At 72.5% G+C, this 50,493-nt stretch carries 48 protein-coding genes (1 of these 48 cut by a window edge); 27 read left to right on the top strand and 21 right to left on the bottom strand.

Translation table 11 applies throughout. The features are described from left to right. From rpsA to coaE, 4 genes are all read left to right on the top strand, one after another. Nucleotides 1–943, top strand: partial view of a 30S ribosomal protein S1 gene (gene rpsA / locus KME80_RS09140; RefSeq protein ID WP_219502519.1) — the 3' portion only. The gene continues 539 nt to the left of window position 1, outside the view; 943 of the gene's 1,482 nt are visible here — the last part of the coding sequence; its start codon lies beyond the left edge, outside the window; it ends in the stop codon at nucleotides 941–943. Nucleotides 944–1,095: 152 nt separating this feature from the next. Continuing rightward, the gene (locus KME80_RS09145) at nucleotides 1,096–2,244 is read left to right on the top strand and encodes an epoxide hydrolase family protein (protein WP_219502522.1); all 1,149 of its coding nucleotides are present in this window, start codon (nucleotides 1,096–1,098) and stop codon (nucleotides 2,242–2,244) included. Nucleotides 2,245–2,253: 9 nt separating this feature from the next. After that, nucleotides 2,254–2,703 (top strand): GNAT family N-acetyltransferase, encoded by a 450-nt coding sequence (locus tag KME80_RS09150; RefSeq protein ID WP_219502525.1) that lies wholly within the window; start codon nucleotides 2,254–2,256, stop codon nucleotides 2,701–2,703. Between the two features lie 9 nt (nucleotides 2,704–2,712). Continuing rightward, entirely contained in the window at nucleotides 2,713–3,315 is a 603-nt protein-coding gene (gene coaE / locus KME80_RS09155; RefSeq protein ID WP_219502528.1) for a dephospho-CoA kinase, read from the top strand. A 27-nt stretch (nucleotides 3,316–3,342) separates the two neighbouring features. Here the strand turns inward: coaE and KME80_RS09160 are convergent, their stop codons facing one another. Beyond that, nucleotides 3,343–8,916, bottom strand: coding sequence for a WD40 domain-containing protein (locus tag KME80_RS09160; protein WP_219502532.1), 5,574 nt, complete (start codon nucleotides 8,914–8,916; stop codon nucleotides 3,343–3,345). A gap of 57 nt (nucleotides 8,917–8,973) precedes the next feature. Between KME80_RS09160 and KME80_RS09165 the strand changes: the two genes are divergently transcribed. After that, the gene (locus tag KME80_RS09165) at nucleotides 8,974–10,146 is read left to right on the top strand and encodes an ArsB/NhaD family transporter (RefSeq protein ID WP_308125677.1); all 1,173 of its coding nucleotides are present in this window, start codon (nucleotides 8,974–8,976) and stop codon (nucleotides 10,144–10,146) included. 38 nt (nucleotides 10,147–10,184) lie between these two features. Continuing rightward, complete coding sequence (locus tag KME80_RS09170; RefSeq protein ID WP_219502535.1) at nucleotides 10,185–10,634, top strand: hypothetical protein; 450 nt, start codon at nucleotides 10,185–10,187, stop codon at nucleotides 10,632–10,634. Here the strand turns inward: KME80_RS09170 and KME80_RS09175 are convergent. The 8 genes from KME80_RS09175 to KME80_RS09210 all read right to left on the bottom strand — a co-directional run bounded on the left by KME80_RS09175 (nucleotide 10,627) and on the right by KME80_RS09210 (nucleotide 17,429). After that, nucleotides 10,627–10,788, bottom strand: coding sequence for a hypothetical protein (locus tag KME80_RS09175; RefSeq protein ID WP_219502537.1), 162 nt, complete (start codon nucleotides 10,786–10,788; stop codon nucleotides 10,627–10,629). The genes KME80_RS09170 and KME80_RS09175 overlap by 8 nt on opposite strands. Continuing rightward, entirely contained in the window at nucleotides 10,785–11,060 is a 276-nt protein-coding gene (locus KME80_RS09180; RefSeq protein WP_219502547.1) for a hypothetical protein, read from the bottom strand. Before KME80_RS09180 ends, KME80_RS09175 begins: the two co-directional genes overlap by 4 nt. A 119-nt stretch (nucleotides 11,061–11,179) precedes the next feature. Beyond that, nucleotides 11,180–11,977 (bottom strand): inositol monophosphatase family protein, encoded by a 798-nt coding sequence (locus tag KME80_RS09185; protein ID WP_219502550.1) that lies wholly within the window; start codon nucleotides 11,975–11,977, stop codon nucleotides 11,180–11,182. Nucleotides 11,978–11,986: 9 nt separating this feature from the next. Beyond that, nucleotides 11,987–12,601, bottom strand: a complete 615-nt coding sequence (locus KME80_RS09190) for a hypothetical protein (protein ID WP_219502553.1) — start codon at nucleotides 12,599–12,601, stop codon at nucleotides 11,987–11,989. Further along, entirely contained in the window at nucleotides 12,598–13,650 is a 1,053-nt protein-coding gene (locus tag KME80_RS09195) for a hypothetical protein (RefSeq protein ID WP_246644361.1), read from the bottom strand. The genes KME80_RS09190 and KME80_RS09195 overlap by 4 nt, the downstream gene beginning before the upstream one ends. A gap of 141 nt (nucleotides 13,651–13,791) precedes the next feature. Then, nucleotides 13,792–14,565 carry a sporulation protein gene (locus tag KME80_RS09200; protein WP_219502556.1) on the bottom strand — a complete coding sequence of 258 codons (774 nt, stop codon included), beginning with the start codon at nucleotides 14,563–14,565 and terminating at the stop codon, nucleotides 13,792–13,794. A 9-nt stretch (nucleotides 14,566–14,574) separates the two neighbouring features. Further along, the gene (locus KME80_RS09205; protein WP_219502560.1) at nucleotides 14,575–15,804 is read right to left on the bottom strand and encodes an SPFH domain-containing protein; all 1,230 of its coding nucleotides are present in this window, start codon (nucleotides 15,802–15,804) and stop codon (nucleotides 14,575–14,577) included. Further along, entirely contained in the window at nucleotides 15,801–17,429 is a 1,629-nt protein-coding gene (locus KME80_RS09210) for an SPFH domain-containing protein (RefSeq protein WP_219502563.1), read from the bottom strand. Before KME80_RS09210 ends, KME80_RS09205 begins: the two co-directional genes overlap by 4 nt. Nucleotides 17,430–17,609: 180 nt before the next feature. Here KME80_RS09210 and KME80_RS09215 point away from each other — a divergent pair, with 180 nt between their 5' ends. From KME80_RS09215 to KME80_RS09235, 5 genes are read left to right on the top strand one after another with little or no spacing between them, the layout of a single operon-like run. Beyond that, nucleotides 17,610–18,488, top strand: coding sequence for an ABC transporter ATP-binding protein (locus tag KME80_RS09215; RefSeq protein WP_246644362.1), 879 nt, complete (start codon nucleotides 17,610–17,612; stop codon nucleotides 18,486–18,488). After that, nucleotides 18,485–19,339 carry an ABC transporter permease gene (locus tag KME80_RS09220; protein WP_219502569.1) on the top strand — a complete coding sequence of 285 codons (855 nt, stop codon included), beginning with the start codon at nucleotides 18,485–18,487 and terminating at the stop codon, nucleotides 19,337–19,339. The genes KME80_RS09215 and KME80_RS09220 overlap by 4 nt, the downstream gene beginning before the upstream one ends. A gap of 14 nt (nucleotides 19,340–19,353) precedes the next feature. Next, nucleotides 19,354–19,587, top strand: coding sequence for a helix-turn-helix transcriptional regulator (locus KME80_RS09225; protein ID WP_219502572.1), 234 nt, complete (start codon nucleotides 19,354–19,356; stop codon nucleotides 19,585–19,587). 36 nt (nucleotides 19,588–19,623) lie between these two features. Next, nucleotides 19,624–21,732 carry an excinuclease ABC subunit UvrB gene (gene uvrB / locus KME80_RS09230; protein ID WP_219502575.1) on the top strand — a complete coding sequence of 703 codons (2,109 nt, stop codon included), beginning with the start codon at nucleotides 19,624–19,626 and terminating at the stop codon, nucleotides 21,730–21,732. A 16-nt stretch (nucleotides 21,733–21,748) separates the two neighbouring features. Next, nucleotides 21,749–22,099, top strand: coding sequence for a VOC family protein (locus KME80_RS09235; RefSeq protein WP_219502578.1), 351 nt, complete (start codon nucleotides 21,749–21,751; stop codon nucleotides 22,097–22,099). A gap of 54 nt (nucleotides 22,100–22,153) precedes the next feature. Here KME80_RS09235 and KME80_RS09240 read toward each other — a convergent pair whose 3' ends face one another. From KME80_RS09240 to KME80_RS09260, 5 genes are all read right to left on the bottom strand, one after another. Then, on the bottom strand, nucleotides 22,154–22,876 hold the full coding sequence (locus KME80_RS09240; protein WP_219502581.1) for a PepSY domain-containing protein: 723 nt from the start codon (nucleotides 22,874–22,876) through the stop codon (nucleotides 22,154–22,156). A gap of 83 nt (nucleotides 22,877–22,959) precedes the next feature. Then, nucleotides 22,960–23,313: a VOC family protein gene (locus tag KME80_RS09245; protein WP_219502583.1), complete on the bottom strand. Its 354-nt coding sequence runs from the start codon at nucleotides 23,311–23,313 to the stop codon at nucleotides 22,960–22,962. 55 nt (nucleotides 23,314–23,368) lie between these two features. After that, complete coding sequence (locus KME80_RS09250; protein ID WP_219502586.1) at nucleotides 23,369–23,947, bottom strand: Uma2 family endonuclease; 579 nt, start codon at nucleotides 23,945–23,947, stop codon at nucleotides 23,369–23,371. A 56-nt stretch (nucleotides 23,948–24,003) separates the two neighbouring features. Next, nucleotides 24,004–24,609 (bottom strand): hypothetical protein, encoded by a 606-nt coding sequence (locus KME80_RS09255; RefSeq protein WP_219502589.1) that lies wholly within the window; start codon nucleotides 24,607–24,609, stop codon nucleotides 24,004–24,006. A 100-nt stretch (nucleotides 24,610–24,709) separates the two neighbouring features. Continuing rightward, complete coding sequence (locus KME80_RS09260; protein WP_219502593.1) at nucleotides 24,710–25,444, bottom strand: YbgA family protein; 735 nt, start codon at nucleotides 25,442–25,444, stop codon at nucleotides 24,710–24,712. 66 nt (nucleotides 25,445–25,510) lie between these two features. Here KME80_RS09260 and KME80_RS09265 point away from each other — a divergent pair, with 66 nt between their 5' ends. Next, nucleotides 25,511–26,980: an SDR family oxidoreductase gene (locus KME80_RS09265; protein ID WP_219502595.1), complete on the top strand. Its 1,470-nt coding sequence runs from the start codon at nucleotides 25,511–25,513 to the stop codon at nucleotides 26,978–26,980. Nucleotides 26,981–27,167: 187 nt separating this feature from the next. Here KME80_RS09265 and KME80_RS09270 read toward each other — a convergent pair whose 3' ends face one another. Both KME80_RS09270 and KME80_RS09275 read right to left on the bottom strand, forming a co-directional pair. After that, nucleotides 27,168–27,761, bottom strand: coding sequence for a DUF4126 domain-containing protein (locus KME80_RS09270; RefSeq protein WP_219502597.1), 594 nt, complete (start codon nucleotides 27,759–27,761; stop codon nucleotides 27,168–27,170). Nucleotides 27,762–27,765: 4 nt separating this feature from the next. Further along, nucleotides 27,766–28,680 carry a choline/ethanolamine kinase family protein gene (locus KME80_RS09275; RefSeq protein WP_219502599.1) on the bottom strand — a complete coding sequence of 305 codons (915 nt, stop codon included), beginning with the start codon at nucleotides 28,678–28,680 and terminating at the stop codon, nucleotides 27,766–27,768. 68 nt (nucleotides 28,681–28,748) lie between these two features. Between KME80_RS09275 and KME80_RS09280 the strand changes: the two genes are divergently transcribed. Then, entirely contained in the window at nucleotides 28,749–31,100 is a 2,352-nt protein-coding gene (locus tag KME80_RS09280; RefSeq protein ID WP_219502601.1) for a GcvT family protein, read from the top strand. Here the strand turns inward: KME80_RS09280 and KME80_RS09285 are convergent. Both KME80_RS09285 and KME80_RS09290 read right to left on the bottom strand, forming a co-directional pair. Then, nucleotides 31,093–32,283, bottom strand: coding sequence for a UTRA domain-containing protein (locus KME80_RS09285; RefSeq protein WP_219502603.1), 1,191 nt, complete (start codon nucleotides 32,281–32,283; stop codon nucleotides 31,093–31,095). The two genes, KME80_RS09280 and KME80_RS09285, sit on opposite strands and share 8 nt — an antisense overlap. A 39-nt stretch (nucleotides 32,284–32,322) precedes the next feature. Next, nucleotides 32,323–32,967 (bottom strand): acyltransferase, encoded by a 645-nt coding sequence (locus tag KME80_RS09290; RefSeq protein ID WP_219502605.1) that lies wholly within the window; start codon nucleotides 32,965–32,967, stop codon nucleotides 32,323–32,325. A 110-nt stretch (nucleotides 32,968–33,077) separates the two neighbouring features. Between KME80_RS09290 and pyrG the strand changes: the two genes are divergently transcribed. From pyrG to KME80_RS09335, 9 genes are all read left to right on the top strand, one after another. Then, nucleotides 33,078–34,742 carry a CTP synthase gene (gene pyrG / locus KME80_RS09295; RefSeq protein ID WP_219502607.1) on the top strand — a complete coding sequence of 555 codons (1,665 nt, stop codon included), beginning with the start codon at nucleotides 33,078–33,080 and terminating at the stop codon, nucleotides 34,740–34,742. Further along, entirely contained in the window at nucleotides 34,739–35,350 is a 612-nt protein-coding gene (locus KME80_RS09300; protein ID WP_219502612.1) for an NUDIX domain-containing protein, read from the top strand. The genes pyrG and KME80_RS09300 overlap by 4 nt, the downstream gene beginning before the upstream one ends. A 17-nt stretch (nucleotides 35,351–35,367) precedes the next feature. Beyond that, the gene (locus KME80_RS09305; RefSeq protein ID WP_219502615.1) at nucleotides 35,368–36,273 is read left to right on the top strand and encodes a site-specific tyrosine recombinase XerD; all 906 of its coding nucleotides are present in this window, start codon (nucleotides 35,368–35,370) and stop codon (nucleotides 36,271–36,273) included. A 116-nt stretch (nucleotides 36,274–36,389) separates the two neighbouring features. After that, complete coding sequence (locus KME80_RS09310) at nucleotides 36,390–37,331, top strand: ParA family protein (protein WP_219502618.1); 942 nt, start codon at nucleotides 36,390–36,392, stop codon at nucleotides 37,329–37,331. Further along, the gene (locus KME80_RS09315; protein WP_219502620.1) at nucleotides 37,328–38,137 is read left to right on the top strand and encodes a segregation and condensation protein A; all 810 of its coding nucleotides are present in this window, start codon (nucleotides 37,328–37,330) and stop codon (nucleotides 38,135–38,137) included. Before KME80_RS09310 ends, KME80_RS09315 begins: the two co-directional genes overlap by 4 nt. Nucleotides 38,138–38,381: 244 nt before the next feature. After that, nucleotides 38,382–38,954: an SMC-Scp complex subunit ScpB gene (gene scpB, locus KME80_RS09320; RefSeq protein ID WP_219502713.1), complete on the top strand. Its 573-nt coding sequence runs from the start codon at nucleotides 38,382–38,384 to the stop codon at nucleotides 38,952–38,954. Then, nucleotides 38,951–40,951 carry a pseudouridine synthase gene (locus tag KME80_RS52665; protein ID WP_308125678.1) on the top strand — a complete coding sequence of 667 codons (2,001 nt, stop codon included), beginning with the start codon at nucleotides 38,951–38,953 and terminating at the stop codon, nucleotides 40,949–40,951. The genes scpB and KME80_RS52665 overlap by 4 nt, the downstream gene beginning before the upstream one ends. 70 nt (nucleotides 40,952–41,021) lie before the next feature. After that, nucleotides 41,022–41,381 carry a chorismate mutase gene (gene aroH / locus KME80_RS09330; RefSeq protein WP_219502624.1) on the top strand — a complete coding sequence of 120 codons (360 nt, stop codon included), beginning with the start codon at nucleotides 41,022–41,024 and terminating at the stop codon, nucleotides 41,379–41,381. Nucleotides 41,382–41,398: 17 nt separating this feature from the next. Then, entirely contained in the window at nucleotides 41,399–42,496 is a 1,098-nt protein-coding gene (locus tag KME80_RS09335) for a prephenate dehydrogenase (protein ID WP_219502627.1), read from the top strand. A gap of 54 nt (nucleotides 42,497–42,550) precedes the next feature. On the opposite strand, the gene KME80_RS09340 is transcribed toward KME80_RS09335, so the two are convergent. Next, entirely contained in the window at nucleotides 42,551–42,745 is a 195-nt protein-coding gene (locus KME80_RS09340) for a DUF2795 domain-containing protein (protein ID WP_219502631.1), read from the bottom strand. Between the two features lie 20 nt (nucleotides 42,746–42,765). After that, nucleotides 42,766–43,620: a glycosyltransferase family 2 protein gene (locus tag KME80_RS09345; protein WP_219502634.1), complete on the bottom strand. Its 855-nt coding sequence runs from the start codon at nucleotides 43,618–43,620 to the stop codon at nucleotides 42,766–42,768. Between the two features lie 105 nt (nucleotides 43,621–43,725). Here KME80_RS09345 and KME80_RS52670 point away from each other — a divergent pair, with 105 nt between their 5' ends. The 5 genes from KME80_RS52670 to aspS all read left to right on the top strand — a co-directional run bounded on the left by KME80_RS52670 (nucleotide 43,726) and on the right by aspS (nucleotide 49,356). Continuing rightward, the gene (locus tag KME80_RS52670; protein WP_219502637.1) at nucleotides 43,726–44,340 is read left to right on the top strand and encodes a TetR/AcrR family transcriptional regulator; all 615 of its coding nucleotides are present in this window, start codon (nucleotides 43,726–43,728) and stop codon (nucleotides 44,338–44,340) included. Beyond that, nucleotides 44,340–45,698 (top strand): carotenoid oxygenase family protein, encoded by a 1,359-nt coding sequence (locus tag KME80_RS09355; protein WP_219502641.1) that lies wholly within the window; start codon nucleotides 44,340–44,342, stop codon nucleotides 45,696–45,698. The genes KME80_RS52670 and KME80_RS09355 overlap by 1 nt, the downstream gene beginning before the upstream one ends. A 52-nt stretch (nucleotides 45,699–45,750) precedes the next feature. Next, entirely contained in the window at nucleotides 45,751–46,407 is a 657-nt protein-coding gene (gene cmk / locus KME80_RS09360; RefSeq protein ID WP_308125679.1) for a (d)CMP kinase, read from the top strand. 29 nt (nucleotides 46,408–46,436) lie between these two features. Beyond that, on the top strand, nucleotides 46,437–47,831 hold the full coding sequence (gene der / locus KME80_RS09365; protein ID WP_219502646.1) for a ribosome biogenesis GTPase Der: 1,395 nt from the start codon (nucleotides 46,437–46,439) through the stop codon (nucleotides 47,829–47,831). A gap of 259 nt (nucleotides 47,832–48,090) precedes the next feature. Continuing rightward, nucleotides 48,091–49,356, top strand: a complete 1,266-nt coding sequence (aspS, locus tag KME80_RS09370; RefSeq protein WP_219502649.1) for an aspartate--tRNA(Asn) ligase — start codon at nucleotides 48,091–48,093, stop codon at nucleotides 49,354–49,356. A 43-nt stretch (nucleotides 49,357–49,399) separates the two neighbouring features. Here aspS and KME80_RS09375 read toward each other — a convergent pair. Further along, nucleotides 49,400–50,493 (bottom strand): MFS transporter (locus tag KME80_RS09375; protein ID WP_219502652.1); only part of this gene is annotated, 1,094 nt, incomplete at its 5' end.

Genomic DNA, 50,493 nt, shown 5'->3' on the forward strand with positions numbered 1-50,493 from the left:
CAAGAACCGCAACAACGTGGTTCTGTCGCGCCGCGCCTGGCTTGAGCAGACGCAGTCGGAAGTTCGCCAGACCTTCCTCAACACCCTCCAGAAGGGCCAGGTCCGCAAGGGCGTCGTGTCCTCGATCGTCAACTTCGGTGCCTTCGTGGACCTGGGTGGCGTCGACGGTCTGGTCCACGTGTCGGAGCTGTCCTGGAAGCACATCGACCACCCCTCCGAGGTTGTCGAGGTCGGCCAGGAGGTCACGGTCGAGGTCCTCGACGTCGACATGGAGCGCGAGCGCGTCTCCCTGTCGCTCAAGGCCACCCAGGAAGACCCGTGGCAGCAGTTCGCCCGCACCCACCAGATCGGCCAGGTCGTGCCGGGCCGCGTCACCAAGCTGGTGCCGTTCGGCGCGTTCGTCCGGGTCGAGGAGGGCATCGAGGGCCTGGTCCACATCTCCGAGCTGGCCGAGCGCCACGTGGAGATCCCGGAGCAGGTCGTCCAGGTCGGCGACGAGATCTTCGTGAAGATCATCGACATCGACCTCGACCGTCGCCGGATCAGCCTGTCCCTCAAGCAGGCCAACGAGGGCGTGGGCACCGAGGTCGAGTTCGACCCGACGCTCTACGGCATGGCGGCGACCTACGACGACCAGGGCAACTACATCTACCCCGAGGGCTTCGACCCGGAGACCGGGGAGTGGCTCGAGGGCTTCGACAAGCAGCGTGAGGAGTGGGAGCGGCAGTACGCCGAGGCCCAGCAGCGCTACGAGGCCCACCGCAAGCAGATCGAAGAGGCCCGCAAGGCCGAGGCCGAGGCCGGCGAAGCCGCTCCTTCGTCCTACAGCGGTGAGTCGCAGCCCCAGTCGAGCAGCTCCTCGTCCGCTCCGGCGGCCGGCGCTCTCGCCTCCGACGAGGCTCTCGCGGCTCTGCGCGAGAAGCTCGCGGGCGGCCAGAGCTGAGCTAGCTGATCGCTGAACGAAGGCCCCGTACGGATCTCCGTACGGGGCCTTTCGTCATTCCCGGAACCGGACCGCCCGCGCCGGAAAACGGGCCTCCCGAAATGCCCCTATGCGGAAGCATCCTTTCCGCATGGGGCGACATCGTGGGCCCCATGAACGACATCACGCCCTTCCGCGTTGACATCCCCCAAGCCGACCTTGACGACCTGCGTGACCGCCTGCGCCGCACCCGCTGGGCGCGGCAGCTTCCCGGTGGCGGATGGCGGCGCGGTGTCCCGGTGGACTACCTGCGGGAGCTGGCCGCGTACTGGGCCGACGGGTTCGACTGGCGGGCGCAGGAAGCCAGGCTGAACGCGTTCCCGCAGTTCACCACCGAGATCGACGGGCAGCGGGTGCACTTCCTGCACGTGCGCTCGCCCGAGCCCGGCGCGCTGCCGCTGATCCTCACGCACAGCTGGCCCAGCTCGGTCGCCGAGTTCCTGGAGCTGGCCGGGCCGCTCGCCGACCCGCGCGCGCACGGCCTCGACCCGGCGGTGGCCTTCCACGTGGTGGCGCCCTCGCTGCCCGGCTTCGGCTTCTCGCCGTTCCCCGAGCCCGCCGACGAGCGGCCCTGGTCCGTCGCCCGGGTGGCCCGCGTCTGGGCCGAGCTCATGGCCCGGCTCGGCTACGAGCGCTACGGCGCGCACGGCAACGACGCCGGCGCCCTGGTCACGCCGCAGCTCGCCGCGCTCGACAGCGAGCACGTGGCCGGCGCGCACATCACCGCCGGCCTCGGCATCCCCACCGGCGACCCGGCCGAGCTCGCCGGCGCGACCGAGGAGGAACGCGCCGAGCTGGAGGCGGCGACCGCCTGGATGGGCCAGGGCAGCGGCTACGGCCCCTACCTGGCGGCCCGCCCGCAGACGCTCGCGCACGGCTTCGCCGACTCGCCCGTGGCCCAGCTCGCCTACCTGGTCGAGCGGTACAAGGAGTTCGACGGCTGGCCGGAGGAGACCCCCGCCGAGCCGATCCCGCGCGACCTGCTGCTCACCAACGCCTCCCTCTACTGGCTGACCGGCACCGGCGGCTCGTCGTCGTGGACCTACTACGAGGGCGCCGCAGGCCTGCCCGTCGACCAGACGGCCGTGCCCACCGGCGTGTCGCACGGCGGCCCGGCCGCCTTCGCGCGGATCGCCGGGCGCAAGAACACGCTCACCCACTGGGGCGGACGCCACAGCCCCAGCCACATGGTCGCCATGGCCGTCCCCGGCGACGTGGTGGCCGACCTCCGCGCCTTCTTCGGGAGCCTGCCGCTGAAGTAGGGTGCTCGGATGGACATCCAGCGGGCGGCGGGCGCGGACGCGGGCGAGATCCTCACCCTCCAGCGGGCCGCGTACGTGAGCGAGGCCCAGCTCTACGGCGACCCGTACATCCCGCCGCTGGTGGAGTCCGTCGAGCAGGTCCGCAAGGCCATCGAGGCGGGGGTCGTGCTCAAGGCCGTCGAGTCCGGCCGCGTCGTCGGGTCGGTGCGCGGCACCCTGGCCGGGGCCACGTGCCTGGTCGGGCGGCTCGTGGTCGCCCCCGACCGGCAGGGCAGGGGCCTGGGCACCGCGCTGCTGGCCGCGCTGCACGAGCGGGTGCCGGAGGCCGAGGCGTTCGACCTGTTCACCGGCCACCTGTCGGAGTCCAACCTGAGGCTCTACCGCCGCCTGGGCTACCGCGAGACGCACCGCGAGCGGATGGACGACCACCTGACGCTGGTCCACCTGCGGCGCGGGTAGGCTGCGGGCGTGCTGAAGATCGGACTCACCGGCGGCATCGGGTCGGGCAAGAGCGAGGTGGCCAGGCGGCTGGCCGCCAGGGGCGCCGTGGTCATCGACGCCGACCGGATCGCCCGCGAGGTCGTCGAGCCGGGCACGCCCGGCCTGGCCCGGGTGGTGGCGGAGTTCGGCGACGGCGTGCTGCGGGCCGACGGCTCGCTCGACCGGGAGAAGCTCGGCGGCATCGTCTTCGCCGACCCCGACCGGCTCGCCGCGCTCAACGCCATCGTCCACCCGCTGGTGGGGGAGCGGGTCGCCCGGCTGCAGGGCGAGGCCGACGACGACGCCATCGTCGTCTACGACGTGCCGCTCCTGGCGGAGAACAAGCTCGCCCCCATGTACGACGTCGTCATCGTGGTCGACGCGGCCGACGACGTCCGGGTCGCCCGGCTGGCCGAGCACCGCGGCATGGCCGAGCACGACGCCAGGGCCCGCATCGCCGCCCAGGCCACCCGTGACGAGCGCCTGGCCGTGGCCGACGTGGTGATCCCCAACGAGGCGGGCCTGGACGAGCTGGAGGCGCGCGTCGCCGAGGTGTGGGACGACCTCGTCAGGCGCGCCGCCCGCGCCTGACCGGCCCGCGCTGCCACGGCGCCGCCGTCAGAAGGGCGCGTCGAGCGGCACCTGGCGGACTCCGGGCAGGTGCGCGTCCAGCTCGCCGAGCTCGAAGCGCGCCATGCCGAGCACGTGCCAGAACTGCCCGGCCGTGTCCCCGTGCACCTTGTAGCGTCCGTCCGGAGCCAGCGCCGCCCACCCCTCGGGCAGCCCCAGCAGCGTCGTACGGCGCTCAGCGCCCTCCCAGAGGATGACCACGCCGTCGTCGCCCGCACTGGCCAGCAGGTCGGAGACAGGGCTGTAGGCGACCGACCAGACGCGCCTGGAGTGTCCCGGCAGCGTGTGCAGCAGTCGCCCGGTGGCGGCGTCCCACACGCGCACGGCGCGGTCGTCGCCGCCGGTCGCCAGCCGCTCGCCCGAGGCGTCGAAGCTGACGCTCCACAGCCGTCCCGCGCTCGCCCGCATCGTGTGGCGCAGCGCCGGCTGCCACGGCTGGCCCGGACGCAGCTCCCACAGCATGGCCAGCCCGTCGTTGCCGCCGCTCGCCAGCCGGCGGCCGGAGGGCGAGAACGCCACCGAGTAGACGCGGTCGGTGTGCCCTTCGAGGGTCGCCACCCGGCCGCCCGACTCCACGTGCCACAGCCGGACCAGCCGGTCGTCGCAGCCCGTGGCCACGTAGCGGCCGTCGGGGCTGAAGGCGATCGAGCGGACCCGGCCGCGGTGGTCGCCGAGGTTGGTGACCATGCGGCCGGTCGAGCGCCACCAGATCCGCACGCTGTCGTCGTCGTTGGCCGTGGCCAGCATGTTGCCGTCGGGGCTGAACGCCTCGGCCCACACGTGGTCGGTCTCGACGTTGAGCTCGCGCTCGTAGTCGCCGGTGGTGGCGTTCCAGAAGTGCACGCCGCCGTCGTTGCTGGAGGCGGCCAGGACCGGCCCGGCCGGTGAGAACAGCGCCGACACCAGCCGGTCGGCGCGGCCGGGCACCTCCCGCAGCAGCCGCCCGGCGCGCGGCTCCCACACGCGCACGACGCCGTCGTTGCCGCTGGTGGCAAGCATCGAGCCGTCGGCGCTGAAGCGCACCGAGGTGATCCGCCTGCCGTGGCCGCGCAGCACCCGCTGGCACAGCCCCGACACCGGGTCCCACAGCCGTACGGTGCCGTCGTTGCTGCTGGTGGCGAGCTGCTCGCCGTCGGGCCGCCAGGCGAACGGCCACACCGAGCTGCGGTGCCCGGTCAGCTCCACCCGGTGCGGCGAGCCGACCGGCTGCAGCCGCACCACGCCGCCCGCGTCGCCGGTGGCCAGCGTGTGGCCGTCGGGCGAGAACGCCACCTGGTAGACGGCGGCGGCGTGGGTGGTGTGCAGGCCGCGGAACTCTCCCTCCGGGTCCCACAGCCGCACGTCGCCGGAGGTGTCGCCGGTGGCCAGCAGCGACCCGTCGGGGGAGAACGTCACGCAGTAGAGGCTGCCGCGGTGGCCGGTGAGCGCCGCCCGCGACGTCCACGTACGCGTCTCCCACACCCGCAGCGTGCCCGCCTCGTCGCCGGTGGCCAGCAGCGTGCCGTCGGGGCTGTGCACGGCCCGGAACACCGAGCCGCGGTGGCCGTCGAGGGTGCCGGTCAGCTCGCCGCCGGCCAGGCTCCACACCCGCACCACGCCCGCCGAGTCGCCGGTCACCAGCGTCGAGCCGCCGAACGAGGCCGTGTAGACGGGCGCCTGGTGCCCGGCCAGCTCGTGCACCAGGTCGCCGGTGGCGGTCTCCCAGACCCGCACCACGCCGTCGCCGCCGCCCGCCGCGACCAGCTCGCCCGACGGGCTCAGCCTCAGCGGCCACACGCCGTCGGCGTGCCCGGTGAGCTGCCGCAGCGGCTCGCCGGTGGCCGAGTCCCACAGCCGTACGGTGCCGTCGCTCGCGCCGGTGGCCAGCAGCTCGCCGGCGAACGCGACCGCGTAGACGCGGCCGCCGTGGCCGTGCAGCGTGCGCACCGGCAGCCCGCCCGCGCACAGCAGCACGTCGCCGTCCTCGTTGCCGATGGCGATCGTGGAGCCGTCGGGGCTGTAGGCGATCGGCTCGGGCAGCCGGCTGGTCTGGAAGTGATAGCCGTACGGGACGCCGATCGCGGCCGGGGCGAGCTGGATCTCCACCGGCTGGCCGGGGGCCACGGCCGCGCCCGGCAGGTGGGGCAGCGTGCCCGTCACGTTGATGAGCGCGGCCCGGTGCCAGCGGGCGCCCTCGACCGAGGCGTCGCTCAGGTCGGAGCGGGCCAGCCGGGCCCCCGACAGGTCGGCGCCGCGCAGGTCGGCCCCCGCCAGCACGGCCCCGTCGAGCCGGGCCCCGGTCAGCTTCGCGTCACGCAGGACGGCCCTGGTCAGGTTGGTGCCCGCGAGCGTGGCCCCGCTCAGGTCGGCGCCCGTCAGGTCGACCTCCTGAAGGTCGCGCGCCGACAGGTCCTCGCCCTTGAGGTTGGCGCCGCGCAGGTCGGCCTTGGCCGGGGTGCGCAGCCTGGCCGCGATCTTGACGGCGTTCGCGCGGGCCACGTCGTCGGCGGGCGGGTCGGCCACCCAGGCGCGCAGTGTGGGCACGTCGGCCAGGTCGCACAGGAACTCGATGCTCAGCGCCGACAGCGGCCCGCGCGACAGCGCGGCGGGGGAGTCGAGGGTGGCCGCGACGTGCCGGGCGATCAGCCACTCCATCACCGAGGTGTGGATGAACCCGAACATGCCCTCCTCGGTGCGCACCAGCAGGCTGCCCGACCCCACGGCGTGCGCGGTGTGGGCGACCGTGAGCTGGCCGCTGGCCAGGTCGGCCAGCGTCTCGGCGATCTCCGTCAGCTCGTCCAGGCCCAGCAGCGACTCGCCGGAGTCCCACAGCCGCAGCGCCAGCGCCGTCACCGCCCGCAGCAGCTCGTCCCTGGTCAGCGAGGCGGGCGAGCCGGGCACCTTGGCCCGGCGCTCCTCGAAGGCCAGCCACGACTGCAGGATCTCCTCGTACAGCAGCGCCGGGCTGATCGTGTGGCGGGCGCCGGCCACCATGCGCAGCCGGTCGGTGTCGAGGTCGGCGATGAAGCTCAGCATCCGCGGGTTCTGCGCCAGCGCCAGCAGGTCCTTGATGCCCTCCATGAGCGACATGCGGGCGCCGGCCTCGTCGCCGTCGTCGAACCGGTTGGCCAGGTAGGAGCGGATCTGGTCGTGGGTGAAGTCCTCGACGCCGAGCACCCGCCGCTGCGGCAGCACGCCCACCATCTCGCCCAGCGACGTCAGCACCTGGCTGTGCGACTTGAAGTGCTGGGTGCGGCTGGCGACCACGATCTTGGCCTTGTCCTCGGCGGCGGCCAGCAGCGTCGCCAGGTGGTCGGCGGCCCTGTCGTAGGTGAGCCGGGTGACCAGCTCGTCGAACCCGTCGAACAGCAGCACGATCCGGCCCTGGCGCAGCAGGTAGCGGAACGCCTTGAGGTCGATGAACTCCTCGCCGTGGTTGGCCAGGTGGGCGGCCACCAGCCCGTCGACGGAGTGGGCCTTGTCCAGGGCACGCAGCTCGATGAAGATCGGCGTCAGGTGCGGCAGCTCGACCGGGATGCGCCGGGCCAGCTCGCGCAGCGCGAACGTCTTGCCGTGGCCGAAGTCGCCGAGCAGCAGCAGGAAGCGGCCGTGGTCGGCCGACAGCAGCCGCATCAGCTCGTCGGTCAGGCCGTCCTTGACGTGCTGGCCGGGCCGGTCGAGCTCGCGGTAGCGCTGCGGCACGTACAGCTCGGGCGGGTAGCGGTGGTCGGCGGCGAGCCTGGCGGTCTGCTCGCCGACGTAGCCCGACAGGTCGAGCAGCCCCTGGAACTCGGTGAAGCTGCGCAGCCGCACGCCGCGCCGCATGAGGTCCTCGCGCAGCGCGCGGGCCGGGGGCGGCCCCTGGTAGACGAGCTCGGCGGCCAGCTCCGCCGCGTGCGCGCGCCGGACGAAGTCGGCCGCGTCGGCGGGCGTGAGCTCGCCCACGTGCGCGCCGATCATGAGCTGGCGGACGAACCCGTCCTCCGGGTGGGTGACCACCAGGTGGCCGGGCAGGCGGCGGATGCGGGCCCGCTCGTGGCGGGCCTCGCACACCTCGGTGATGCGGTCGAGCAGCAGGTCGACGGGGCTCGGCTCGCGCTCGCCCGAGCTCGCGGCCTGCGCGGGAGGCGGCGTGCCGGGGGCCTCGCCGGTGAAGGTGGCGCGGGCGGCCCGCCAGGTGCGCCGGGAACGTTCCGGCGCGCCGCCGTCGGGCAGCCACACGCGCGTCGCGGCGGGGGTGAGCTCGACGACGTGGTGGCGGCCGGCGCGCGGCGCGGCGATCGCCGCCTCACCCGCCTGGCCGGGGCCGTGGAACAGCAGGTTGAGCCGGTGGGCCAGCAGCCGGTCGAAGGCGGGCGCGTCGTGCAGCGCGGCCGGCGGATGGCCCATCACGCCCAGCCGCAGCCACGCCCGCTCCTCGTAGGGCCGCAGCCGCTCGGCGAACCAGGCGGCCTGCGCCTCGCCGATCAGCGGGTAGGCGTCGCGCTCCAGGTGGCTCATCGCCATCGTGGAGTTGAGCCCGGCCACGACCACCTGGAGGTCGGGCACCTCGAACAGCGTCCACGGCTGGCCGCCGTCGAACACCCGGTCGTCCAGCCCCTGGTAGACCTCGCCGAACAGGCCCGCGAAGTGCCGCCACTTGGGCCAGTAGGGGGGCTGCGGGGTGACGTCGTCGGCCTCGCACGTCAGGAAGTAGGCGCTCGCGGCGGCCTTGGTGACGTCGCGCGGGCCCGGCACGATCACCAGCCGGTGCGGCTCCAGCCCGATGAGCAGCCGTAAGTCGGTGACGAACTGGGTCGCCTGGCCGAACTGGCCGAGGCTGCCCGACTCGGTCAGGTCGCCGCTGACCACCATCAGGTCGGGCCGCGGCATGCCCCGGTCGTACATGGCGGTCAGGTCGGCCCAGATCCGCGCCTGGAGGTCCTCGGGCGTGAACGGCTCGCCCGGCTCGGGCAGCGCCCGGCCGAAGCGCGGTCCGGCGATGTGCAGCACGGCGAGCGACTCGCGCCGCTCCCGGGGCCCGGTGGCGGGCGGGAACTTCGGCGCGGAGACCGGCGTGCGCCGGGCGCGGGCCGGGTCGGCGGGCGGCGGCAGCGTCGGCACCGCGGCGGGCGGCGCCCCGGCGGTCGGGAACGCGGGCGCGGCCTGCGGCTTGGCCCGGCCGGCCAGCGCCTCGCCGACCCGGCCCAGCAGCGCGGCCCTGGCCTGCCCCGGGTCGGTGACGCCCAGCAGGTCGACCCAGGTGATCGTGGACAGCAGCCCTTCGAGCTGCACGTCCTCCAGCCGGATCGTGACGAGCTTGTTGGAGGGGTTGTCCGGGTCGGCGCGCAGCGCGGCCTGCCACTCCAGGCGGCCGTAGCGCGAGCTCAGGTAGTTGCGCGACAGCACCGCCACGACGAGCTGCGCCTCGCTGACGCCGCGGTCCATGAAGTCGATGAAGTTGGTGCCGGGCACGAAGTCCCACGCCTGGATCATCGTGCGATATCCGGCCGCCTCGAGCTCCCAGGCGATCCAGGTCGCCCAGGCCGTGTCGGCGGGGGAATAGCTGACGAAGATCTGGGTCGGCCTGCCGTCACGTGCCATCTCCCCAGTATCGCCCGGAGGATCGGAGTTTCCCAGCACGTGTGCGATCATCGTCGGGTGTTGCGGCGTCTTGGCGTGCTCGACTGGATCCGGGTCGGGTTGCTCGCGCTCGGCCTGCTCTTCGTGGCGACCGGGCTGCTGCCGCTGGCCGAGGCCACGGCGAGCCTGACCGAGATCGGGCCGCTGCTGGTGTTCCTGGTGGGCGTCATCGTGCTGGCCGAGCTCACCAAGGAGGCTCAGGTCTTCGACGCGATCGCGGCAAGAATGGCGGTTCTCGGGCGCGGCAACTATTTCGCCCTTTTCTTGCTTTGTACGGTCTTTGCGTCATTTATTACGATATTTCTCAATCTTGATACGACTGCGGTGTTGCTCACGCCGGTGATGCTGGCCCTGGCCCCCAAGGCCCGCATCGCGGCGCTGCCGCTGGCCATGACCACGATCTGGTTCGCCAACACCGCCAGCCTGCTGTTCCCGGTCTCCAACCTGACGAACCTGCTGGCCATGCACCGCATCGAGCTGAGCCCGCTGGAGTTCGCCTCCTTCATGTGGGCGCCGCAGACGGTCGCGATCGCGGTCACGATGGCATTCCTGTGGGCGTACTTCTGGCGGCGCGGGCGGCGGCGCGACCTGCGCTACACGCCGCCCCTGCTGGAGCCGATCGCCGACCGGGCGCTGTTCACCGCCGCGTCGGCGGCCTGCGTGCTGTTCATCGTCGCGCTGCTGGCCAGGGTCGAGGTGTGGGCCGCGGCGACGGCGGCGGGGCTCGTCGTCGTGGTGGCGTTCGCGGTGCGCGACCGCAAGCGGCTGACCTGGCGGCTCGTGCCCTGGCAACTGCTGATCTTCGTCACCGGGCTGTTCCTGGTCGTGCCCACGCTCAGTCGCTACGGCCTGGACGACCTCATGCACTGGATGCTCGGCGACGAGCGCGACCCGTACCGGACGGCGGCCGTCGGCGCGGGCCTGGCCAACGTGGTCAACAACCTGCCCGCCTACAAGGCGCTCGAAGGCGTCATCCCGGCGGGCGACCGGGGGCAGTTGTTCGCGCTGCTCGTCGGCACCAACGTGGGCACCGTCGTCACCCCGTGGGCGTCGCTGGCCACGCTGCTGTGGTTCGAGTCGTGCCGCCGCCACGACGTCCGGGTGCCCATGCGCCGCTTCCTGCTGACCGGCGCCGGGCTGGCCGTCACCGGGGTGCTGGCGACCACGTGGGCGCTGGTGGCCTTCGGCTGAGGGACCGGGGGCGGGGGAAGTCGGGGACAATGGTCGCCATGGCCAAATCACCTCTGATCAGATGTTTCGGTCTTGCCCTGGTGGCGGCGGCAGCGTTGACCGGCTGCGGCACGTCCGGCTCCGCCGCCTCGGTGCCCACCCCCTCCAGCTCGGCGTCCACGCCCTCCCAGAGCCCGGCGAGCTCCGAAACCCCGCAGAAGGTGGTGCGCAAGGTCAAGCTGGAGGTGCTCGGCAAGGGCGAGGCCGTCCAGCCGATCGCCTACAACGCAGACGAGAGCGGCACCGAGACCACGGCCACCCTGCCCTGGTCGAGGACGGCCGACATCGAGCTGACCGGCGCCGAGCAGGAGGTCGGCCGGCTGGTCTCCATCGTGGCCGGCTCCGTGCGTGACAAGAACGGCCAGTTCAGGCCCGCGCCCTGCCGCATCACCGTCGACGGCGAGCGGGTCGTCACCGCCAAGGGCCTGTGCAAGTATCTCCTCAAGTAGTGCGGCGGCGCACCGTCGCGACGCGGCGAGCGCGGCGCCTGACGCGGCGCTCGTCCTCCTCGGCCGGCCTGTCCGGCCTCTCCTCCGACGGCCGCGGCCCGACCACGGCCGCGAACCACGGATGCGCCCACTCCCTGCGCTCGTCGCCGCTCATGCCGCCGCCCGTGGACCGGGATAGGCGCCCGCCACGGCCTCCAGCGCCCAGCGCATGCGGGTGACGAAGGCGTCCGGGTGGTCGCCCGCCTCCTGCGCCACGTAGGCGGCGCATCCGGCGTGGCCGCCGCACGCGCACAGCCTCCGGTCGATCGCCGCCCGGATCTCCCTCGCGGACACGGCGCCGGACGCGGTGTCGGACGGCTGCACGGCGGAGGCGAAGAGCACCTGCGCGAGCTCCGTCACGCTCAGCCGGGTCAGCATGGTCGCCATGGGGTTCTCCTCTCCACCGGTGCCGCCGGAACGCGCACCTGTTAGTGAGACGTCGAAAGGCGCGGAAAGTTATCGACATTCCGCGCCGGACCTTCAAGATTTTTACGAATTCAAGATCGTCACGCCAGGAGCGACAGCAGCCCCGGCATGGCCTTCGGGTGGGCCGCCACGAAGCTGCGGTCGGCCGTGCCCTCGATGCTCTCGTCGAACGGCCCGCCGTCGAGCGCCCGGATCTCGGCGCCCGCCTCCCGTGCGATCAGCACGCCCGCCGGCAGGTCGATCAGCTCAGCGCGGTAGCCGATGATCGCGTCGATGTCGCCGCGCGCCAGCATCGCCCACGTCAGCAGCGGGGCCCACAACTGCAGCACCCGCCTGGCAGCCAGCTCCAGCCTCGTGCGCAGCGCTCGCGCCGCAGCGTCGTGCCTGGTCACAGCATACCCCTGGGTCCAAGCCAGCAGCGGCCCATGTGGTGCGGACCGGTGCGGAAGGGACATCCGGGCGCCCGAGGAGTCCAGCGTGCCGCCGTCGCGCACCGCCGACCACGTACGGGACGTCACCGGGTCGTGCACCACCCCGAGCACCGGTCGCCCGCCGTGGCACAGCGCCAGCCCGACCACGTACGCGGGCAGCCCGATCGCCACGTTGTTGGTCCCGTCGAGCGGGTCCACCAGCCACGTCCACTCACTGCCCGAGACGCCCAGCAGCCCCGACTCCTCGGCGATGACCGCGTGCGACGGGTAGGCGGTGAGGATCCGCTCCAGCAGCAGCTTCTCCGACGCCAGGTCCAGATCGGTCACCACGTCGCCGGAGCCGCCCTTGGCCCGCACCCCCACCGCGCCCGCGGCGCCGTCCACCAGCAGCCGCCCGGCGGCCTCGGCCGCCTCGACGGCCAGCGTTCGCGCGCGGTCCAGGTCCATCGGCACCCCTCAGCTCAGGCGGGCGGTGATCAGGCGTACGGCGAGCGCCGTCTCCCGGGCGTCGAGCGGCTGCCTCGACACGTGGTGGTCGCCCGCCCCGAGCGGGCCGAGCGACAGGTCGCGGCTGCCCGGGCGGCCCCGCCCGAGCGCGACCGTGGCGGCCTCGCCGCCCTCCGGCACGACGCTGCTGTGGAAGCGGCCGGCCGGCAGCGTGTAGGTGTCGCCCGGCCCGAACGACTCCACCAGGCCGGTGCGGTGCCGGACCGTGCGTGGGGTGGGTGAGATGCGGTCGCCGTCTGCGGCGCTGACCACCTCGAACACCCGGTGCGTCGCGTTCGGGCCCGCGTCGTCGAGCACCGCGTGCACGTTGCGCACCTGGCCGTAGAGCACGTGGCTGACCAGGTCCCAGCTGTGGCAGTGGATCTGCGAGGTGGTGCTGGTCGCCGGCGCGAGCGAATCGGACCACAGATGGATGCATACCCCCTCGCCGCCGTCCCGCTCCAGCGGGAGGCAGACGAATCCCAGGGGGTGCCGCACGGCCCGGACCTCGCCGGAGACCGCCTCCAGCGCCCACGCCCTGGCCCGGCCCTGAACGACCTGCTCGTAGACGCCCGCGTAGCTCATGACCCGTGCCCGCGCGCCGGCTCGCCGTACGGGTCGACGGCGCGCAGCGCCTTGCGCGCGATGTCGACCACGTCGCGCCCGTCGTAGGACTTGGGGAGCGGCATCCCGATGCGCTCGAACAGGTCCTGCACCTCCTCGATCGTGGGCTCGTCGCTGAGCGGCACCCGCTTGTACATCTCCAGCGGCACCCGGCGCGCCTGCTCGAAGCTCAGGCGCAGCTCGGTGTCGCCGTTCTCGTAGTAGAAGGTGTCGGCCAGCGCCGTCATCGCCATGTTCGGGTCCTCGACGGTCATGATGAGGCGGCTGCTGGACAGGTCCCAGCGGAACGTCGTCATCGTGGCCGACAGGCCCACGCCGATGTCGAGCAGCCCGTAGCGCTGCCGGTGCCAGAACGCGGCCAGGATCGTCGCGTACGACTCCTTCCTGGCCCGGTCGGTGGTCCACGTCTCGCCGGTGCCGTCGGGCAGGTCCGACAGCGAGCGGCGGTAGTGGGCGTACGTCTCGCACACCTCGGCGTCGGTCGGGTCGATGATCTCGATCCGTACGGTGAGGTGGCGCTTGTCGCGGCGGGCGGCGGCCACGCACACGGGCAGCGTGACGGCGCGCAGGTAGGTGCCGGTGCCGCCCTTGAAGCTCCACCGGGAGGTGTCGCGGCGGGCGTCGGCGTGCGCCTGGGCGATCTCCTGGGAGCTGCCGAGCACCCGGACGAGCTGGAGGGCGTCGAGCGCCTTGCGGGTGCCCTGCACCAGGTTCTCGATCTGCTCCAGCCGCTCCAGCCGGACGGGGAGCTGGGCGAGCGCGCCGGAGGTGATGGTCTCCTCGACGGGGGCCTGCCGCGCCCGGTCGCGCAGCAGCGCGGTCGCCACCAGGGCCAGGATCACCAGCGTCGCGGCGCTGACGAGCTGCGCCTGGACGCTGGGCGGGACGATGTCGTCGGGCATGATGCCCAGCACGCCGACCACGATGGCCAGCGCCAAGGCGATCGCCACGTCCGCGTTCTGGGCCGCCCAAGGGGCGATCCGCCGCAACGCCCCCACGAACCGTGCCATCGCTCGCCCCGCATCCCGACGATCAGTCAGTCCCGGGGTCATGGTAACGAGCGCGTCAGGTCCCTGCCAGGCGCGGAAGGCGTACCTCTCCATGAAGGACGGGAGGGCGGCGCGGACGCCGCCCTCCCGTCGCCGGGCCGGCTAGAACCAGCCGCGCCGGCGCGCCATCTGCTCCAGCCCGTGCTGGAGCGCCTGGTCGACGGCCTCCGGGGCGTCGCCGTAGCGGACGGTGAAGCGGTTGTAGGAGTCGTGACCGGAGGTCAGGAAGCCGCCGCGCTGGTCGGCCTCCAGGATGACCTCCATCTGCCTCGGCCCGGCGATGAACGTCAGCTCCAGCTCGTTGAAGTGACGCCGCCACTGGCCGCCCGCGTAGTACTCGATCTCCTGGAAGAACGGCATCGTCGAGCCGTGCAGCGTGCCCCGCTCCAGGTCGGCCTTCTTGAACTGGAAGCCGAGCCGGTCCAGGGCGCGGATGACGTGCTCCTGCGCCGGCAGCGGGGTGACGAACAGCGGGTCGAGGTCGCCCTTGTCCAGGGCTCCGGCCAGCGCGAGCTCGGTGCGCACGCCCAGCCGCATGCCGGGCAGCGCGTGGCCGCCGATCGCGCTGATCGGCGTCTCCCACGGCACCGGGATCTCGAACGGCTGCCCGTGCTCGGCCCTGGCGGCGAGCTGGAACGGCCCGGCGACCGCCTGGCGCAGGAAGCTGTAGGTCGTCTTGTACTCGTTGTCGCCCGACTCGACCTCGACCACGGCGGTCAGGTCCAGGTAGATGCCCTCCACCTTGTAGTCGGAGCCGCCGCCGCGGAAGTTGACCACCCCGCGCAGCGGCTCGCCGGGGCGCACGGTGGCGTTGGTCAGCACCGTGTCTACTTCGACGCCCGCGCCGAACGCGGCCATCAGCTTGCGGAACACCATGAGTCCTCCTTAGGGGGTCGGCGCCTGGTCCTTGCCGTTGGCCGAGAAGCGGGGGAGAAGCTGGGCCAGCAGCAGGGTGGACAGCGCGGAGTCGCCGCCGCCCTGCTGGGTGCGGACCACCAGCGGCTGCGGGGCGTTCTCCGCCAGTTTGGCGCCCACGTCGAGGCGCTTGCGGGCCAGCTCGTACTGCAGCACGGCCCGGTTGTCGCGGTAGGACTCGGCCAGCCGGCGCAGCGCCTTGGCCTCGTTCTCGGCGGCGGTCAGCTCGGCCCGGCCGCGCGCCTCGATCTCCCAGCGCACCCGCTGCGCCTCGGTCTCCTGCTCCTCCAGCATGCGCGCCACGTCCTTGCGCGCCTTGTTGTGGGCGGCCTTGACCTCGACCACGCGGGCGTCGCGGGTCTTCTTGGACCGCTCGATCTCCATCAGCAGCGTGTCGATGCGGCGCTTGCGGGTCAGCTCCCATTCGCGCTCGTAGGCCGACAGCTCCTTGGCGACCTTCTCGCGGGTGGACAGGTGCTGCTGGTACTGGTCGGGCAGCTGCACGTCGGGGATGTTGGCGCCGGTGACGCGCACCCCGTAGCGGCCGAGCTGGCGGTTGAGCGCGTCCTGCATGTCGCCGACGTCGGAGCCGCGCAGGTCGTAGGCCCGCTCGGTGTTGACCCTGCGGCTGCGCTGCCGGATGGCGTCCTGGACGGCGCTGGACAGCACCAGGTCGAAGTTGCCGGCGCCGATCGTGCGGACGAACGCCACCGGGTCGACGATGCGGAACTTCAGGAAGAACTCGATCGACTTCAGCGGCACGTTCTCGGCGGTCGGGCAGGCCACGATCGGCGCCGAGTACGGGATCTCGGTGGAGGTGTCGACGACCGCGTCGACCCGGTCCCACGGCAGCCACAGGTAGTGGCGGCCAGGGGGCAGCGTGCCGGTGATGGCGCCCCAGTGGCTGCGCACCCCGGTGGTGCCCTCCTCGATCTCGATGATGGCCCGGCGCCACACCGTCAGCAGCGCCACGAGCAGGAAGAACAGCGCGGCCAGCGCGGCCATGACGGTCCAGTCGGTCAGCACCGCCATCCCGGCGAAGTAGACCGCGATGAACACCAGCGCCATCCAGGAGAAGCCGCGCCGGTCCTTGGGGATCACGACGGGGACGAGCTGGCCCTGCTCGCCGCCGCGCAGCAGCTGGCGGATCTCCGACCAGGACGCCAGCGACTCCTTGATCTTCGAGAACTCGCGGCTCATCGGACCTCACCCTCGATGCTCTGGGGGACGGCGCCTTCGGGGGCGGCCTGATGGCGGCCCTCGGGGGAGCCCAGGACGGCGAGGTCCGGGTCGGGCGCCTCGGTGACCTCGTCCTCGACCTTCTTGAGCAGGGCGCCGATCTCGGCCTCGCGGCCGGAGACGCGCCTGCCGATCTCGGCCAGGCGGGAGCGGATGGCGGCCATGTCCTCGGGCGTGAACAGCACCGCGGCCTTGCTGCCGACGAGCTGCTGGGCCAGCTCCAGGAAGTCGATGTCGCTGTTCTCGCCGACGTGCACGACCTGGGGCAGCCGGCCGGAGACCGTCTCCAGCTTGTCCAGCAGGTCCTGCTGGAAGCGGTAGTCGAGGATCTCGGGGGCCTCGGCCGCGCTGAGCGCCCGGATGTCGAGCGCCTGCGCCTCCAGCAGCGCCGAGTTGGCCTTGGCGGACGACTCGGCCTCGACCAGGCGCTGCCTGGCCTGCGCGGTCGCCTGGTGGGTGGCCCGCTCCAGCGCGGTGTCCATGCGGGCCTGGTAGCCGGCGATCTCGGCCTGGATGGCGCTCAGCGTCTCCTGCAGCCCGGCCAGCTCCTTGATCAGGTCGCCCTCGTTCTGCTCCTTGCGGAGCTGGAGCTCGTACTCGTAGGTGTACGCCTCCTTGGCCACGCGGACCATCTCGGGGGCGGCCAGGTCCATGCGGTATTCCTGGCTGGACGGCTCGGCGTGCGTGATGTTCACGTCGGTCAGGCGCACGGCGGGCAGGAACTGCTGGTTGAGGTTGTCGAGCATGCCGACCGTGCTCTCGCCCACCAGGTCGTAGATGTCCTCGGCGCGCTGGGCGTAGATCAGCGACCGGGTGACCTCGCTGATGGCGTTCTGCAGCTTGGACTGGAAGCCGCTCACCGAGCCGAGCACGAAGATGAACTCGGCCGGGTTCTCGATCCTGAACTGCAGGAACAGGTCGACGCTGGCCTTGACGCCCTGCTGGGTGGGCGCCTCGCTGATGGGCGCGTTGAAGGGGTATTCGCGGGTGGTGTTGACGATGTAGCTGACCCGCTTCCAGGGGTTGAGCAGCGTCACGCGGCCCGGGTCGGCGATGTGCACGAGCTTGCCGAACTTGGTGATCAGGGCCTTGCAGCCCTCGGGCACCATGACCACGCTGCGCCGCCACCACAGGAACACGGCCGCCAGCACCAGCACGACCCAGTAGTGGGGGCCGAAGAACAGCTCGGTGTTGGGGATGACGTTGCCGAGGGCGCCGATCAGGCCGAGCACGATGAGGATGCCCAGCGGCACGATCACCTTGGCGGTGTTGCCCTTGGGGATCACCACCGGGGAGATGACGTGCATGCCGTTCTCGGCGAAGCTGCGGTTGACGATCTCGCCGGCCTCGTTGAGCGACGCGGTGCGCGCCTCGATCTGCGTGCCGATCGACACGCCGCCGTCACGGGCGGCGGCGAAGTCGTGCGGGTTGAGGGCGAAGCCCTGACCCTGCCCGCCGAGCTGGCCCGCCTGCTGGGCGACCTGCCCGACCGCCTGGCTCATGGCCTGGCGTACGTTTCCTCCTTGGGCGACCGCTTGGGCTACGCCCTGGCCTGCCTGGATCAAGGCCTCTCTGGGTCGTGACATCGCACCTTCCTCTTCCGCTACAGGCGGATTCGACCGTATCGGGTGCGACTTAAAGATCGCTTGCAATCGAATGTCATAGGAGTATTGCGATCAATAGTATGTGTGCTATCAATGTAGTACACCTACTATATGGAGGGGGTCATGGGCGCTGCTACGACACTGGATGGAGACATCACTGTGATGAAAGCCGCCTCCGCCATCGAGGTCCGCGACCTGCGCATGAGCTACGGGACCCACGAGGTGCTGCGCGGCGTCGACTTCCGGGTGGCCCCCGGCGAGGTGGTCACGCTGCTCGGCCCCAACGGCGCGGGCAAGACCACCACGATCGAGATCCTCGAAGGCTTCCGCGCCCCGTCGGGCGGCCACGTGCGGGTGCTCGGCACCGAGCCCGTCAAGGGCGACGAACGCTGGCGGGCCCGCCTCGGCGTCGTCCTGCAGTCCTGGCGCGACCACGGCCGCTGGACCGTCCACGGCCTCCTCGACCACCTGGGCCGCTACTACGCGCCCTACTCCGCCCCCGGCCGGCGGCGCCCGACGCCCACCGCCGAGCTCATCGAGGCCGTCGGCCTGACCGGGCACGCCGGGCAGCGCGTCAGCCGGCTGTCCGGCGGCCAGCGCCGCCGCCTCGACGTGGCCATCGGCATCGTCGGCCGCCCCGAGGTGCTCTTCCTCGACGAGCCGACCGCCGGCTTCGACCCGCAGGCCCGCCGCGACTTCCACGACCTGGTGCACCGGCTGTCCGACCTGGACGACACCACCATCCTGCTCACCACGCACGACCTGGACGAGGCCGAGAAGCTCGCCGACCGCATCCTCATCCTGGCCGGCGGCCGGATCGTCGCCGACGGCAGCGCCGACAAGCTGTCACGCGAGGCCTCCCGCGACGCCCAGGTCCGCTGGAGCCGCGACGGCGAGCACTTCGTGCACGCCACCGAGGACGCCACCGGCTTCGTACGCGGCCTGTTCCAGCAGTACGGCGACCAGATCGGCGACCTGGAGGTCCGGCGCGCCACGCTGGAGGACACCTACATGGCCATCCTCAAGAAGGAGGAAGGATGAACCCCACCGCGCACGCCGCCCGGCTCGGCCTGGCCAGAGGGTGGATCGAGTTCCGGCACGCCCTCGCCAACCCCCAGGACATCGGCTTCACGCTCGTCACCACGGCCGCGTTCGTCACCGTGCTCTACTTCCAGCGCGGCGCGACCGTGCCCGGCACCGACCTGTCGCTCGCCGCCGCCACGATGCCCGGCATCCTCGGCCTCGGCATGGCCTTCAACGGGCTCATGGGCGCCGTCGGCTCCCTGTCCGTCGAACGCGAGGACGGCACGCTGCTGCGGGCCAAGGCGCTGCCGCAGGGCATGCTCGGCTACCTGGTCGGCCGCGTCGTGTCGGTCTCGCTCTCCGCGCTCGGCAGCCTCCTGCTCGTGTCCGTCGCCGGGCTGATCCTGCTGCCCGAGCTCGCCGCCGCCGGAGCGGGCGGCTGGCTCACCGTGCTCTGGGTGGCGGTGCTCGGGCTGACCGCCATGCTGCCGTGGGGCGCCGTCATCGGCTCGCTGAGCGCCAACCCGCAGACCGCCGCCGGGCTGTCGATGCTCTGCTTCGGCGCGCTCACCGCCATCTCCGGCATCTTCTACCCGATCACCGCGCTCGCCGGCTGGCTGCAGGGCCTGGCCCAGGCGTTCCCGATCTACTGGCTGGGGCTCGGCATGCGCTCGGCCCTGCTGCCCGGCGCGGCGGCCGCCGCCGAGCTGGGCGGCTCCTGGCGCACCCTGCCCACGATCGGCGTGCTGCTGGCCTGGACCGTGGCCGGGCTCCTGCTCGCGCCGCCGATCCTGCGCCGGATGGCCCGCCGCGAGTCGGGCTCCCTCATGCAGTCGCGGCGCGATCGGGCACTGCAGCGCATCGGCTGAGAAGATGGGCGACGATGAGCGAGACCGTCTACAACCGCATCGCCCTGCTCCGCGCCGAGCGGGGCGTCAGCCGCAGGCAGCTGGCCGACGCCCTGGGGGTCCACTACCAGACCGTCGGCTACCTGGAGCGGGGCGAATACAGCCCCAGCCTCTACCTGGCGCTGCGGATAGCCGAATACTTCGAGGTGCCGGTGGAGGTCGTCTTCTCCACCGCGCCCTTCCCCCGCATCGGGGAGCGGACGGCCTGACCGATTCTGTCGGTCGGGCCGCCTAAAGTGGGCAGCATGCGACCGGTCACAGATTTGCAGCGGAAGGTGGCGCCGTTCGAGGTCGTCACCGAGATGACTCCCTCGGGCGACCAGCCGACGGCCATCGCCGAGCTGGAGCGCCGCGTCAAGGCCGGCGCCAAGGACAGCGTGCTGCTCGGCGCCACCGGCACCGGCAAGACCGCCACCATCGCGTGGCTCATCGAGCGGCTGCAGCGGCCCGCGCTCGTCATGCAGCCCAACAAGACCCTCGCCGCCCAGTTCGCCAACGAGCTGCGCGAGATGCTGCCCAACAACGCGGTCGAATACTTCGTCTCCTACTACGACTACTACCAGCCCGAGGCGTACGTCCCGCAGAGCGACACCTACATCGAGAAGGACTCCTCGATCAACGACGAGGTCGAGCGGCTGCGCCACTCGGCCACCAACTCGCTGCTCACCCGCCGCGACACCATCGTCGTCGCCTCCGTCTCCTGCATCTACGGCCTGGGCACCCCGCAGGAGTACGTCGACCGCATGGCCCGGCTGCGCGTCGGCATGGACGTCGACCGCGACCAGCTCCTGCGCCGCCTCGTCGACATGCAGTACACCCGCAACGACCTGGCCTTCACCCGGGGCACGTTCCGGGTGCGCGGCGACACGATCGAGATCATCCCCAAGTACGAAGAGCTCGCCGTGCGCATCGAGATGTTCGGCGACGAGATCGAGAAGCTGTCCACGATGCACCCGCTGACCGGCGAGGTCATCACCGAGGACGAAGAGCTCTACATCTTCCCCGCCTCCCACTACGTCGCCGGCGAGGAGCGCATGGCCGCCGCCGTCGCCGGGATCGAGGCCGAGCTGACCGACCGGCTGGCCGAGCTGGAGCGCCAGGGCAAGCTGCTGGAGGCCCAGCGGCTGCGCATGCGCACCACCTACGACATCGAGATGATGCGCCAGATCGGCACCTGCTCCGGCATCGAGAACTACTCCCGCCACATGGACGGCCGCCCCGCCGGCAGCGCCCCCAACACGCTGCTCGACTACTTCCCCGAGGACTTCGTCCTGGTGCTCGACGAGTCCCACCAGACCGTGCCGCAGATCGGCGCCATGTACGAAGGCGACGCCTCCCGCAAGCGCACGCTCGTCGACCACGGCTTCCGGCTGCCGTCCGCGATGGACAACCGGCCGCTGAAGTGGGAGGAGTTCCTGGAGCGGATCGGCCAGACCGTCTACCTGTCGGCCACGCCCGGCCCGTACGAGCTCGGCCGCGTCAAGGGCGACGTCGTCGAGCAGGTCATCCGGCCCACCGGCCTGGTCGACCCGGAGGTCGTCGTCAAGCCCACCAAGGGCCAGATCGACGACCTGGTGCACGAGATCCGCGAGCGAGCCGACCGCGACGAGCGCGTCCTGGTCACCACGCTGACCAAGAAGATGGCCGAGGACCTCACCGACTACCTGCTGGAGCTCGGCATCCGGGTCCGCTACCTGCACAGCGAGGTCGACACGCTGCGCCGCATCGAGCTGCTGCGCGAGCTGCGCGTCGGCGAGTACGACGTGCTCGTCGGCATCAACCTGCTGCGCGAGGGCCTCGACCTGCCCGAGGTGTCGCTGGTGGCCATCCTCGACGCCGACAAGGAGGGCTTCCTGCGCTCCGAGACGTCGCTCATCCAGACCATCGGCCGCGCCGCCCGAAACGTCTCCGGCCAGGTCCACATGTACGCCGACAAGGTCACGCCGTCCATGGAGCGGGCCATCGACGAGACCAACCGGCGCCGGGCCAAGCAGGTCGCCTACAACGAGGCCAACGGCATCGACCCGCAGCCGCTGCGCAAGAAGATCGCCGACATCCTCGACTCGCTGCAGCGCGAGGACGCCGACACCCAGCAGCTCATGGGCGGCGGGCGCAGCCAGTCCCGGGGCAAGGCCCCCGTCCCCGGGTTCGCCGCCGCCAAGGCCGGCCAGCACGCCAAGGCCATCGCCGGCGAGATGCCGAGGGCGCAGATGGAGTCGCTGATCGAGTCGCTCACCGAGCAGATGCACCAGGCGGCGGCCGACCTCCAGTTCGAGGTCGCCGCCCGGCTCCGCGACGAGATCAAGGAGCTCAAGCGCGAGCTTCGCGACATGCGCGAGGCCGGCATCAGTTAACCCTCTGGAGGACGACGTGTCGCTCGACCTGTTCGCAGGCGTCCCCGTCACCGACTACGCCGCCGCGCTGCCGTGGTACGAGCGGCTGTTCGGCGGGCCGCCGTCGTTCCTGCCCAACGAGATCGAGGCGGTGTGGGAGGTGGCCCCCGGCCGCCACGTCTACATCGTGCAGGCGCCCGAGCGGGCGGGCAACGCGCTGGTGCTGGCGTTCGTCGACGACCTGGACGCCCGGGTCGCCGGCCTGGCCGCCCGCGGCCTGGAGCCCGCCCGCCGCGAGACGTACGAGGGCGGCGTCACCAAGGTCACCTACCGCGACCCGGAAGGCAACGAGCTCAGCTTCGGCGGCGCCCTGGAGCCCCGGGCATGAGGGAGGGCCCGCGCCGCGTGGTGGCGTGGGCCCTTGACGGACGGGTGGGCGGGGTCAGCTGGTGGAGCTGTTCTTGGTGACGTCGCCGGTGGCCGCGTCGACCGTCACCTCGTGCTTGGTGCCGTTGGGGGTGACGACGTCCGACTCCCAGACGGTCTTGCCGTTGCTGCTGTCCAGGTTCAGCTCGGTGATGCGCCCCTGCGGGACCGAGGCGGCGATCTTGTCGGCGGCCTGGGCGTAGGTGAGCTTGGCGGCCTTGACCCGCTCCAGGTGCTTCTGCTTGTCCTCGGCGTCCGACTCCTCGGCGGTGGGGCCGTTCACCACCTGGCCGCTGGCGCCGTCGACGTCCATCTGCTGCTCGGCGCCGGTGTTGTCGACGACCTGGACCTCCCAGAGCTTGCCGCCCTCCTCGCTCTCGATGGAGATGAGCGTGGAGTTCGGGACCGCGGCGAGTGCGGCCTCGGCGGCCTTCTTGAGATCGGCGACGCCTGCCGTGGTGGCGCCCGGCGAGGGGCTGCCGTCGGTGGGGGAGGGCGTCGCGTCCGTGCCCGTGGGCGAGGCCTCGGGGTCCGTCGGCGAGTCCTCCGGGTCCACGGGCGGGCTCCCCGGGTCGACGGGCATGTCCTCCGTGCCGGTCGGCGCGGGGGCCGGCGACCCGGCCGCCTGAGCGGTCCCGGTCTCGCCCGGCGCGGCCGGGCCGCAGCCCGCGCCGGTCAGCAGTGCGGCGCTCGCCAGCGTGGCGCCGATGATCTTGTTGCGCTTGGTCTCCCCGTTCATGCGGGGACGACTGCCCGGAATGTGCTGGTATATCACCCGGTCAAGGACTGTTGTACGGTTCCCGGCCCGCGCATGACGCTCGCTCAGCCGAGCGGGCTGGCGTGACGCGGCTCGTACAGGCCGATCGTGGCGCCGCTGGGCAGCGTCAGCGTCGTCGCCAGGCCGTACCCCTCGTCGGTGACGGGACCGGCGGCCACGCCCCGCGCGGCGAGACCGGCGACGGTCCCGGCGACGTCGTCGCACATCAGGTGCAGCGTCACCACCGGATCGGCGTCGGTCGGATGGACGCCCAGCTCGGCCGGCGGCGTCCTGAAGATGAGCCACCCGGCCCCGGACGCCGCGTCCTCCACGTACGGCCATTCGAGCACGTCACGCAGGAACGCCCGGTCCGCCTCCGGATCCCGGCTGTGGAACAGCAGATGCAGTCCGCGAATCACCCTCACAGTCTCGCGCCCGGCGCCCCGCACGGGAAGAACCCACGCCCCAGCGGGCTCAGCGTCTGACTTTGTCCAGATCGAGGTCGATGTCCACCGGGAAGCCGATGTCGGTGCGCAGGCGGCCGCGGTGGATGCCGGTGGGGACGTACGCCTTGACGGCGGGCTCCAGCTCGAACGTGTAGACGACGGGCCGTTCGTCCTCCAGCTCGACACGCCAGAAGTACGTGATCCCCGCGCTCGAATACTTGCTGGGCTTGGTCGTTCGATCCCTGTCGCGGGACTCCTCCGACACCACCTCGACGATGAGGTGGACGTCCTCAGGCTTGAAGCTGGTCAGGCCGACCCGCTGGGCCGCGGTGTCCTTCACCAGGAGGATGTCCGGCTCGGGACGCTGCCGCAGCCCCAGGGTGACGGTCATCTCGCGGACGACGACCAGATGCTCGGGAGGCGTGAGCTCCCGTTCGAACAACCTGAGCGCGAGCATGTGGAACAACGTCTGGGGGGACATCATGATGAGGGATCCATCGATCAGCTCGACGTGCCTGGGCGCGTCGGGAGGGAGACGGTCGAGCATGTCGGCGGTCCAGCCGCCGGGAGGGCCGGGATAGAACCATTCCGGCAAGGCCGTGCTCATCGATGCGCCTCCTGAACGGTGACCCTCTGATGCAATTATGCCACGATCCGTAGTCGTCAGGAGGGGTCGCGGCGTTCCTGCATGGTCTTGCGGTAGAGGTCGTCGATCTCGTCGAGGGGGTCGGGGGCGGGGCGGCGGGACTCGATCTCCAGGTTGGTGCGCGTGTCGAGGTCGTCGATGCCCGTGGCCGAGTGGTGGACCTGGTCGCTGAGCAGGTCGGCGCGGATGCGGGCGCACATGGCCGTCAGCCTTGCCTGGTGCTGGCGCAGCCGGTCGAGCGTGGCGTGGTCGACGTACGGGGAGAGGCGGCGCTGCTGGGCGTACATGCCGAGCTGGCCGTCGTGCACGTCGGCCTGGGCGGTCAGGTCGGCCAGCAGGCGGGGCAGGTCGCCGAGGCCCCAGCCCTGGGCCTGCGCCTGCTCGACGGCCTGGCGGGTGAGCGACACCTCGCGGCGCAGGTCGAGGCGGAGGCGCTCGACCTCGGCGGCGTCGCCGGTGCCCATCGCGTTGACGTGCGTGGTCAGCCGGGTCGTGGCCTGCTTGGCCTTGGTGGCGGCCTTCCTGCCGAGCTTGACCAGGAGGTAGACGCCGACCCCGGCCAGCAGCAGGAGGAACGCCAGGATCACCAGCACGATGAGGACGATTTCGCTGATCGTGGCCACCTCCTGTTGAGTTCTCGCCTTGAGAATAGCCGTGCCGAGGGCACGCACCAACGCACGGACCAACGCGCGGGCGGCCGCTCCGGGTTCCCGCCGCCGTTGATCACCTCAGGCCGAGCTCGTCCGGATACGGGGAGAGGAACGTCTGGTCCCGTACGTAGCCGGCGGCCTCGCCCCGGGCGAGGTGGCGCAGCAGGGCCAGCGGCACGCCGAGCGCCACTCTGCCCTCCTGGTAGGAGGCGATGGCCTCGGCCAGGCCGACGCGGTCGGCCGGGTCGAGGTCGTCGCCGAGCATGCCCAGGCAGTGCTGCAGGACGTTGACGTTGCGCCCGGCCGACGTCCTGGCCGCCATCGCGGTGCGGAAGGCGGCGCCGTACGCGGCGGCGAGCTCCGCACGCGGCCTGGTGCCCGCCTCGGCCACCAGGCGGCCGGTCTCGCGGTAGCCCGTGGGCGAGTGGGCGAGCAGCTGCATCTTGTGCCGCGACTGGAAGGCCACCAGGTCGCGAGGCTGCCAGTCGCCCCGCAGCAGCTCGCGCAGACGGGCGTGCGCGAAGATCCGCTCGGTGAACGCCTCGCGCAGGACGGCGTCGTCGAGCCCGGCCTCGTCCTCGATCACCGCGTCGGCGGCTGGGCGGCGGGCGCTGGACCCGGTGAGGACGTACCCGTCGGCGGCCGGGCCGATCCCGCTCCCGGAGCGGATCGGCAGCCAGTCGACGTACGGTCCCAGGTCGTGGAGGAAGCGGGCGCGGCCGTCGCCGCCGTTGCGCCGTACGGGCTCGCCGAGCAGGCGGCTCGGCACCGCCACCCGTGGCCGGCCCCACGCGCGCTCCCCGGACATGCCCCACGGCTGCCCGCGATCCGCGCCCCCACGCATGACGGGCGGTGCCGGGGGAACAGGCGTGGCATGCCGTTGTGCCTGGTCACAGGGGCGACCGGCTATATCGGCGGGCGGCTGGCCCCCGAGCTGCTGGCCGCCGGTCATGACGTGCGGTGCATGGTGCGTTCGGCCGGGCGGCTGCGCGACCTGCCGTGGGCGGCGCGTACGGAGGTGGTCGAGGCCGACGCCACGGACGCCGGGCGGACGCGGCGGGCGCTGGACGGGGTGGAGGTCGCGTACTACCTGATCCACACGATGGGGGCGAGCGGCCGGTTCGCCGAGCGGGACCGCCTGGCGGCGCGGACGTTCGCGGCGGCGGCGGCCGAGGCGGGGGTGCGGCGGATCGTCTACCTGGGCGGTCCGAGCGCCGGCGAGGCGCTCTCGCCGCATCTGCGGTCGCGGGCCGAGGTGGGGGAGATCTTCCTGGGGGGAGTGGTGCCGGCGGTGGTCCTGCGCGCCGCGATGATCATCGGGTCGGGGTCGGCGTCGTTCGAGATGCTGCGCTACCTGACCGAGCGGCTGCCGGTGATGACGACACCGCGCTGGGTGCGGAGCCGCACCCAGCCGATCGCGGTACGGGACGTGCTGCGGTATCTGGTCGCGTGGGCGGAGGTGCCGGGGACGGTCAACCGAGGGTTCGACATAGGCGGGCCCGATGTCCTGACTTATGTCGACATGATGCAGGAGTACGCCGCCGTGGCCGGGCTGCCGCCCCGGCTGATCCTCCCGGTGCCGCTGCTCAGCCCCCGGCTGTCGAGCCTCTGGGTGGGGCTCGTCACGCCGGTCCCGGCGAGCATCGCCCGCCCGCTGGTGGAGTCGCTGCGCAACGAGGCCGTGTGCGGCGAGCACGACATCGCCCGCCACGTGCCCGACCCCGAGGGCGGGCTGGTCGGCTTCCGCCGGGCGGTGTCGCTGGCGCTGATGAAGATCAGGGAGGCCGACGTCGCCACGCGCTGGTCCTCGGCGTCCACGCCCGGCGCGCCCAGCGACCCGCTGCCCACCGACCCCGACTGGGCGGGAGGCAGCCTCTTCGTCGACGACCGCAGCCTGGCCGTGCCGTCGAGCCCGGAGGCGCTGTGGCAGGTGATCGAGGGCATCGGCGGCCGCAACGGCTGGTACTCGCTGCCGGTCGCCTGGAAGCTCAGGGGGCTGGCCGACCGGCTCGTCGGCGGCGTCGGGCTGCGGCGCGGCCGGCGCGATCCGGCGCGGCTGCGGGTGGGCGACACGATCGACTTCTGGCGGGTGGAGGAGGTGCTTCCCGGCCGGCTGCTGCGGCTGCGGGCCGAGATGCGGCTGCCCGGCCTGGCCTGGCTGGAGCTCGGCGTCACCCGCTCCGGCGGCCGGACGGTCTACACCCAGCGGGCGATCTTCCACCCGCACGGGCTGCTCGGCCACCTCTACTGGTGGGCGATCTCGCCCTTCCACGGCCTGATCTTCGGCCGGATGCCGGTCAACGTGGCCGCCGCGGCCCGGCGACGGGAGCGATCCCGGTCCTGAGGCCCGTACCGCTGTGGTGACGGGCCGGGGAGCCCGGCGGCGCGGGTGCGCCGCCGGGCCCGTGTGCGGGCGCGGGCGGGGGCCACGACGAGTCCGCACGTCATCGGACGGTACGGGACGGGCGGCCGCGGGCGGATCAGCCCGGAGGGGGATGACGGGTCAGCCCGGGGGATGATCCGGCAGGACGCTAGCCGGGCTGCCGCCTGCGCCCGGCCCGGTAGCGGCGCACCTTGCCGATCGTCCACCAGGCCGCCAGCGCGAACAGCGCCAGCAGGACGATCACCAGCAGCGGCAGGAAGATCGCGACCAGGCTCATGCCGAGCGCGCCCGTGTCCTCGGCCACGCTCGCCACCGGCGCCCCGGCCCCGGCGGTGCCGGCGTTGACCACGGGCCTGGCCGCCGTCTTGAGCGCGTGCACGGCCAGCGCGACCACGATGCCGAGCAGCCAGGACGCCCACGGGTTCTCGGTCATCCAGGTGGAGCGGTCGAGCTCGGCGGCGGCGCTGGTGGCGCTGAAGACGACGCCGCCGGACGCGGGTCGTACGACGGTCTGGATCAGGTCGTTGACCGTGTCGACGGCGGGCACCTTGTCCAGCACCATCTCCGCCGCCAGCAGCACGGCGATGATCGCCAGTACGCCCCAGTGGGACAGCCACGCGTAGCCGTCGGGCAGCCGCACCCGGTCGGTCAGGTTGGCCAGCACGCCCACGACGAGCAGCGGGATGTAGGCGTTGAGCCCGGCGGCGGTGGACAGGCCGAGCCCGGTCAGTGCGGCGAGCATGCCCCTAGTCTGCCCGGGCGGCCTCGTCCATGAGGCGCCCGAGCCCACCGGCCCCACCGGCGGTGAACTCGGCCACGGCGCGCTCGTACTTCTCCATGCCCCACGACCAGAAGTCGAAGTCGATCGTGTCGTTGGCGCCGTCCTGGATGGAGGCCCACAGGGTCCAGCCGTACTTGGCCATCAGGCCGAGCAGCCGGGCGCGGGCGATCTTGTGGCGCAGGCGGCGGCCGTAGTAGGCGGTGACGAGCTCGTCGAGCTGGTCGAGCGACAGGTCCGACTCGCTCCACACGTTGCCCAGCTCGAAGCAGGCGTCGTTGTTGCCGGCGTACTCGTAGTCGATGAGCCACAGCCGCCGGCCGTCGTCGATGATGTTGCCCGGCAACAGGTCGTTGTTACACGGAACGGTGCCTTCTGCCCTTATTTCCAGACATTTACGGAGTTGCTCAACAACGGGCATGAACTCCAGGTACCGGTCCGGCAGCCGGAACCCCCGCTCCCGCACGATCGCCAGATAGCGCCGCTGCACGTCGAACATGTCGAAGTCGCGCACGAACCGGGGCCCCGCGTGCAGCCGCCGGCACGCCTCGGCCACCCGCGGCAGGTTGGCCGAGTCGCGCACGTCGTCCTGTGTGAACGTGCGCCCCGGGATGAACCCCACCACCAGCACCCCCTCGCCCGGCAGGTAGGCGTGCACCGGCGCGCCCACGCCCGCCCGCGCGGCGGCGATCGAGGAGGCGTGCTCGGCGTTGCGGTCGATGGCCAGCAGCGACCCGTCGCTGGCCCACACCCGCACCACGTACGCCCCGCCGGGGGTGGTGACCTTGTAGTTGTGGTTGGTCAGGCCGCCGGGCAGCTCCTCCACGGAGCGCGGCACGCCTGCCAGCAGGGGGATGCGGTCGAGGATCTCGAGCACGGCCATGGTCGATGCTAGCTCCGCCCCGCTAAACGGTCTAGACCTTTTACGGCCCGCCGGTTAGCCTCGCGGGCATGAGCGACTCGGCGCGCATCGTGATCATCGGGGGCGGCGTCGGCGGCGCCTCCGTCGCCTACCACCTCACCAAGCTCGGCGAGCGGGACGTCGTCCTGCTGGAGCGCGACGAGCTCACCAGCGGCTCGACCTTCCACTCGGCGGGCCTGGTCGGCCAGCTCCGCGCCGATCCGACGCTCACCCGGATGAACCAGTACTCCGTCGAGCTCTACCGCACCCTCGACGCCGGGTGGACGGAGTGCGGCGGCATCAAGCTCGCCTCGACCCCGGAGCGGATGGCCGAGATCCGCCGCCAGATCGGCTGGGCCCGCACGTTCGGCCTGCCGCTGGAGGAGATCTCCGTCGCCGAGGCGGCCGAGCTGTTCCCGCTGATGAGCACCGAGGGCGTCGTCGGCGCCGCCTACCTGCCGACCGACGGCCAGATCGACCCGTCACGGCTGTGCTACGCGCTGGCGGCCGGGGCCAGGGAGGGCGGCGCGCGGATCCGTACCAAGGTCCGGGTCCTCGGCCTGGACGTCGAGCGCGGCCGGGTCACGCGGGTGCGCACCGACCAGGGCGACATCGACTGCGAGGTGGTCGTCAACTGCGGCGGCATGTTCGCCGCCGAGATCGGCCGGATGGCCGGGGTGCGGGTCCCGATCGTGCCGATGTCGCACCAGTACGTGGTCACCGACGGCTTCCACGAGCACGCTGGGCTGCCCACGCTGCGCGACCCCGACCTGCTCGTCTACTACCGGCAGGAGGTCGGCGGGCTCGTCATGGGCGGCTACGAGCGCACGTGCGCGCCGTGGACGGCGGGGGAGTCGTCCTACGACGCGATCCCGGCCGGCTTCAACGGGCGGCTGCTGGCGGAGGACTGGCCGAGGTTCGAGGAGATCTCGGAGAACTCCCGCGTCCGCGTGCCTGCGATGGCCGACGTCGGCATCCGCAAGCTCATCAACGGCCCGGAGGCGTTCACCCCGGACAACGAGTTCTGCCTGGGCGAGACCGAGGTCGGCGGCTTCTACGTGGCCGCGGGGTTCTGCGCCCACGGCATCGCCGGCGCGGGCGGCATCGGCAGGGTGATGGCCGAGTGGATCGTCGACGGCGAGCCCGGCATGGACGTCTGGCACATGGACGTCCGCCGCTTCGGCGCCCACTACCGCTCCCCGTCCTACACGCTGGCCCGCGCGGTGGAGAACTACGAGACCTACTACGACATCCGCTACCCCGGCGACGAGCGCGCGGCGGGCCGCCCGCTGCGCACCTCGCCCGCCTACGGCTGGCACGCCGCCCACGGCGCGGTCTTCGGCGAGAAGGCCGGCTGGGAGCGGGTCAACTACTACACGTCCAACGAGCCCGCGGGCGACGGCGTCCGGCCGCACGGCTGGGCGGGCCGCAACTGGTCGCCCGCCGTCGCCGCCGAGCACCACGCCACCCGCACCACGGCCGGGCTGTTCGACGAGAGCTCGTTCGCCAAGATCGAGGTCACCGGCCCCGGCGCCGCGTCGCTGCTCGAATGGGTGTGCGCCAACCGCGTCGCCCGCCAGGTGGGCGACGTCACCTACACCCAGGCGCTCAACCGGCGCGGCGGCATCGAGTGCGACTTCACCGTCACCCGGCGCGGCGAGCGGGAGTTCCTCGTCGTCACCGGCACCGCGTTCGGCTCCCACGACCTCGGCTGGCTGCGCAAGCAGGCCCGGCTGCGCGGCGCCGACGTCCGGATCGCCGACGTGACCGGCAGCCGCGCCTGCTTCGCGCTGTGGGGGCCGCGCGCCCGCGACATCCTCGCCACGCTCACGCCCGATCCGCTGGACTTCCCGTTCATGACCGCGCGCGAGCTGACCGTGGGCGACGTGCCGGTGCTGGCGCTGCGGGTGACGTTCGTCGGCGAGTTCGGCTGGGAGCTCTACTGCTCCACCGAGTACGGGCTCGGGCTGTGGCGGACGCTGTGGCGGGCGGGCGAGCCGTACGGGCTGGTGGCGGGCGGCTACCGGGCCATCGACAGCCTGCGCCTGGAGAAGGGCTACCGGGTGTGGGGCGCCGACATCGGGCCCGAGACCACGCCGTACGAGGCCGGGCTGGGCTTCTGCGTCAAGCTCGACAAGGAGTTCCTCGGCCGCGACGCGCTCGACCCCGACCCGCCGCGCCGGCTGCGCCGCCTGGCGCTCGCCGACCCGCGCGCCGTGGCGCTCGGCAACGAGCCGGTCCGCCTCGACGGCCGCGTCGTGGCCCGGGTGACCTCCGGCGGCTACGGCCACACCGCCGGGCAGTCGATCGCCTACGCCTACCTGGAGAAGGACGCGGACGACGCCTCCGGGTTGGAGGTCGAGGTGGAGGGCGCCTGGGTGCCCGCGACCGTCGTCACGTGACGCCGCTGCGCACCGAGATCCGCACCCGGTCGGGCCTGAACAGGTCACGGGCGTGCTCGACCGGGGCGCCGTCGGCCGCGTAGGCGGTCCGCTCGACGCGCATCAGCGGCGCCCCCGGCTCGATGCCCAGCTCGGCCGCCTCGGCGGACCCGGCGATGACCGGGTCCAGGTGCTCCAGCGCGGTGCGGGGCGCCAGTCCGTACCCGTCGGCCAGCAGCGCGTACAGCGACCCGGTCAGGTCCTGGGCGAGGAAGCCGGGCAGGGCGGGGAAGAAGGAGCGTTCGAGCGCCAGAGGCGAGCGCCCGGCCGAGCGCACCCGCGCCACCTCGTGCACCGGCGAGCCGGGCTCGACGCGCAGCGCGGCGGCCACGGCGGCGGGAGCGGGCACGGTGGCGGCCGTCAGGATGCGCGCCTCGGCCCGCAGGTGCGCGCGCCGCACCTGCTCGGTGAACCCGGCCAGGCCGGTCAGGTCGCGTTCGATGCGCGGCTCGGCGACGAACGCGCCGCCGGTCCGGCCCGGCACCCTGACCAGCACCCCGTCGCGCTCCAGCGTGGCCAGCGCCTGGCGCAGCGTCATCCGGCTCACGCCGAGCCGGCCCGCCAGCTCGCGCTCGCCGGGCAGCCTGTCGCCCGGCGCCATGTCGCCGCCGGCGATCGAGTCGAGCAGCCAGCGCTCGATCTGCACGTGCGCGGGAACTCCGGTGCCGCGTTCCAACTCGGGAGGATTCCCGACCATTCGGGCATCGTAGCCGGTCACCGGGACAGCCCGGCCAACCGCTCCACCGCCTCCGCGAACTCGTACACCATCGCGTAGACCACCTCGCGGGCCGGCCGCACTCGGTCGAGCCGGCCGACGAAGGAGGCGGCCGGCTCCGATCCCGCCGTGCTCCACGGTGCCGACCAGGGCCGCCACCGGCACGCCCGCCTCCCGCGCCCGCGCCACGCCGCCCGGCGCGGCCGGGCCGATCCAGCCGGGCACGAGCACGTCCACCGCGTACGGCCGGCCGCGCACCTGCCGGTCGATCCAGGCCGGCTCGGCGTCGAGCCGCTCGGGGGTGTACGCGATCGCGCCCAGCACGCCGAACCCGCCCGCGTTGGTGACCGCGGCCACCACGTCACGGCAGTGGCTGAAGGCGAACAGCGGGAACCCGATGCCCAGAAGCCGGGTGATGGCGGTCCGCATGCACCGACGCCAACCGCCAGAAGGATGTTCGGTTCAGGGTCAGTCGACCGCCAGCGCCACCGCTGGATCGTGCCAACCGTGCTCCGGGTCGTAACGCCGCACCAGCCGCGCCGGCACCCCCGCCACCACGCTGTGGTCGGGGAACTCGCCGCGCACCACCGCACCGCCCGCCACCACGCACTGGCGGCCCAGCCGGGTGCCCGGCAGGATGATCGCCCCCGCGCCCAGCCACGAGCCCGAGCCGATCGACACCGGGCTGTTGCGCGGCCACTGCCTGCCGATCGGCACGTCCGGGTCGTCGTAGACGTGGTTCTGGTCGGTGACGTACACGTACGGGCCGGTGAAGACGTCGTCGCCGATGTCGATCGACTGGTGGGCCACGATGTGCGTGCCCCGCCCGATCGAGCAGGACCCGCCGATCCGCAGGATCGAGCCGGGGCCCAGATCCACGCCCGGCCACATGCCGCACGAGATCGACACCCGCTCGCCGATCAGCGTGTGGGCGCCGATCTCGATCCAGCGCTCCCCGAAGATCGCGCCCGGCGGGAAGGCGATCTTCGCGCCGTCGCCCAGACGGCGGAACCCGTGACCCGCGGGCGTCTCGGGAGTGATGGCACCCGCGTCGCGGATCGCGGCGTAGGCCCGGTGGATCAGCGTGCCGAACGCCCGCCGTACAAGTGACATAGGGACCAAAGTTACCGCTAGGTCATCCTGTTCGGGCATGTCGGGGGCGTTGTTTGATATCCTGAGAGCCCGTGGACACATCGGCCACACCTCGAGCCACGGGAGCCTCCTTGCGCAGCGCATCGCAAACCAAGCATCTGTTCGTCACCGGCGGTGTCGCCTCCAGTCTCGGCAAGGGCCTCACCGCCTCCAGCCTGGGCCGTCTGCTCAAGGGCCGCGGGCTCCGGGTCACCATGCAGAAGCTCGACCCGTACCTCAACGTCGACCCCGGCACCATGAACCCGTTCCAGCACGGCGAGGTCTTCGTCACCGACGACGGCGCCGAGACCGACCTCGACGTCGGCCACTACGAGCGCTTCCTCGACACCGACCTGCACGGCTCGGCCAACGTCACCACCGGCCAGGTCTACTCCAACGTCATCGCCAAGGAGCGGCGCGGCGAATACCTCGGCGACACCGTCCAGGTCATCCCGCACATCACCAACGAGATCAAGGACCGCATCCGGGGCATGGCCGGCCCCGACGTCGACGTGGTCATCACCGAGGTGGGCGGCACCGTCGGCGACATCGAGTCGCTGCCGTTCCTCGAGGCCGTCCGCCAGATCCGCCACGAGGTCGGCCGCGACAACGTGTTCTTCCTGCACGTGTCGCTGCTGCCCTACATCGGCCCGTCCGGTGAGCTCAAGACCAAGCCGACCCAACACAGCGTCGCCGCGCTGCGCAGCATCGGCATCCAGCCCGACGCGATCGTGCTGCGCTCCGACCGGCCCGTGCAGACCGCCATCAAGCGCAAGATCAGCCTCATGTGCGACGTCGACGAGGACGCCGTCGTCAGCGCCGTCGACGCCGCCTCCATCTACGACATCCCCAAGGTGCTGCACTCCGAAGGCCTCGACGCGTACGTGGTGCGCCGTCTCGGCCTGCCCTTCCGCGACGTCGACTGGAAGGAGTGGGAGCAGCTCCTGCGCCGCGTGCACCGCCCGGCCAAGGAGGTCACGATCGCGCTCGTCGGCAAGTACATCGACCTGCCCGACGCCTACCTGTCGGTCACCGAGGCGCTGCGCGCCGGCGGCTTCGCCTGCGACGCCCGCGTCAACATCCGCTGGGTCAAGAGCGACGACTGCGAGACCCCCGAGGGCGCCGAGCGTGAGCTCGACGGCGCCGACGGCGTGCTGATCCCCGGCGGGTTCGGCGTGCGCGGCATCGAAGGCAAGATCGGCGCCATCCGCCACGCCCGCGAGAACAAGGTCCCGCTGCTCGGCATCTGCCTCGGCATGCAGGGCATGGTCATCGAGGCCGCCCGCAACATGGCAGGCATCACCGACGCCAACTCCGCCGAGTTCGACCCCGACACCAAGCACCCGGTCATCTCCACCATGGCCGACCAGGAGGACGTCGTCGCCGGCGAGCGCGACATGGGCGGCACCATGCGCCTGGGCAGCTACACCGCCAAGCTCGGCGAGGGCACGCTGGCCCGCCAGCTCTACGGCGGCCGGGCCAAGGCCGACGAGCGCCACCGCCACAGGTACGAGGTCAACAACGCCTACCGCGACAAGCTGGAGAGCGTCGGCCTGGTCTTCTCCGGCCTGTCGCCCGACGGCCGCCTGGTCGAGTACACCGAGCTGCCCGCCGACACGCACCCGTTCTTCATCGGCACCCAGGCCCACCCCGAGTTCCGCTCCCGGCCCACCCGTGCCAACCCGATGTTCAAGGGCCTCGTCAACGCGGCGCTCGCCTACGCCGACAGCCGCGTGAGCGCGAAGGCGGCCAAGTGAGGATCCAGGACACGCCCGAGCGCTGGGACGTTCTCGAAACCAGGAAGCGCTTCTCGGGACACGTCATCGAGGTCGTCACCGACACCGTCCGGATGCCCGGCGACGACCACGCCGACCGCGACTACGTCGTCCACCCGGGCTCCGTCGCGGTCCTCGCCCTGGACGAGCAGAACCGCGTCCTGCTCCTGCGCCAGTACCGCCACCCGACCCGCCACCTGCTCTGGGAGCTGCCCGCCGGGATCCGCGACGTGCCCGGCGAACCCCTGGTCGAAGGGGCCGCCCGCGAGCTCGCCGAGGAGGCCGGCTACCGGGCCGCCACCTGGCACACGCTCGTCGACCTCTACTCCTCGCCCGGCATGTCCGACGAGCGCATCCGCGTCTTCCTCGCCCGCGACCTCACCAAGATCCCGGACGAGGAGAACGGGTTCGTGCACCGCCACGAGGAGATCGGCATGCCGGTCGAATGGGTGCCCCTCGCCGACGCCGTCGAGAAGGCCCTGATGGGAATGATCCACAATTCCCCGGCCGTGGCCGGTATCCTCGCCGCATACACGGCTTCGGTTGAGGGGTTCGGCCTGTTGCGCCCCGCCGACGCGCCCGAGGCCTGACGACCGGAAGGACCATCGTGGAGGCGGTGCTCTCCAGCTACCTCGCCCATTTGGCGGTGGAGCGGGGCCTGGCTGCCAACACGCTCGCCTCCTACCGTCGCGACCTGCGCCGCTACCTGGAACACCTGCGCGCCCGCGGCCTCCTCCGCCTCGACGAGGTGGGGGAGGCCGACGTGCGCGCCTTCCTCGCCGCCCTGCGCGAGGGCGACGGCGACCACCCGGCGCTCGTGGCCAGCTCGGCCGCGCGCGCCGTCTCCGCCGTGCGCGGCCTGCACCGCTTCGCCCTGCGCGAAGGCGTCACCGCCCACGACCCCGCCGACCAGGTACGGCCGCCGCGCCAGCTCCGCCGCCTGCCCAAGGCCATCGCCGTCGACGAGGTCGAACGCCTCATCGCCGCCTCAGGCCCCGACGGCGCCCCCCTCACCCTGCGCAACCGCGCCCTGCTCGAAGTCCTGTACGGCACCGGCGCCCGCATCTCCGAAGCCGTCGGCCTGGCCGTCGACGACCTGGAGGACGACCAGGTACGGCTGCGCGGCAAGGGCGGCCGCACCCGCATCGTCCCCCTCGGCCGCTACGCCCGCGCCGCCCTCGACGCCTACGTCGTGCGCGCCAGGCCCGGCCTGCTCGCCCACGGCCGCGGCACCCCCGCCGTGTTCCTCAACGCCAGAGGCGGCCGGCTGACCCGCCAGGGCGCCTGGGAGGTGCTCCAGGCCGCCGCCGTGCGCGCCGGCCTCGCCGGGATCTCGCCCCACGTGCTGCGCCACTCCTTCGCCACCCACCTGCTCGACGGCGGCGCCGACGTCCGGGTCGTCCAGGAGCTGCTCGGCCACGCCTCCGTCACCACCACCCAGGTCTACACACTCGTCACCGTCGACAAACTTCGCGAGGTCTACGCGGCGGCGCATCCACGGGCCCGCCAGTGATCTATAGTCTTTTGGGTCGTGCGGCACATCGGCGTGCCGCCTTGCCGCGTTAAGTGGTGACGCCATAGTGTCCGTCCGGACGGTCCGGTTCGGGATCGTCAGGGAGGTTCGAGCTGGTGACTGTGAAGACCAACGGTTCGGCCCCGGGGACCCCCGACAACCCCTGGGGAGACACGAAGACCAACGCGCCCTCCACGGGCGTCAACCTGGGCCCGACCCAGCGCCCCCGGCCGGTGTTCCCCGAGCCCGCGCCGCGCGACGTCCACGGCCCGGCCCGCGTGGTCGCCATGGTCAACCAGAAGGGCGGGGTCGGCAAGACCACCACCACCATCAACCTCGGCGCCGCCCTCGTCGAATACGGCCTCAAGGTGCTGCTCGTCGACTTCGACCCGCAGGGCGCCCTGTCCGTCGGCCTCGGCATCAACCCGCTCCAGCTCGACCTCACGGTCTACAACCTGCTGATGGAGCGCAACGTCACCGCCGAGGACGTGCTGCTGGAGACCGGCGTCGAGGGCCTCGACCTGCTGCCCAGCAACATCGACCTGTCCGCGGCCGAGGTCCAGCTCGTCACCGAGGTCGCCCGCGAGCAGGTGCTCGGCCGTGTCATCAAGCCGCTGCTGCCGCACTACGACGTCTGCCTCATCGACTGCCAGCCGTCGCTCGGCCTGCTCACCATCAACGCGCTCACCTGCGCCCAGGGCGTCATGGTGCCGCTGGAGTGCGAGTTCTTCGCGCTGCGCGGCGTCGCCCTGCTCATGGACACCATCACCAAGGTCCAGGAGCGGCTCAACGAGGACCTCGAGATCGAGGGCCTGCTCGCCACCATGTACGACGCCCGTACTCTCCACGGCCGTGAGGTGCTCGCCCGCGTCGTCGAGGCGTTCGGCGACAAGGTGTTCCACACCGTGATCAACCGTACGGTGCGCTTCCCCGACGCCACCGTCGCCGGCGAGCCCATCACCACCTTCGACCCCTCGTCCCTGGGCGCCAACGCCTACCGTGAGCTGGCGCGCGAGGTGCTCTCGCGCTGGCCCGCGGCTGCGACAATGGCCAGGTGACCGAGCAGCAGCAGGGATTCCAGGTCCACCTGGACGTCTTCGAAGGCCCCTTCGATCTGCTCCTCGGCCTGATCGCCAAGCACAAGCTCGACATCACCGAGGTCTCGCTGTCCCAGGTGACCGACGAGTTCATCGCCTACATCCGGTCCCGCGGCCCCGAATGGGACCTCGACCAGACCAGCCACTTCCTGCTCGTCGCCGCCACGCTGCTCGACCTGAAAGCCGCCCGGCTGCTGCCCTCCGGCGAGGTCGAGGACGAGGAGGACCTCGCCCTGCTGGAGGCCCGCGACCTGCTGTTCGCCCGCCTCCTGCAGTACAAGGCGTACAAGGAGGTGGCCAAGGTCTTCGCCGGGCGCATGGCCGACGAGGCGCTCCGCTTCCCCCGCACCGTCCCCCTGGAGCCCCAGTTCGCCAACCTGCTGCCCGAGCTCATCCTCGGCATCGGGCCCGAACAGCTCGCCCGCATCGCCGCCAAGGCTTTCACCCCGAAGCTGCCGCCCACCGTCAGCGTCGGCCACATCTACCAACCACTCGCCAGCGTCCGCGAACAAGCCGCTATCCTGGTCGAGCGGCTGCGCCGCATGCGCAGAGCCACCTTCAGGGCCCTGGTCGCCGACTGCGAGGGCACCTTCGAGGTCATCGCCCGCTTCCTCGCCGTCCTGGAGCTCTTCCGGGAGTCGGCGGTCACCTTCGACCAGCTCGAACCGCTCGGCGACCTGCACGTCACCTGGACGGGCGCCGACGACGGCGACGTCTCGGTGGGGGACGACTACGAGGAGAGCGCGGAGAAAGCAGCAGATGACTGACCACCCCCAGGCCCCCCGCGGCGCCGACCGCATCCCCGCCTGGATGACCCTCCCCGGCGCCCTGACCGACCCCCAACCGGAGCCTCCAGACGCCGGCACGGCGAGCAACGAGACGGCGGAGCCCGGCGCGGCGGTCTCCCCGGACGAGGTGGCCGACCTTCTTCCGGAGGCGGACGGCGTGCCGCCCCTTCCCGGCGCCGGTGCGGCGGGCAGCGGGACGGCGGAGCCCGGCGCGACGCGTACGGTGGGGGAGGCGGCTCAGGGGTCCGGGGAAGGGCCTGGGCTCAAGGCGGCGCTGGAGGCCATCCTGCTCGTCGTCGACGAGCCGGTGGCCGAGGTGACGCTGGCGCAGGTGCTGGAGAGGCCCACGCACGAGGTGGCGGCGGCGCTGCGGGAACTGGCCGAGGAATACACTGCCGCCGGGCGGGGTTTCGATCTGAGAGAGGTCGCGGGCGGCTGGCGTTACTACACGCGCGCCGACTGCGCCGGGCTGGTCGAGCGGTTCGTACGCGACGGCCAGCAAACGCGGCTGACCCAGGCCGCGCTGGAGACTCTCGCGGTCGTGGCCTACCGGCAACCGGTGAGCCGCGCCCGTGTCGCCGCCGTACGCGGCGTCAACAGCGACGGCGTCATGCGGACGCTCGTCGCGAGAGGGCTGGTCGAAGAGGCCGGCACCGACCCGGAGAGCCAAGCGGTGCTCTACCGGACAAGCTCATACTTCCTTGAACGTCTGGGACTGCGGGACATCAGCGAGCTCCCCGAGCTCGCGCCCTTCCTCCCCGACGACGTGGAAAACCTCGAGGAGACGACAAAGTGATCAACAGGCGAAGCACCCCGTCCGGTGAGGGACGCGGTCGAGGACGCGCGGGCGGCTCCGGCCGCGGCGGGCGTCCCGCCTTCCGCTCGGACGACAGCCGCGGCGGACGCCGCGACGACTTCCGTGGCGGTTCCCATCGAGATGGTGAACGCGGCGGCCCCCGCCGCGACGACACCCGCGGCGACGCGCGCCGCGACGACTTCCGCGCCTCCCGCCGAGGCGAGCGCGGCGGCTTCCGCGACGACCGGGGCGGCCGTGACGACCGCGCCGGTTCGCGCGGCGGCGGCGGCTTCCAGGACCGCTCCGGTTCGCGGAGCGGCGGCGGCTATCAGGACCGCGCGGGTTCGCGCGGTGGCGGGTTCCAGGACCGCGCGGGTTCGCGCGGTGGTGGGTTCCGGGACGGTTCCCGTGGCGGGGACTCCCGGGGCCGTGACGACCGGGCCGGCTACCAGGGGGACCGGCGCGCCGGGGCCCCGAGCGGGCGCGGTGACCGTGACAGGTTCCGCGACGGTGAGGGTTTCCGCGGCGACCGGCGCGGGTCCCGCGACGAGCGTGGCGGGTCCCGTGACGAGCGCGGCGGGTTCCGTGATGATCGGGGCGGGTTCCGTTCCGAGGGGCGGGACGAGAGCGCCCGTGACGGGCTGCGCGCCGACCGCGGCGGCTCCCGCGCCCGCTACGGCCGCCCCGCCGCCCGAGACGCCCGCGAGCGTACGGGCTTCGGCGGCGGCGACCGGAACGAAGGCCGCGACCGCTTCGAGAGCCGTGACCGCTCTGAGGGCCGCGACAGGTTCGAGAGCCGCGACCGTGCCGAGGGCCGTGACCGGTTCGAGGGCCGCGACCGCTACCAGGGCGGCGACCGGTATGCCGGGCGTGACCGGTACGAAGGGCGTGAGGGCGCCGGGCGGGGCTCCGGGGAGACCCGTGGGCCGCGCGAGGAGCGCGGCGGGTTCCGGGCCGATCGGAGCGGGCGCAGGGACGACGCGGCGCGCGGCGGATCGCGGGGCCGGTTCGGCCGGCGGGACGACTCCGGGCGCGGCGGGCGTACCTCCGGGCGTGACGGCGTGCAGACCATCGGCGGCGCGCGCCGCGACGGCGGGAGGCGCGACGGCGGGTTCGGCGGCCCAGGCGGTCCCGGCGGCTCAGGCGGCTCAGGCGGCGGCCGGGGCGAGGGCGGGCCGGCGCGCGACCGGTTCAAGACGGCGCGGCAGCCCATGCGCGACCGTGACTTCTTCCCCGACGGCTACACCGACGAGCGCGACACCACCGAGGTGCCGGACGGCGTGCGGCTGCAGAAGGTGCTCGCCCAGGCGGGCGTGGCCAGCCGCAGGGCCTGCGAGGAGATGATCGGCGACGGCCGGGTCACCGTGAACGGCCAGGTGGTGCGCAGGTTCGGGGCCAAGGTGGACCCGGCCACACAGGTGATCCACGTCGACGGCAAGCGCATCCCGACGGCCCCCGACCTGGTCTACTACGCGCTGAACAAGCCGATCGGCGTCGTGTCGACGATGGACGACCCGCAGGGCCGGCCGTGCCTGGCCGACTTCGTGGAGGAGCTGGCGCCGAGGCTGTTCCACGTGGGCAGGCTCGACACCGAGACCGAGGGCCTGCTGCTGCTCACGAACGACGGCGAGCTGGCCAACCGGCTGACGCATCCCAGCTACGGGGTGCAGAAGAAGTACTGGGCGAAGGTGCCCGGGCCGATCCCGCGTGACCTGGGCCGCAGGCTCAAGCAGGGGATCGAGCTGGAGGACGGCCTGGCCAGGGCCGACAGTTTCGCGATCGTGCAGGAGCACGGCCAGCAGGCGCTGGTCGAGGTGGTGCTGCACGAGGGCCGCAAGCACGTGGTGCGCCGCATGCTGGAGGAGGCGGGGCACCGAGTGATCGATCTGGCGCGGATCGAGTTCGGGCCGGTCAAGCTGGGGCGTACGAAGCCGGGCACCGTCAGGGCGCTGTCCCTGAAGGAGGTCGGCGAGCTTTACGCGGCCGTGAAGCTGTAATCTGGCCGCGACGCAGGAGCCCGTGCGACCCTCCGCACGGGCTCTCCCGCTTATCGAAGGGGCGAAGCGCATGGTGCGGGCGATCCGCGGGGCGATCCAGGTGGATGCCAACGACCGTGGCTCGATCATCGAGGCCACGACCGAGTTGGTCACCCAGATCATGGAGCGTAACGAGCTCACCACGGATGACGTGATCAGCGTGCTGTTCACGGCGACGCCCGACCTGACCGCGGAGTTCCCCGCGCTGGCGGCGCGCAAGCTGGGCTTCCACGAGGTGCCGCTGATCTGCACCACGGAGATCGACGTGCCGGGCGCGCTGCCGCGGGTGGTGCGGCTGATGGCGCACGTCGAGACCGACCGGCCGCGTTCGGCCGTCCAGCACGTCTACCTGCGGGGCGCGGTCGCGCTCCGGCAGGACATCGCTCAATAGGATCCCGGGACGACGACATGGCCACCGAACTGCGCACCGTGCTGGTTGTGGGCACCGGTCTCATCGGCACCTCGCTGGCGCTGGCGCTGCGGCGCAAGGACGTGCGGGTGCTGCTCGCCGACCGCGATCCGGGCGCCGTGCGGCTGGCCCGGGAGCTGGGCGCGGGCGAGGAGTGGCAGCCCGGGGGCCAGGATGACGGGCCGGCGGCGGATCTCGCGGTGATCGCGGTGCCGCCGGGCCAGGTGGCGGCCGAGCTGCTGGAGCTGCAGAAGCGCGGCGTGGCCCGCTTCTACACCGACGTGGCCAGCGTCAAGGCGGAGCCGATCGAGCAGGCGGCGCGGCTGGGCTGCGACCTGGCGGCCTACGTGGCCTCGCACCCGCTGGCCGGGCGCGAGCGGTCGGGGCCGGGGGCGGCGCGCGCCGACCTGTTCCTGGGCCGCCCGTGGGCCTACTGTCCCACCGGCGAGGCGTCGGGCGAGGCGGTCGCGGCGGTGCTGCGGCTGATCGAGCTGTGCGGCGCCAACCCGGTCGAGGTGGACGCCGCCGACCATGACCGGGCGGTGGCGGTCGTCTCGCACGCGCCGCACGTGGCCGCCTCGGCGGTGGCCGCCCGGCTGGCCGACGCCTCCGACGTGGCGCTCGGGCTGGCGGGGCAGGGCGTGCGTGACGTGACACGGATCGCGGGCGGCGATCCCGGGCTGTGGCTGGGCATCCTGTCGGGCAACGCGGCCCCGGTGGCCGAGGTGCTGGAGGCGGTCTCGCGTGACCTGGCCGACGCCGCGTCGGCGCTGCGCGCGCTGGCCGAGGGTGACGGCACGGCGGGCGGCGAGGTGACCCAGCTGCTCAAGCGCGGCGTGGCCGGTCACGGCCGCATCCCGGGCAAGCACGGCGGCCCGGCGCCGGCGTACGTGGTGGTCCAGGTCGTCATCGGCGACCGTCCGGGCCAGCTGGCCCGGCTCTTCCAGGTGTGCGACGAGGTCGGCGTCAACGTCGAGGACGTCCGCCTGGAGCACGCGCCCGGCCTGCCGCTGGGTGTGGCCGAGCTGTCGGTGCAGCCCGACTCGGCGGCCCGGCTGAGCCAGGCGCTGGTCGAGCGCGGCTGGCAGGTGCCCTAGATCGCCGAAGGGCCCCGGTGGACGTCCACCGGGACCCTCCGAAGCGCCGACGGGTCAGCGCTGGGTGACCGCCTGGCTCACGGCGTTGGGGCCGTCGTACTGGCGGTCGGGCATGGCTTCCAGCGCCTTCAGCGTGGCCTGGTCGGCCCCCTGGCGGCGGGCGGCGGCGATCAGGTCGGCCTTGGTGGCCGGGTAGTCGACGCCCTTGAGGTGCTTCTGGAGCTGGATCGGATTCGATGCAGTAGTCATGACTCTGTGTTACCCGACTGTCACGATTTGTAACCATTGTCCAGAAGGCGGCGGGCGCGTTCCACTTCGGGCGGCAGTTCCCGGCGCTGCGCCAGGGCCCGCCGCAGCCGGGGGAGCGCCGTACGCAGGCCGTGCCAGCCGCGCGGGCCGCGGCGTACGGCGTCGAGCGAGAGCAGCGCCACGACGCGCCAGGGGCGGCGCAGGACGGCGGTGAGGACGGCGTTGCGCACGGCCAGCGACTGGCGGCCGGCCGGGTCGCGGGGCGGCGCGGGGTGGTGGTGGGCCACCACGTCGTCGGCGTAGGCCAGCCCCCAGCCGCGCGCGGCCAGGTCCACCGCCAGGCGCTCCTCCTCGCCGAAGAAGAAGACGACGTCGTCGAACCCGCCCGCCTCCAGGAACGCCTCCCTGCGCACCACCGCCCCGCAGGCCAGGAAGCCCAGCACGCTCGGCCCCGGCAGGTCGGCGTCGACGCCGAGCGGGGAGTCGCGCATCAGCTCGCTGACCGGGTCGAGCCGTTCCTCGGGGCCCACCAGCACCCGCGCGCCGAGCAGGGCCAGCCGCGGATGGGCGTCGAACAGGTCGGCGGCCCGTTCCAGCGCGCCTCCGGCCCACCAGGAGTCGTCGTCGGCGAAGGCCACGTACGGCGTCTCGGCCAGCTTGACGCCGATGTTCCTGGCGGGCGCGCCGAGGTTGCGGCCGGCCTCGACCACGCGCACGTGCGGGAAGTGGCGCCGGACGAAGCCGGGAGTGCCGTCGGTGGAGCCGTTGTCGACGAGGATCACCGGCCCCGGATGGCGGGGGAGCGAGCGTTGCAGCGCGCGCAGCCGGTTCATCGTGGCCACGACGACCGTCACCCGGCTGGAGTTGTCCGTCACACGGCCTCACCTTTCCGGTGAGGACCGGCTTACTCGCGTTGACGCCGGGCGGCGGGTGCGATAGAAAGGCGGTAACAGTGTTACCACGCAGAAACGGTGTTACCAGTGACCGTGTACCAGCAGGCCCAGCGCGAAGGCCAGGACGTCGTCCGGGCCGCCATCCTCGACACCGCGACCCACCTCCTGGTGACCGAGGGCCCCGCCGCGCTGACCGTGCGCCGGATCTCCGGCGAGGCGGGCTGCTCCACGAAAGTGATCTACACGCTCTTCGGCGGCAAGGACGGCCTGGCCGAGGCGCTCTGGCTGGAGGGATTCGCCCGGTTCGAGCAGCGGCTGCTCTCGGTTCCCGGCGACGGCCCTCTGGAGCGCCTGCAGGCCGGGATCACCGCCTACCGGGCGTACGCGCTGGACCAGCCCGACTACTACCGGGCCATGTTCATGGGCGCGCTGTCCCGGTTCGAGCCCGGCGCCGACGCGGCACACGCGGCGCGCCGGACCTTCGACCTGCTCGTGACCTGGGTCCAGCAGTGCCTCGACACCGGCCTGCTGCGCGGCCCCGCCGCCGTGGAGATCTCCGACGTGCTCTGGATGGCCATGCACGGCGCCGTGAGCCTGGAGATCTCCGGTTACTTCGAGCCGGAGGAGGCCGAGGCGCGCTACCGGCTCCTCTGCGCCTCGGTGCTCCACCCCTTCCTGACCCACGACGAGAGGACCACCTGATGGACACCCCGTACCGGGGCGGATTCACGCCCGCGACCGAGGAGATCACCGCCTACGACCTGCCGGTCACCGGCCGGATCCCGGCCGAGCTCAACGGCCGCTACCTGCGCAACGGGCCCAACCCGCTCGGCCTCGACGACCCCGGCGCCTCCCACCTGTTCCTCGGCGCGGGCATGGTGCACGGCGTGCGGCTGCGCGACGGCCGCGCCGAGTGGTACCGCAACCGGTGGGTCCGCAGCGTCGACGTCGCCGGGCGGCTCGGCGAACAGCCCAGGTCCGCGCTGTCGCACGCCGGCCTGGACTTCTCGCCCAACACCCACGTGATCGGCGTGGCCGGGCGCACGTACGCGACGATGGAGGCCGGCACGCTGCCGTACGAGCTGGACTACGAGCTCGAGACGCTCGGCCCGGTCGACTTCGACGGCGGCCTGCCCGGCGGTTACGCCGCCCACACCCACCTCGACCCGGTCACCGGCGAGCTGCACGCGGTGGCGTACTCCGTCAACTGGGACCACAACCAGCACATCGTGCTCGACGCCAAGGGCACGGTGATCCACACGCGCGACATCCAGCTCGCCGACAAGCCGATGATGCACGACTTCGCGCTCACCGCGCGCTACGTCGTCCTGTACGACCTGCCGGTGACGTTCAGCATGGCCCACGCCGAGCAGGGCGCGCCGATGCCGTACGCGTGGAACGACGACCACCCCTCCCGCGTCGGCCTGATGTCGCGCGCGACCGGCGAGATCCGCTGGGTGGAGATCGAGCCGTGCTGGGTCTTCCACACCCTCAACGCCTACGACGACGGCGACCAGGTCGTCGTCGACGTGGTCAGCTACCCCAAGCGGTTCGTCGACGCCCGCCTCGACCGCGGCGGCGAGCCGACGCTCGACCGGTGGCGGATCGACCCGGCGTCCGGCCGGGTGAGCCGGACCCGGCTGGACGAGCGGGCCCAGGAGTTCCCCCGCATGGACGAGCGGCGCACCGGCCTGCCCTACCGCTACGGCTACACCGCCGCCACCCACGACCTGACGGACGTCCTCTACCCCGGCGACGCCGAGATGGAGGACCTGCCCGACGAGGCGTTCGACAACACGCTCGTCAAGCACGACCTCAGGAGCGGCACCCAGGAGCGGCGGCAGTTCGGCCGCGGCGCGTACGTGGGCGAGCCGGTGTTCGTCGCCGCCGGCGAGGCCGAGGACGACGGGTACGTGCTCTCCTACGTCAACAACCCCGACCGGGGCGCCGCCGACCTGGTGATCCTCCCGGCGCAGGACTTCACCGGCGAACCCGTCGCCGTCGTCCACCTGCCCGCCCGGGTGCCGCTCGGCTTCCATGGGAGCTGGGTCGCCGACTGACGGGAGGCGGTAGCCTCTTCAGGTTGGGTAAAGAAGCTGAAGAGGGAGAGTCGTGACCGGTCTGGTCGTCGCCATGGACGGCCCTTCGGGGTCGGGCAAGTCGAGCGCGTCGCGCGGAGTCGCCCGCGCGCTGGGTCTGCGCTACCTGGACACCGGCGCCCAATACCGGGCCATGACCTGGTGGATGCTCAAGCAGGGCGTCGACCTCACCGACCCGGAGGCCGTCGCGGCGCGCTGCGGCGAGGCCGAGATCGTCTCCGGCACCGACCCCGACGCCCCGTCCATCCACGTCGGCGGCACGGACGTGTCCGGGCCGATCCGCGAGGACGAGGTGACCGGCGCGGTGTCCGCCGTGGCGGCGGTCCCCGAGGTGCGCGCCCGGCTGGTCGCGCTCCAGCGGGAGATCATCGGCGCCGGGGGCATCGTGGTCGAGGGCCGCGACATCGGCACCGTCGTCGCCCCCACCGCCCCCGTCAAGATCTTCCTGACGGCCAGCGCCGAGGCCCGCGCCCTGCGGCGCTCCGCGGAGCTGGCCGGCACCACGGCCGAGGCGCAGGTCGCGGCCATGGCCAGGCGTGACACCCTGGACTCGACACGCAAGACCGATCCACTCTCGATGGCGGCTGGCGCCGTCGAGCTCGACACCACCGCGCTGAACCTCGAGGAGGTCATCGCGGAGGTGCTGAGACTGGTCAAGGAGCGCACCTGAGGGTGCGGGACTCATAAAGGACGAACACTGTGTCAACGGGGGATTGGGTCGAGGCAGACCTCGACGATCTCGAAGTATCCGACGAGCAGGCCGACAGTGGCCCGCTCCCGGTCGTGGCCATCGTCGGCCGCCCCAACGTGGGTAAGTCGACGCTGGTCAACCGGGTCATCGGCCGCCGTGAGGCGGTCGTCGAAGACGTGCCGGGCGTGACCCGTGACCGCGTCACCTACGAGGCCAACTGGCGTGGCCGCCGCTTCACCGTCGTCGACACCGGCGGCTGGGACCCCGACGCCACCGGCATGAACCTGCGCATCGCCGAGCAGGCGCAGGTCGCCGTCGAGCTGGCCGACGTCATCGTGTTCGTGGTCGACGCGAGCGTGGGCGCCACCGACGCCGACGAGATCGTCGGCTCGGTGCTGCGGCAGTCCGGCAAACCGGTCATCCTGGCCGCCAACAAGGTCGACAACCAGCAGCTCGAGCTGGAGGCCGCGGCCCTGTGGTCGCTCGGCCTGGGCGAGCCCTACCCGGTCTCCGCCCTGCACGGCCGCTCCAGCGGTGACCTGCTCGACGTCGTGCTCGACGCGCTCCCCGAGACGCCCGCCGTCACGTTCGGCGAGCAGCGCGGCCCCTACCGGGTGGCGCTGCTCGGCAAGCCCAACGTCGGCAAGTCCTCGCTGCTCAACAAGCTCGCGGGCGAGGAGCGGGTGCTCGTCGACCCGATGGCCGGCACCACCCGCGACCCGGTCGACGAGCTGATCGAGCTCGGCGGGCGCACCTGGCGCTTCGTCGACACCGCCGGCATCCGGCGGCGCGACCGCGAGCTGCAGGGCGCCGACTTCTACGCCGCCATGCGCACCAGGGCGGCGCTGGAGCGCTCGGAGGTGGCGATCGTGCTCATCGACGCCAGCGAGCCGCTCACCGAGCAGGACCTGCGCATCATCACCCTGGTCATCGAGTCCGGCCGCGCCATGGTCGTCGCCTTCAACAAGTGGGACCTGGTCGACGAGGACCGCCGCTACTACCTGGAGAAGGAGATCGACCGCCAGCTCGTCCGCACCCCGTGGGCGCTGCGCGTCAACATCTCCGCCAAGACCGGCCGCCACATGGACCGGCTCGTCCCGGCCCTGGAGAAGGCGCTCGACTCCTGGTCCACCCGGGTGCCCACGTCCAGGCTGAACGCGTTCCTCACCGAGCTGATCCAGCAGACGCCGCCCCCCGTGCGCGGCGGCAAGCAGCCGAAGATCCTGTTCGCCACCCAGGCGTCCATCGAGCCGCCCAAGTTCGTGCTGTTCACCTCGGGCTGGCTGGAGGACACCTACCGCCGCTTCATCGAGCGGCGCATCCGCGAGGAGTTCGGCTTCGCCGGATCGCCCATCGAGGTCACGATGAAGATCCGCGAGAAGCGCCAGAAGAAGGACCGCTGATACGATGCGGGACAACGCGTAGACGGAGACGAGTAACCGGGGCCCGCGCGGGCCGAGAGAGCCGCCGGTCGCTGTGAAGGCGGCCCCGCGCCCCCCGGTGAAGACACTCCCGAGTGCGAGGAGGAAATGCCTCGCCGGCCTGACCCCCGTCATCGGGTCCTGGAGGCCGCCCCTCGCGGGCGGTGAAAGTGCGGTGGCACCGGGAGCTCCCTTCTCCCCCGCACTCCCAAGGGGTCACGCATATCCGCAAGGAGTTGTGATGATCTCTCGTGTCCTGTCCGCCGAGCTCGCCGAGTTCGCCGGACGACGAGTGACGATCGCCGGCTGGGTCCATCGCCGCCGGCAACTGAAATCCGTGTCCTTCCTCATCGTCAGGGACCGCGCCGGGCTCGCCCAGGCGGTCTTCCACGACACCGCCCTGCCCGGCGAGGAGAGCGTCGTCGAGGTCACCGGGACCGTGACGGCCAGCGAGCAGGCGCCAGGCGGCGTCGAACTCACCGAGGCCCAGGTGCGCGTGCTGACCGAGCCGGTCCAGGCGCCGCCGTTCGACCTCTACCGGCCGTCGATCCCCGCCGCGCTGCCGACGGTGCTCGACCACGCCCCCGCCGCGCTGCGACACCCGGCGCTGCGCGCGCCCCTGGAGATCTCCGCCGCGTCCGTCGCCGGGTTCCGCGGCACGCTCGACCGGCTCGGCTTCACCGAGATCCACACGCCCAAGATCGTCGCCTCGGCCACCGAGTCCGGCGCGAACGTCTTCGGCATCGGCTACTTCGGCCGGCCCGCCTACCTCGCCCAGTCGCCCCAGTTCTACAAGCAGGCGATGGTCGGCGTGTTCGAGCGGGTCTACGAGGTGGGGCCCGTGTTCCGCGCCGAACCGCACGACACCGTCCGCCACCTCGCCCAGTACACCAGCCTGGACGCCGAGCTCGGCTTCGTGCGCGACCACCGCGACGTGATGGCGGTCCTGCGCGAAGCCCTGGCGGGCATGCTCGACTCCGTACGGGACCGCGCCCCCGCCGCCGTCGCCACGCTCGGCGCCCGGCTGCCCGACGTGCCGCAGGAGATCCCCGCCATCCACTTCACCGAGGCGCAGCGCATGACCGGCGAGGACGAACCCGACCTGTCACCCGCCCAGGAACGGTGGCTGTCGGAATGGGCGCTCGCCGAGCACGGGTCCGAATTCCTGTACGTGACCGGCTACCCGATGGCCAAACGGCCCTTCTACACCCATCCCGACCCTGACCGGCCCGGCTACTCCAACGGCTTCGACCTGCTCTTCAGAGGGCTGGAGCTGGTGACCGGAGGACAGCGGCTGCACCGGCACCAGGACTACCTGGACGCCCTCGCCGCCCGGGGCGAGGACACCGGCCCGTACGAGGGCTACCTCCAGGCGTTCGCGTACGGGATGCCGCCGCACGGCGGGTTCGCGATCGGGCTGGAACGCTGGACCGCCCGGCTCACCGGCGCCGCCAACATCCGGCAGGTCACCGCGTTCCCGCGCGACCTGCACCGCCTCACGCCGTGACTCCGCGATGACTCCGCGGTGACCCGCCCCTGCTGGGGGCGGGTCACCCCTTCCTGGGCATGAGCAGCGCCACCGCCGCGCCCGCCAGGCAGATGAACGCCGTCACCAGGAACATCTCCGTGTACTCGACATGCAGCGCCGCCTCCACCCGCGCCGTGTACGCCTCCAGCCGCTCGGCGTAGACCGCCGCGTCGACGCCGAACGGCAGCGGCGTGTCCAGATGCGCCGTGAGCGACTGGAACCGGTAGAAACCCCACGCGGACACGGCGGCGATGCCGATGAGCATGCCCATCATCCGCGCCACCACGACCGCCGACGAGGCCACCCCGTGCTGGCGCGGCGGCGTCAGCCGCAGCACCGCCGCCGACACCGGCGCGATCACCAGGCCCACCCCCAGCCCCGCCACCACCAGCGTGCCGTCCACCATCGCCCGCGCCTCCGCCAGCTCCAGCGGCCACCGGCTCATCAGCGCATAACCGGCCGCCGCCACCAGCAGCCCGCCCACGGTCACCAGCCGATCGCCCAACCGGCGCGCCAGCAACCCGCCCAGCAGCGCGCCCACCGGCAGCGCGATCAGGAACCGGCCCAGCACCAGCGCCCCGTCCAGCGCGTCCAGCCCCAGCAGCGTCTGCGCCGTGAACTGCACGAACACCATCGTCACCAGGAGCGCCGCGCCCGTCAGGAAGCTCACCGCCAGCGTCGCCAGCAGCGGGCCCTTGCGCACCCGCGACAGGTCCAGCAGGCGCACCGGGGAGCGGATCTCCCACCACACGAACGCCGACCCCGCCACCAGGCCCGCCCCGATCACAGGCAGGCCCCACGGCGGCAGGACGGCATGGGCGGGATCCGGGTTGTACAGACCCACCACGAGCAACGCCAGCGCCAGCGCCAGCAACCCGCCCCCGACCAGATCCACCGCCTCCGCCTGAGAACCCTTGGCCCCGGCCTGCTCCACAGCCTCTTCGACGGAACCCCGCCCCTCCAGGGAACGCGCGCCCTCGGCGGGGGCGTGCGCGTCGGAGGATCGGGTGCTCTCCGCGGCGGCGTGCCCTCCCGATGGGACGGTTTGCGCGGGCTCGGGGAGCCCCTCCGTGGGGGTGAGGGTGGGGGCTTCGGGGGAGGGGGGTAGGGGTTTGG

Source organism: Nonomuraea ceibae, from assembly GCF_019396325.1.
GTDB lineage: Bacteria > Actinomycetota > Actinomycetes > Streptosporangiales > Streptosporangiaceae > Nonomuraea > Nonomuraea ceibae.

What these genes read in the sequence shown, in the direction of transcription:
- KME80_RS09145 (WP_219502522.1), top strand. Translation starts at nt 1,096, where the DNA reads ATGAACGACATCACGCCCTTCCGCGTTGACATCCCCCAAGCCGACCTT.
- KME80_RS09150 (WP_219502525.1), top strand. Translation starts at nt 2,254, where the DNA reads ATGGACATCCAGCGGGCGGCGGGCGCGGACGCGGGCGAGATCCTCACC.
- KME80_RS09160 (WP_219502532.1), bottom strand. Translation starts at nt 8,916, where the DNA reads ATGGCACGTGACGGCAGGCCGACCCAGATCTTCGTCAGCTATTCCCCC.
- KME80_RS09170 (WP_219502535.1), top strand. Translation starts at nt 10,185, where the DNA reads ATGGCCAAATCACCTCTGATCAGATGTTTCGGTCTTGCCCTGGTGGCG.
- KME80_RS09175 (WP_219502537.1), bottom strand. Translation starts at nt 10,788, where the DNA reads ATGAGCGGCGACGAGCGCAGGGAGTGGGCGCATCCGTGGTTCGCGGCC.
- KME80_RS09180 (WP_219502547.1), bottom strand. Translation starts at nt 11,060, where the DNA reads ATGGCGACCATGCTGACCCGGCTGAGCGTGACGGAGCTCGCGCAGGTG.
- KME80_RS09185 (WP_219502550.1), bottom strand. Translation starts at nt 11,977, where the DNA reads ATGGACCTGGACCGCGCGCGAACGCTGGCCGTCGAGGCGGCCGAGGCC.
- KME80_RS09190 (WP_219502553.1), bottom strand. Translation starts at nt 12,601, where the DNA reads ATGAGCTACGCGGGCGTCTACGAGCAGGTCGTTCAGGGCCGGGCCAGG.
- KME80_RS09195 (WP_246644361.1), bottom strand. Translation starts at nt 13,650, where the DNA reads ATGGCACGGTTCGTGGGGGCGTTGCGGCGGATCGCCCCTTGGGCGGCC.
- KME80_RS09200 (WP_219502556.1), bottom strand. Translation starts at nt 14,565, where the DNA reads ATGGTGTTCCGCAAGCTGATGGCCGCGTTCGGCGCGGGCGTCGAAGTA.
- KME80_RS09205 (WP_219502560.1), bottom strand. Translation starts at nt 15,804, where the DNA reads ATGAGCCGCGAGTTCTCGAAGATCAAGGAGTCGCTGGCGTCCTGGTCG.
- KME80_RS09210 (WP_219502563.1), bottom strand. Translation starts at nt 17,429, where the DNA reads ATGTCACGACCCAGAGAGGCCTTGATCCAGGCAGGCCAGGGCGTAGCC.
- KME80_RS09215 (WP_246644362.1), top strand. Translation starts at nt 17,610, where the DNA reads ATGAAAGCCGCCTCCGCCATCGAGGTCCGCGACCTGCGCATGAGCTAC.
- KME80_RS09220 (WP_219502569.1), top strand. Translation starts at nt 18,485, where the DNA reads ATGAACCCCACCGCGCACGCCGCCCGGCTCGGCCTGGCCAGAGGGTGG.
- KME80_RS09225 (WP_219502572.1), top strand. Translation starts at nt 19,354, where the DNA reads ATGAGCGAGACCGTCTACAACCGCATCGCCCTGCTCCGCGCCGAGCGG.
- uvrB (WP_219502575.1), top strand. Translation starts at nt 19,624, where the DNA reads ATGCGACCGGTCACAGATTTGCAGCGGAAGGTGGCGCCGTTCGAGGTC.
- KME80_RS09240 (WP_219502581.1), bottom strand. Translation starts at nt 22,876, where the DNA reads ATGAACGGGGAGACCAAGCGCAACAAGATCATCGGCGCCACGCTGGCG.
- KME80_RS09250 (WP_219502586.1), bottom strand. Translation starts at nt 23,947, where the DNA reads ATGAGCACGGCCTTGCCGGAATGGTTCTATCCCGGCCCTCCCGGCGGC.
- KME80_RS09260 (WP_219502593.1), bottom strand. Translation starts at nt 25,444, where the DNA reads ATGTCCGGGGAGCGCGCGTGGGGCCGGCCACGGGTGGCGGTGCCGAGC.
- KME80_RS09265 (WP_219502595.1), top strand. Translation starts at nt 25,511, where the DNA reads ATGCCGTTGTGCCTGGTCACAGGGGCGACCGGCTATATCGGCGGGCGG.
- KME80_RS09270 (WP_219502597.1), bottom strand. Translation starts at nt 27,761, where the DNA reads ATGCTCGCCGCACTGACCGGGCTCGGCCTGTCCACCGCCGCCGGGCTC.
- KME80_RS09275 (WP_219502599.1), bottom strand. Translation starts at nt 28,680, where the DNA reads ATGGCCGTGCTCGAGATCCTCGACCGCATCCCCCTGCTGGCAGGCGTG.
- KME80_RS09280 (WP_219502601.1), top strand. Translation starts at nt 28,749, where the DNA reads ATGAGCGACTCGGCGCGCATCGTGATCATCGGGGGCGGCGTCGGCGGC.
- KME80_RS09285 (WP_219502603.1), bottom strand. Translation starts at nt 32,283, where the DNA reads ATGCGGACCGCCATCACCCGGCTTCTGGGCATCGGGTTCCCGCTGTTC.
- KME80_RS09290 (WP_219502605.1), bottom strand. Translation starts at nt 32,967, where the DNA reads ATGTCACTTGTACGGCGGGCGTTCGGCACGCTGATCCACCGGGCCTAC.
- aroH (WP_219502624.1), top strand. Translation starts at nt 41,022, where the DNA reads ATGGTGCGGGCGATCCGCGGGGCGATCCAGGTGGATGCCAACGACCGT.
- KME80_RS09335 (WP_219502627.1), top strand. Translation starts at nt 41,399, where the DNA reads ATGGCCACCGAACTGCGCACCGTGCTGGTTGTGGGCACCGGTCTCATC.
- KME80_RS09340 (WP_219502631.1), bottom strand. Translation starts at nt 42,745, where the DNA reads ATGACTACTGCATCGAATCCGATCCAGCTCCAGAAGCACCTCAAGGGC.
- KME80_RS09355 (WP_219502641.1), top strand. Translation starts at nt 44,340, where the DNA reads ATGGACACCCCGTACCGGGGCGGATTCACGCCCGCGACCGAGGAGATC.
- aspS (WP_219502649.1), top strand. Translation starts at nt 48,091, where the DNA reads ATGATCTCTCGTGTCCTGTCCGCCGAGCTCGCCGAGTTCGCCGGACGA.